Genomic DNA, 56,834 nt, shown 5'->3' with positions numbered 1-56,834 from the left:
AGCGGATCGCCTGGACCTCCGAGGGCGCCAAGGGCACCACCAAGGGCGTCGTGACCTTCCACGAGCTGGCGCCGAACCTGACCCGGGTGCTGCTGGTCATCGAGTACTACCCGAAGGGCCTCTTCGAGAAGACCGGCAACATCTGGCGCGCCCAGGGCCGCAGGGCCCGCCTCGACCTCAAGCACTTCCGCCGCTTCGTCACGATGCGCGGCGAGGCCACCGGCGCCTGGCGCGGCGAGATCCGCGACGGCGAGGTCGTCCGCGGACACGAGGAGGCCGTGGAGGCCGAGGGCGAGCGGGACTCCGCGCCGGCCGAGGACGAGCAGGAGGCGCCGGCCGAGCCCGAGGAGCCCGACGGCGACGAGGCCGAAGTCGAGGAGGACGAGGAGGACTTCGAGGGCGAGGAGCCGCCCGAGGAGGACGACGAGGAGACCTACGAGGACGAGCGCCGGTACGGGGACGAGGAACCGTACGAGGACGAGGAGCCGTACGAGAGCGAGGACGAAGGCGAGGGCGCGGGGAAGCGCACCCGCTCGCGGCGCACCGTGGAGAGCGCGCGATGACGGCTCTCCCCGAGCGCTACGCCTCGCAGGGCGGCGGCTCCAACCTCGCCGACATCCTCGAACGCGTCCTGGACAAGGGCGTCGTCATCGCCGGCGACATCCGCATCGACCTGCTCGACATCGAGCTGCTCACGATCAAGCTCCGGCTGATCGTGGCCTCGGTCGAGCGGGCCGAGGAGATGGGCATCGACTGGTGGCGCGACGACCCCTCGCTGTCCTCGCAGGCCCGCACCCGCGCGGTCGAGCGCGGCGACGGGCAGCCGGAGCTCGAACAGGGCCGGCTCCGCGAGGAGAACGACCGCCTCCGCGCCCGCATCGAGGAGCTGGAGAGCGCGGACACGGGCGCGGAAACGGACACGGCGGAGAACGGCACGGCCGACGGCGGCGGACGGCACGGCGCGCAGGACGGCGGACGACAGCGGGCCGCACAGCCCCGGAAGAGGACACAGGCCCGCAAGAAGACACAGCCCCGGAAGGAGCAGAGCGGTGACTGAGGAGCGGACCCCGCCCCTGCTGTACGTGTACGCGGTGCTGGACGAGGACGCGGCGGCCGCCGCCCACGCCACCGGTGTGCGGGGCGTGGGCGGCGGCCCCGTGGAGGTGCTGCGGCACGCCGGGCTGGCCGCGCTCGTCGGCCCCGTACCGCACACGGAGTTCGACGAGGAGCCGCTGCGGCGGAACCTGGAGGACCTGGACTGGCTGGAGCGCACCGCGCGCGCCCACCAGGGCGTGGTGGCGCGGGCCGCGCGCCGGGCCGACGTGCTGCCGCTGCGGATGACCACGGTCTGTCGCGGCGAGGCGGGAGTGCGGCGGCTGCTCGCCGAGGGGCGGGCCCGCTTCGCCGCGGCGCTGGAGGCGCTGTCGGGCCGCGTCGAATGGGGCGTGAAGGTCTTCGCCGCGACACCGGCCCCCGGCACGCCGCGCGCCGACTCGCCCCGTACGGGCGGCCGTTCGGCCCCGGCCGCCGGTGCGGGGCGCGCCTATCTGCGGCAGCGGAGCGGCGCACGCAGGGAGGCGGAGGCGCACGCGGCCCGAGCCGACGCGTGCGCACACGAGGTGCACGACGCGCTGGCGGCGCTCGCCGAACGCACCCGCCTCTACCGGCCGCAGCACCCGCAGCTCTCCGGCACGACGGCCGAGAACCTGCTGAACGCCGCCTATCTGGTGCCCGAGCGGCACTCCGAGGCGTTCGCCGAGCGGGTGGGCAAGCTGGCCGAGCGCGAGCCCGCGGTACGCATCGAGCTGACCGGCCCGTGGGCCCCCTACTCCTTCGCCGATGCCGTGGCCGACGCCGGCACGGAGGGCCGGGATGACGCGTCCGTACGAGGATGAGCCGTACGGCGGCGGGGGCGGGGACGGCCTCGTACCGGAGCACGCGCCGGACCACGTACCCGATCACCGACGGCCGCTCGCGCAGCGGCAGATCGCGCTGGTCGACCTGCTCGACAGGCTGCTGGCGGGCGGCGCCGTCGTCGCCGGCGACCTGACGCTGCGCATCGCCGACGTGGACCTGGTGCGCATCGACCTGCGCGCGCTGATCAGCTCGGTGAACGACCGGGTGCCCTCGCCCTTTCCGGACGCTCCCGTACCGCCCACCGCTCCCGCACCGGAGGAGCACGAGCCATGACCGAGAACGCGCACCGCTCCCCCCGCTCCCGCACCGTGGAGCTGGACCGGGACACCGTCGAGCACGACCTGATGCGCCTGGTGCTCACCGTCGTCGAGCTGCTGCGGCAGCTGATGGAGCGGCAGGCGCTGCGCCGCGTCGACCAGGGAGACCTGAGCGAGGACCAGGAGGAGCGGATCGGCCTGACCCTCATGCTGCTCGCCGAGCGCATGGACGAGCTGTGCGAGCGCTACGGAATCGACCCCTCGGAACTCAACCTGGATCTCGGGCCGCTCGGCCCATTGCTGCCGCGCGACTGAGGGCAGCATCATTGGGCGGTTGGTCCGCACGGCCCACGCACCTCCCGTACCGCAGCGCGGCGAAGGGGCACCGTATGGCGACGCACACCGCAGACGTGACCTCCCAGGGATACCCCGCGGGGCGTCCGCGGCAGCCAGGCCGGCTGGTCGTGGACTGGCTGACCACCACGGACCACAAGAAGATCGGGCACCTCTACCTGGTCACGGCGTTCGGCTTCTTCCTGGTGGGCGGCGTGATGGCGCTGCTGATGCGGGCCGAACTCGCGCGGCCCGGCATGCAGTTGATGACCAACCAGGAGTTCAACCAGGCGTTCACGCTGCACGGCACGATCATGCTGCTGCTGTTCGCCACCCCGATGTTCGCGGGCTTCGCCAACGAGATCATGCCGCTGCAGATCGGCTCGCCCGACGTGGCCTTCCCGCGGCTGAACATGCTCTCCTACTGGCTGTTCCTGTTCGGCGGCGTGATCGTGCTGGCCAGCCTGATGGTGCCGGGAGGGCCCGCGGCCTTCGGCTGGTTCGCCTACGCGCCGCTCAACTCGCTGACCCGCTCCCCCGGCGTCGGCGCGGACATGTGGATCATGGGCCTGGCGCTCTCCGGGTTCGGCACCATCCTGGGCTCGGTCAACTTCCTGACCACCATCATCGGGATGCGCGCGCCGGGGATGACGATGTTCCGGATGCCGGTGTTCACCTGGAACACCCTGTTCACCTCGATCCTGGTGCTGGTGGCCTTCCCCGTACTGGCGGCGGCGCTGCTGTGCCTGGAGGCGGACCGGCGGTTCGGGGCAGTGGTGTTCGAGGCGTCCAGCGGCGGATCGCTGCTGTGGCAGCACCTGTTCTGGTTCTTCGGGCATCCGGAGGTCTACATCATCGCGCTGCCGTTCTTCGGCATCATCACCGAGATCATCCCGGTCTTCTCCCGGAAGCCGATCTTCGGCTATGTGATGCTGATCGGCGCCACGATGGCCATCACCGGGCTGTCGCTGGTGGTGTGGGCGCACCACATGTTCACCACGGGCGGGGTGCTGCTGCCGTTCTTCTCCTTCATGTCGTTCCTGATCGCGGTGCCGACGGGTGTGAAGTTCTTCAACTGGATCGGCACCATGTGGCGCGGCTCGCTCTCCTTCGAGACGCCGATGCTGTGGGCCATCGGCTTCCTCGTGAGCTTCCTGTTCGGCGGCCTGACCGGCGTGATCCTCGCCTCCCCGCCGCTGGACTTCCACGTGTCCGACACCTACTTCGTGGTGGCGCACTTCCACTACGTGGTGTTCGGCACGGTGGTGTTCGCGATGTTCGCCGGCTTCTACTTCTGGTGGCCGAAGTTCACCGGCAAGATGCTGGACGAGCGGCTCGGGAAGATCCACTTCTGGGCCCTCTTCGTGGGATTCCACCTGACCTTCCTGGTCCAGCACTGGCTGGGCGTCGAGGGCATGCCCCGGCGGTACGCGGACTACCTGGCCGCCGACGGCTTCACCGCGCTCAACACGCTGTCCTCGATCGGCGCCTTCCTGCTGGGCCTGTCCACGCTGCCGTTCCTCTACAACGTCTGGAAGACCGCCAAGTACGGGAAGCGGGTGGAGACCGAGGACCCCTGGGGCTTCGGCCGCTCGCTGGAGTGGGCCACCTCGTGCCCGCCGCCGCGGCACAACTTCGTGACCCTGCCGCGCATCCGCTCCGAGTCCCCGGCCTTCGACCTGCACCACCCCGAAGTGGTGGCGTACGAGGCCCAGTACGAGGCGAGCCTGCGGCGCGAGGGCGCCCGGGAGGCCCCGCCGGCCCCGGAAGCGGCCGGTCCTGACACGACGGAGGGCCCGGACTGAGCCGGGCCCTCCTCCAAGCTCCGGGCCGGGGGCGCCTCCTGACCGCAGGCGGCGCCCCCGGCCGCCGTCTCACCAGCGGTACCAGCGCGCCCTGCCGCCTCCGGCGGCCGTGCCGCGCGCCAGGAAGCCGACCAGCCAGATCACCAGGACGGCGAGGGCGATCCACCACAGCGCCTTCAGCGCGAAGCCCGCGCCGAACAGGATCAGTGCCAGCAGCAGTACCAGCAGAATGGGAACCATCGCTCAGAACACCTCCAGCCCACCGGGTAGCCAGGAGGCGGCGGTTCACACCGTTCCTGCGGCTCCCTCTGCCACCCGCAGCGCCAGGTCGTTGTCCGCCGTGTAACAGGGCTGCACGGTCAACGCATCGGCACCGTCGCCCACTCGGCCCGGCGCGTAGACGTAGGTGTGCTCCTTGTCGGCCACGTCGTCGAGTATCCGCGCGATGCGCACCGGCTGCGCCTCCTCGGTGCCGCCGTCCCCGTCGCCGCCGGTCGCGAGCAGCAGCCGCCAGGGCAGCGCCGCGTGCCCCGCCAGGTCCGCGTACCGCAGCCGAACGGTGAACGCGGCGCCCTCCGCCCCCGATTCGTCCTCCACCCGGCTCACCGGCACGGTCACCCGCGCGGGCTCGCGCGCCCCGGCCGGATCGCGGAGCTGGGCCACCAGGGCCGCCTCGGCGCCGAGCTCGGCCCCGTACAGCCGGCCCTCCAGCACGAAACCGTCCTCGTCGGCGTGGAGTTCGCCGGCCTCCGCGTGCGGCCAGCGCAGCCAGGCGCGCACCGTGAGGTGCCCGTCGACGGCCGCGTACGGTATCCGCACACCCAGCCAGGTGCGCCCGTGCCGCGGGGTGCGTCCGGTCAGCGAGCGCAGGTCGTGCGCGCCGTGCCGCATCCGCTGCGGGCCCTCGTCGCCCGCCGCGCCGTCCAGGCAGCCGCCCTCCAGATAGGCGTCCCAGCGGCCCTCGGGCAGCGACATCGTGCTGGGCAGCGCGGCGCGCAGCGGTCCGCCGGGCGCGACGGGGGTGAGCGGCAGGCGTACCGTTCCGTCGCCGTTGTCCAGCGGGTCCGTGCCGCGCCGCACGAGCAGGACGGCGGCGTTCTCCAGCGCGCGGGCGCGCACGGCGGGCGGAATCTCGTGCGCGGGCTCCGGCAGCCGTACGTCGAAGGTCAGCCCGCCCGCGCCGTCGGCCGTGCAGTCGGCGACGGGCAACTGGGCGGTGTCCTGGGCAGGTTGCGGCGGCAGGCCCCTGCCGTGCCGCAGGGCGCCGCGGTGCGGCACGGTCTCCGCCGGCGTCGGCGGAGTGCTCTCGGTGGTGGCCCGGGTGGTCATGCTCGAGCTCCAAGGGGCGCGGTGTGGCAGGTGCCGGACATCTGCTGCCCGGCGGGGTCGGCACCGTCGGCGAACGCGCTGCCCGGCGGTGCCTCGTGGTGCGCGCCGTGCGGCTCCGGGCCGCGGCGCGCCCCCTCCTGGTACACGGTGTGCGGTGCTCCGGCGTGCCACGGGCGCTGGGCGTGCGCTCGCGCGGTGGCGCCGGCCGTCCGGTATGTGCCTCCGATCGGGTGTCCATCGCTGTTCAGAAAAGAAATATGCATTTCACCCGTGTCCAACGGTACTTCGCGGCCAGCCCTCTCTGTCCGCCTGCCACCCTGTTGGACCAGGTCGTCCCGTTAAAGGTTGGGGACTATCACCACCTTGTTCCCGAAGTGTTGGGACATCGTGAGGCGGATCGGGGAACTCCGCGGCCCGGCCGTCCGTTCACAGACCCCGCTCAGGGCCGGTAGCCGAGCTGCGGGACGGTGAAGCAGGTGCGGGTCATCTCGCCCTGGGTGACCCATCCCCGCCCGTCACGCCAGCGCGCCACGGACAGGCAGGTACGGCGTTCGCGCGGCGGCTCCCTGTGCCGCTCGTAGGACACGGGCAGGAGCAGCCCGTGCGCGGTGTAGGGCTTCCTGCGCTCCACATAGCGCTCCACACATGCGCGCGTCAACTCCCGGCACGCATATGCCGCATCGCGCAGCCAGCGCGCCGCCGCCCAGCCCTCCAGCTGCCACTGGGACAGCCGCTCGCCGTGCGCGCCCGTCCTGTGCTGCCGCGCCATCTCGCGGCGGAACTCGCGCACGGCAGGGTGCCCGGTGTCCTGGTAGTTGCGGCTGCTGCCGGTGGCCCAGAGCGCGTTGCGGCAGCGCGGTGCGCGCTTGTAGTCGCCGGGGACGGCCGCGTTCCAGTTCTGCACGTTGGTCACCTTCGCGGTGGGCCGCACCCCGGCCGCGTCCATGGCCTCGCAGAGCTGCGCGTTGCCGTGCGTGTCCAGCGCGTCGAAGACCAGATCGGCGCGGCGCTCGCGCATCCGGGCCGCCAGCGCGGCGAAGTCCGGCAGCGCGAAGTCGGCGGTCAGCGGGATGACCTTGTACCCCTCGGCGCGCAGTCCGCGGGTCACCAGTCTGGCGTAGGAGGCGGAGGCCGCCTGGTTGTACGCGACGACTGCTGCGGTGCGCGCGCCGTGCTCGCGCTTGAAGTACCGGTAGACCTCCGTCCCGCCGTACAGCTTCCCGTCCCATCCCGGCCTGCCGTCGCGCGGCGCCCAGCTCCCGTAGATGCCGTACAGGTGCGGGTAGGTGTCGTACGCCGCGCCGATGGGCTGGCCCCCGATGTCCGGGACCCCGGCGGCGGACACCCGCGGGGCGCCCGCGTAGTCCAGGCTCGCGCCCGCGACGAGCGCGAACACCTTGTCGCGCTCCACCAGCCGCTGCACACACGTGTTGCTGCCCACGCCGCTGCCGCCGTCGTCGCAGGTGAGGACCCGCACCGGACGGCCGCGCAGGCCGCCTTGGCGGTTCAGCATCGTGAAGTACGCCTGCGCGCCGTCCCGCGGCCCGGTGAAGGCGTCCCCGCCGACGGGGCTGGTCGCGCTGGTGATGATGCCGACCTTCAAGGGCTCGGCCGCCGGGCCGCTCTGCCCTCGCCTGTCCTCGAACTCCCGCTCCGGGACCCGGCTTCCGCACGCCGCGAGCGCGAGCAGCAGCGCGGCCAGCAGGCAGCCGAGCACCCTGCGGGGCACTAACACCCGGGCGCCTTGGGCACATTGGTGCCGCTCATCCGCACCAGCGCGCAGAGCGACTTGACCGACACCTTCCACACGCCGCCCTGTTCGACGGAGGTGCCCTTGGCGCCGGGCAGCGCGGTGGCGCCCTTGAGGGTCAGCGCGTAGTCCACGTCGGCGTCCTCGGCCGAGGTGAAGGAGACGTGCTGCACCTTCGCGCGCACCTGGCGCCCGCGCTGGTCGCCGTTGAACGCCTCCAGGAGGAGCTTGAGCTGCTCCCCGTTCTCCAGCACCTTCGCCTTCTCGTCGTTGGAGACATCCGGATCGAAGAACCGCTGCCAGTTCCTGCGCACCTCCGCCTCGGCCGCCTTCGGGTCGGCCGGCTCGCCGGCCGGCGGCGAAGCGGTCCGCGTCGGCCGCGGCGTCTCCTGCTCGGTCCGCGTGGGCTGCGGCGCCTTCTCCCGGTCCTCGCCCGGATCGCCGCACCCGGCGACCGGCACCAGCAGCGCGGCGGCCACCAGCAGGGACCAGCCCCCTCGGCCCATATGCCCCACCCCTTCTGCTATCGGCCTTGTCACGGCATAGTGCCCCTCAACGCGTGCCGTGCACAGGCACCGGGGAGCCACGGGGCGACGCGGGGGGTCACGGGGATGAGGACCTGGCTTGCGGGGTGGGCCGCGCTCACGGCGGGCGCGCTGCTGTGCGCGGTCGGCTGGTACGGGGTCTCGGGCGAGCGCTTCGCCGAGCGCCAGATCCCCTACCTCGCGTCCTGCACCGTTCCCGGGGCCGCGCTGCTGGTGGCCGGCGCACTGCTGCTGACGGCACCGGGCCCGGGGCGCGAGGCGCGGGAGCTGCACGGGTTGTGGGCAGGGCGATTACGCGGAGGGGCCGACGGTTCAACGGACGGCCGCAGCACCCCCATCGACGTACGCCCCACCCTCCCCTCCTCCGAGGACCCGCCGCTCTCCGTACCCGGCGGGCGGCTCGCGCACCGCCCCGACTGCCCCCTGCTGGACGGCAAGGAGACGGAACCCGCCGCGAGCGCCGCCGAACCCTGTCCGGTGTGCGAACCGGGCGGCGCCCCGACGGCCGGCGGCTGAGCCGTGCTCGCCTACGAACTCACCCTCGCCGGGCTCGCCATCGGCGGCGCGGCGGCCCTCACCGGCATCGGCCTGATCGTCACCTACCGCGCCACCGGGGTGCTCAACCTGGCGCACGGCGCCCTGGCCATGATCTGCGCGTACATGCTGCGGCAGCTCACCGTGGAATGGCACTGGCCCCTGCCGCTCGCCGCCCTCTGCACCCTGCTGCTGTTCGCCCCGGCGCTCGGACTCGCCCTGTACTACGCGGTGTTCAGGCACCTCACCGGCGTGCACGCCCTGGTCGCCACGGTCGGCGTGTTCGTCCTGCTCACCGGCGTCGCCACCCTGGTGTGGGGCACCGGCGCGCGGGCCGACGCGCCGCGGCTGCTGCCCGGCGGGCCGTGGATACAGCTCGGCACGGTCCTCGCGCTGGCGGCCGCCGTGGCAGCCGTCACCCGCTGGACGCGCTTCGGCCGGGAGCTGCGCGCGGTGGTCGACGACCGCACGCTCGCCGGGCTCTCCGGCATCCGCGCCGAGCGGGTGGCCGCGGCAGGATGGGCCTTCGGCGCCTGCACGGCCGGGCTCAGCGGCGTCCTGCTGGCCCCGCGGCTCCGCCTCGACCCGTACGGGCTTCCCCTGCTGGTCATGGAGGTGATGGCGGTCGCCGTCGCGGCCCGGCTGCGCAGCGTTCCGGTCGCGGTCGGCGCGGCCCTGCTCATCGGGGTCGCGCAGAGCCACCTCACCCGGGTACAGCCGGACCTGAGCGCCAACCTCTTCGCGCTCGCGCTGCTGGCGGCCGCGCTGGTCTTCCCCTCGACGGCCGGACTGCCGCCCTCCGTTCGCGCCGCGCCGCGCGGCCGCTCGCCCGTGCCGCTGATCGCCGCGGTGCTCTTCCTGCTCCCGCTGGGCCTCGCGGGCAGCGACCTGCACACCGCGGTGCAGGTGCCCGCGCTCGCGGTGATCCTGCTGTCCCTGGTGGTGCTCTCGGGCCAGATCTCGCTGGGCCAGGCCGCGTACGCGGGGCTCGGCGCACTCGGCACGGCCCTGCTCTCCGCGCACATGCCGGGGCTCGTCGCGCTCGGGCTCAGCGCCCTGCTGGCGGCGCCGCTCGGCCTGTTGACGGGCTGGCGCCGCCAGGGCCTGGCGCTCGCCCTCACCACCCTGGCCATCTCGCTCGCGGTCAGCCGCTTCGTACTGGAGCGCCCGTGGGACGTGCTGCCCGACAGACCCGCCGGGTTCGCGCAGGACCGCGCCTACTACGCGCTGGAACTCGTCCTGCTGGCGCTGGCCGCCGGCGCCGTCGCGGCGCTGCGCCGCGGCCGCTCGGGCCGCGCGCTGAAGGCCGTGCGCGACGACGAACGGGCCGCTGCCGCCGCCGGAGTGGCCGTCCCCACGGTCAAGCTGGCGGCCTTCGTGACCGGCGCCGCGCTGGCCGCGCTGGGCGGCGGCATGCTGACGATGGGGGTACGGGCCTTCGACCCCGGCGCCTTCGACCCGGTGCGCGGACTCCTGTGGTTCGCGGCCCTGTTCGTGCTCGGCTCGGACACGGTGACCGGCGCGCTGGCCGCCGCGGCCCTGGTGGTCGGGCTCGACGCGGGCCCGCGCGCGGGCTGGTCGGCGGCGGTGATCGGCCTCCTGGCCCTGGCGGCGGGACGGCTCCCCCCGCTGGACGACCTGATCCGCGCGCCCCTCACCCGCGCTTCCCTCGTACGCACTCCCCTCGTACGCCGCGACGGCACGGCACCCCGGCGGTACGCGACACCGGCCACAGCGCGCTCAACCCGTCCCCCTCCAAAGGCTCGGGCCCCGCAGCACGGCACGCTCAGGGCGAGCGGCCTCACCGCCGCCTACGACGGCCACACCGTGTTCAGCGGCATCGACCTGACCGTCCCCCACGGCGCCGTCACCGCCCTCACGGGGCCCAACGGCAGCGGCAAGAGCACCCTGTTCCACTGCCTGGCCGGCACCCTCGCCCCCCGCTCGGGCCGCGTACTGCTCGGTGGGCGCGACATCACCCGGCTCGCCCCGCACACCCGCACCCGCCTCGGGGTCGCGCGCACCTTCCAGCAGCTCGCCGTGTTCCCCTCGCTGACCGTGGCGGAGAACGTCGTGCTCGGCGCCGAACAGGGCGCGAGGGGCCGCGGCTCCCCCATACGGAAGGAAACCGGCCACATCCCACCCGCCGCACACAGCGCCCTGCGCCTCCTGGCCATCGACCACCTCGCCGGCACCCTCGCGCACGGGCTGCCGACCGCCGCGCTGCGCCGGGTCGAGATCGCGCGCGCCCTCGCCACGCGCCCGCACACCCTCCTGCTGGACGAGCCCACGGCGGGCCTCGATCCGGCGGAGAGCGCCGAACTGGCGCGGGTGCTGCGGGCCCTGGCGGCCGACGGCATGGCGATCCTGCTGATCGAGCACGACCCCGCGCTGGTCGAGGAACTGGCGGACGCCGTGCACACACTGAGCCCGCCGCAGCGCCCGGAGCCCGCGCGATGACCGTCGAACTCGCCCTGTGCGGGGCCCGGGTGCGCTACGGCCCGCTGGAGGCCCTGCACGGCGCCGGTCTCCTGGTGCCCGCGGAACGCGTCACCGCACTCCTCGGCGAGAACGGCTCGGGCCGCACCACCGTGCTGCGCGCCCTCGCGGGAACGGTGCGGCTCTCCTCCGGCAGGGTCCTGTGGCGCGGCGCCGACGTCACCCGCCTGCCGGCCCCCGCACGCGCCCGTCGAGGGCTGGCGTACGTGCCGGACCGGGGCAGCGTGTTCGGCACCCTCACCGTCGGGGAGCAGCTCCGCCTCGTACACCGCGGGCCCCTCCCCGGCCTGCCGTTCCCGGAGCTGGCGGCGCTGCTGCCGCGTACGGCCGCCACCCTCTCCGGCGGCGAGCAGCGCATGCTGGCCCTCACCCGGGCCCTGCTCTCGCCCGCCACGGTGCTGCTGCTGGACGAGCCCACCCAGGGCATGTCCCCCGCCACGGCGGCCCGCGCCTGCGCGCTGCTGGCCGAGGCGGCGCGCGGGGGCCGCACGGTGCTGCTCGCCGAGCAGCGGCTGACTCCGGAGCTCGCCGAGGCCGTCACCCTCGTGCACCGACTCCGGCGCGGCACGGTCGCGTTCAGCGGCGAGCCGGCCGAGCGCGGCGCGCCCCGCTGAGCTCGGGGGTCCCGCGCGCGCCGAGTCCCCGCACACGCGCGGGCCCCGCCCGGCCTGTGGGCCGGACGGGGCTCGGTGCGCGGGTCGCCCTGCGGGTCACAGGTTCAGCTGCTGGCCCGGCAGGATGAGGTCCGGATTGCCGCCGATGACGGCGCGGTTGGCCGCGAAGACGGCGCTCACGCTGGTGCCGTGCGCCGCGGCGATGGAGCCCAGCGTGTCTCCGCTGCGCACCGTGTAGTCACCGCGGCTCTGCCCGCGGTCGGCCCGTGTGAAGGTACGGGGCTCCACCGGCTGCTGTGCGGGCTGCGCGGGTTGTGCCCGCTGCGTCCGCTGTACGGGCTTGTGCACGTGCCGCTGCGCGGGTGCCTGCGGCGCGGCAGCGGGGGCCGAACCACTCGCGCCCGCCTTCGCCGAGCACGTGGGCCAGGCGCCCCAGCCCTGCGCGCGCTGCACCTTGCCCGCGATCTCGATCTGCTGCGACTTGCTGGCGCCCGCCGCTGTCGGCGCGTACGCACCACCGCCGTACGCACGCCAGGTGCTGGCGGAGAACTGCAGTCCGCCGTGGTAGCCGTTGCCGGTGTTGGTGCTCCAGTTCCCACCGCTCTCGCACTGCGCGATGCGGTCCCACACCCCGTCGTTCGGCGCCGCCTGGGCCGCGGGGGCGGTGGCGGCGAGGAGCGCGAGCGGCGCGGCGATTCCGGCGCCTGCGAGCGCTGCCGTGACACGACGTATGGACAAAGGAATCCCTCTCCACGAACCCGGAAGTCCCTTACGGCGGGCCCTGGTTCGGCCCGCCTGCTCCCCCGTAGCGGGTGAGCGCCGGCATCGGACGCCGGCGTTCCGTTCCCCGCTCCTCCGGGTGGTGCTCCTTGCACCGCCGCGGAATGTATGGACCCTCTCGCCCCGCTATCAACCGGAACACCGTCGTTCCTGGCCAGTTGCCGGTTACCCGGCTTAACGACGATTTTCGGTCACCCACTAACACGGGTGATATCGCTATATCTCACCCCACTTCCGTACCGATCTGTGACTCAGGTCACGGGGCCAACTTCCATGCCCTGCGCACGGTTTCACGAAGCGTCACGAATTTCGGCGCGGAGTTCACCCTGTGCGGTCGAGCCCGTGATTCCCGGAGCCCTCCCGCGTGACCGCTGCCACAGATCGCCCGTTGTCCCTACGGACAAGACCCGAAAGCCAGGAGCCCCCGTGTCCCCCATGCTCGATGTCAGCGACGACGTACGTGCCGAGATCGGCGACGAAGAAGCCGACCGGCTGCTCGCCGGAGAGAACGCCCCCGGCAGCTACGACTGCACCTCGTGCCGCACCCAGGGCGACACAGGGCAGCAGCAGACCAGCACCGTGCTCTTCGTCGGCGAAGAGACGGCGGTGCTCGCCTTCGCCCACGCCACCTGCATCCCCTCGCAGGTCGTGACGGTCTCCGAGGAGCAACTCCAGGGCGCAGTGCGGTACATCACCGGAAACGAGTCGGCCGAGGGCGGCGCCGCCGCGCCGCAGCAGCAGGCGCCGGCGGGCGCCGCCGGCGCCGACGAGGGACCGCAGCCCGCGCCCCGCCAGGCGGTGCTCGGCATCACCTGCGGCCAGGTGCTGATCGACGACGCGCTGCACGCCGCGCTGGTCGTCGAGCCCACCGGCGCGATCGTCCGCCCCGGCTCCGACGGGCCCGGCGACGACTTCCTCCCGCTCCTCATCGAGCAGGGCTTCATGCCGGTCACCGACACCGGCAAGGTGCCCGGGATGCTGCCGGGCTGGTCGGTGCTGCTGGCCACCGGGCGGCTGCACGCGATCCTCCAGCCGCCGACCGAGGGCAGCACCCAGCCGGTCGCCTGGTGGCAGGCGCACCAGCCGCTCCCGGTCACCGACGAGTGGCGCACCACGGCGAACAAGAACAGCACCGTCCTCGTCTACGCCGCCCCCGCCGGCTCCATCGGCAAGCAGCCCCGCGAGGACCTGCTGCGCGAGGCGCTGGACGGCGCGGCCGAGCGCGGCGTGCTGGTCGCCGCCGCCATGCCGCTCGCGGGCACCTGAGCCCCCGCGGGGCGCCCCCGGGACTCCCCGGATGGCGCCCCGCGCACACCTGCGATCAGGTCATTCGCCGCCCGGCCCCGCACCCGCCGGGCGGCGGGATCGTTGTCAGGATTGTGCAACCCTACGAACCTCCCCACGCTCACAACCCGTTCCTCAACCACGGCAGGATGCCCGGCGACTCCGGCACCCCGATCTACGACTCGCTGTACGCGGAGTACCGACGGCTCTTCCGCGCACTGCCCGGGGACCGCAGCGGGGAGGAGGAGCTGAGGTTCGAGGGGTTCGGCACGGTGCACGGCACGGGGATCGGCCAGTGGGACGGCAACGCGCACTGGTCGCACAGCGCCTGGCAGCCCCCCGAGCAGCGCCGCCCCGCCGCACTGCCGGCGGCCCGGCCCCCGGGCCAGCGCGACGGACATTCGTACGGATACTAAAAAGGCGCCCGGCTCACCGGGCGCCTTCTCAGTTCTTCTCTCTCACTTCTTCTTCCCGCGCTTCTCCCGCACCCGCACGCTCATGCTGCGAATCAGCGGGGGACGACCCCCGCACCCCCAGCCGGGCGCGGGGCGCGGTCTCACTTCTTCTTGCCGCGCTTCTCCCGCACCCGCACGCTCATGTGGATCGGGGTGCCCTCGAAGCCGAACTCCTCGCGCAGGCGCCGCTCCACGAAGCGGCGGTAGCCCGCCTCCAGGAAGCCGGAGGCGAAGAGCACGAACCGCGGCGGCCGGGTCCCCGCCTGGGTGCCGAAGAGGATGCGGGGCTGCTTGCCGCCGCGCACGGGGTGCGGGTGGGAGGCCACCAGCTCGCCGAGGAACGAGTTCAGACGGCCCGTCGGCACCCGGGTCTCCCAGCCCGCGAGGGCCGTCTCGATCGCGGGGACCAGCTTCTCCATGTGCCGTCCCGTACGCGCCGAGATGTTGACCCGCGGGGCCCACCGCACCTGCACGAGGTCGCGCTCGATCTCCCGCTCCAGGTAGTAGCGGCGCTCCTCGTCCATCGTGTCCCACTTGTTGTAGGCGAGGACCAGCGCGCGGCCCGCCTCCACGGCGGTGGTGATGATGCGCAGGTCCTGCACGCTGATCGACTCGCTCACGTCGATCAGGACGACGGCGACCTCGGCCTTCTCCAGCGCGGCCGCCGTACGCAGCGAGGCGTAGTAGTCGGCGCCCTCCTGGAGGTGCACGCGCTTGCGGATGCCCGCGGTGTCCACGAACTTCCAGGTCTTGCCGCCGAGTTCGACCAGCTCGTCGACCGGGTCGCGGGTGGTGCCCGCGGTGTCGTCGACGACGACGCGGTCCTCCTTGGCGAGCTTGTTCAGCAGCGAGGACTTGCCGACGTTCGGGCGCCCGACGAGGGCCACCCGGCGCGGGCCGCCCAGCACGGTGCCGAAGGTCTGCTCCGGCGCCTCGGGCAGCACCTCCAGGACGGCGTCGAGCATGTCGCCGGTGCCGCGGCCGTGCAGCGCGGAGACCGGGTAGGGCTCGCCGAGGCCCAGCGACCACAGGTACGCGGCCTCGGCCTCGGCCGAGGGGCCGTCCACCTTGTTGGCGCACAGCACGACCGGCTTGCCCGCCCGGCGCAGCATCTTGACCACGGCCTCGTCGGAGTCCGTCGCGCCGACCATCGCGTCCACCACGAAGACCACGGCGTCGGCCGCCTCCACCGCGTACTCGGCCTGCGCGGCGACGGCCGCGTCCATGCCGAGCACGTCGATCTCCCAGCCGCCGGTGTCGACGATCTTGAAGCGGCGCCCGGCCCACTCGGCCTCGTAGGTGACCCGGTCGCGGGTGACGCCCGGGCGGTCCTCGACGACCGCCTCGCGGCGCCGGATGATGCGGTTCACCAGGGTGGACTTGCCGACGTTGGGGCGGCCCACGACCGCGAGCACCGGCAGCGGGCCGTGCCCGGCGTCGCCGAGCGCGCCCTCCACCTCGTCCGGGTCGAAGCCCTCCTCCGCGGCGAGCTCCATGAACTCCGCGTACTCGGCGTCGCCGAGCTCGCCGTGCTCGTGCCCGTCGTCGCCGGAGTGTGTCTGGTCGTTCACTGGGTTCTCCTCGCGGAGACGTAGCGTCCCCGTCGCTGTCGTTCAGGTGGTCCGCCGCCGTACGGAGTGCCCGTGGGCCTCTCTCCGTACGGCCGCTGCTTCAAGTCTGCGGTGTCGAGTCTCCGGACTCAGCCCGGAGCGTCCTCGCGCCCGGTGAGGCGCCGCGCGTCGGCCAGGTGCCCGGCCAGCCGCTTCTGGATGCGCACCGTGGCCTCGTCCAGCGCCGACCTCGTACGCCGCCCCGAGCCGTCGCCGGCCTCGAAGGGGTCGCCGAAGACCAGGTCCACGCGGCCGCGCAGCGGCGGCACGCCCGGCACCAGGCGGCTCCTGCGGTCGTTGCTGCCGAGCACCGCGACGGGCACCACGGGGGCGCCCGAGCGGACGGCGAAGTACGCGAGCCCCGAACGCAGCGAGGCGAAGTCGCCCTCGCCCCGGGTGCCTTCGGGGAAGATGCCGAGCACGCCGCCGTTCCGGAGCACGCCCAGCGCGTCGGTCACGGCCTGCCTGTCGGTGCTCTCCCGGTCGACCTTCACCTGGCCGATGCCCTGCAGGAAGGGGTCGAGCGGCCCGACGAAGGCCTCCTTCTTGATGAGGAAGTGCACGGGCCGCGGCGCGGTGCCCATGAGCATGGGGCCGTCCACGGCGTGCGAGTGGTTCACCGCGAGGATCACGGGCCCCGAGGAGGGCATCCGCCAGTCCCCCAGCACCCGCGGCCTCCACAGGCCCTGCATCAGGCCGATGCCGATGCGGCGCCCCACGGCGGCGCCCCGCGCGCTGGGCAGGGAGCCATCGCCGGTCACTCCGCCGCCACCTGCCCGGCCTCCTGCGGCTCTCCGGCCTTCTCCGCGCGGGCCTTCTCCACGAGGGTGACCACGCACTCGATGACCTGCTCCAGGGTCAGCTCGGTGGTGTCCACCTCGGTCGCGTCCCCGGCCTGCTTGAGCGGCGAGGTCTTGCGGCTGGAGTCGGCCTTGTCGCGCTGCTCCAGTGCGGCGCGGGTGGCGGCCATGTCGGTGGCCTCCTTGCCCTTGAGCTCGCCGGAGCGGCGGGCCGCGCGGGCCTCGGGGGAGGCGGTGAGGAAGATCTTGAGGTCGGCGTCGGGCAGCACGGTGGTGCCGATGTCCCGGCCCTCGACGACGATGCCCTGCGGCGCCTCGGCGGCGATGCTCCGCTGGAGCTCGGTGATCCGGCTGCGCACCTCGGGCACCGCGCTCACGGCGCTCACCGCGGAGGTGACCTCCTGGGTACGGATCGGGCCCGAGGCGTCCTGGCCGTCGGCGGAGATGGCCGGGGCCTCGGGGTCGGTGCCGGAGACGATGGTGGGCTTGCCCGCAGCGGCGGCGACCGCGTCCGCGTCGTTCACGTCCACGCCGTTGCTCAGCATCCACCAGGTGATCGCGCGGTACTGCGCGCCGGTGTCCAGGTAGCTGAGCCCCAGCTTGGCCGCGACCGCCTTGGAGGTGCTGGACTTGCCCGTGCCGGAGGGGCCGTCGATGGCGACAATCACTGCTGACACGGTGTGGTGACCTTTCTCGAATCACGGGCGGTGCTGCGCGGCGCTGGGCGGTGGGCGAAAAACGCCTCGCACAAGGCTACCGGCTGCCGGGACCGTATCCCGACGGGCTTCGCACGGACCAACCGCGCCCGCCCGGCCCACACGGCACGGCCCCGCGGGGCGGCCCTCGCGGCACGGCCCCGCGGCTCACTCCTGCCGCATCGTCCAGCCCCGCTCCCGCAGAGCGCTCTTGAGCACCTGCACGGCGGACTGCTCGACCATGAGCTGCACGTGGCCCGCCTGCTGCCCCGTCGCGTGCTCGATGCGCACGTCCTCGATGTTCACCCCGGCCGCGCCCGCGTCCGCGAAGATCCGGGCCAGCTCGCCGGGGCGGTCGCCGATCAGCACAGCGACGGTGGCGTACGCGGCCGGCGCCTGGCCGTGCTTGCCCGGCACCCTGGCCCGCCCGGCGTTGCCGCGGCGCAGCACCCGCCCGATGCCGCCCGCGCCGTCGCTCTTCTTCTCCTCGTCCGAGGACTCCAGCGCGCGCAGCGCCCGTACGGTCTCATCCAGATCCCCCGCGACGCCGTCCAGGATGTCGGCGACGGGCCCCGGGTTGGCGGAGAGGATCTCCACCCACATCGCCGGGTCGGAGGCCGCGATCCTGGTCACATCGCGGATGCCCTGGCCGCACAGCCGTACCGAGGTCTCGTCGGCGCCCTCAAGCCGCGCGGCCACCAGGCTGGAGACGAGCTGCGGTGTGTGCGAGACCAGCGCGACGGCCCTGTCGTGGGCGTCCGCGTCCATGATCACCGGCACGGCGCGGCAGAGCGCGATGAGCTCCAGCGCCAGGTTGAGCACCTCGGTGTCGGTCTCGGGCGTCGGGGTCAGCACCCAGGGGCGGCCCTCGAAGAGGTCGGCGGTCGCGGCGAGCGGCCCGTTCTGCTCCCGCCCCGACATGGGGTGGGTGCCCAGGTAGCCGCTGAGGTCGCCGCCCAGCTCCGCCAGCTCGCGGCGCGGGCCGCCCTTGACGCTGCCCACGTCGATGCAGCCGCGGGCCAGCCCCTGGCGGCGCACCAGGTCGACGGTCTCCGCGATGTGCGCCGGGGGCACCGCCACCACGGCCAGGTCGACGGTGTCCTCGGGCTCCTCCTGGGTTCCCGCGCCGAGCGAGGCCGCGGTGCGGGCGCGCTCCGTGTCGTGGTCGCGGAGGTGCACCCGCACGCCGCGCCCGGTGAGCGCGAGGGCGGCCGAGGTGCCGATGAGTCCGGTGCCGATGACGAGCGCGGTACGCATGCCGGTCGATGTCCTTAGCTGGGCGATGGCGGGGCGGGCCCTGAGGGGCGCGCCTCAAGGGGCTTCCGGGGCTTCCCTTCCGGGGTTTCCCTGGCGGGTTTCCCGTACGGGGCTTCCCCTACTGAGCTTCCCCTACTGGGCGATGTCCTTGCGGAGCGTGGCCGCTTCCCCCAGATACACGTGGCTGATGTCGGACTTGGGCAGCTCCGACTCGACGTGCGCGAGGATGCGGACGACCCGGGGCATGGCGCCCTGGATGTCCAGCTCCTGCGCGCAGATCAGCGGGACGTCCACGATGCCCAGCTTGCGCGCCGCCGCCGCGGGGAAGTCGCTGTGCAGATCCGGAGTGGCCGTGAACCACACGCTGATCAGGTCGTCGGAGGTGAGCGCGTTGCGCTCCAGCACCGCCGTCATCAGCTCGGCGACCCGTTCGTCCATGTGCCCGGCGTCGTCGCGCTCCAACTGCACGGCTCCGCGTACCGCTCGTACCGCCACGTGCCCGTTCCTCCGTTCCGTCCGCGTACCTGACCAGCGTAGATCCGCGCGGCCCCGGGCGTGCGGGCGGCCCGGCAGGTGAGACGGGCCGGTCAGGCGGTACGGCGGGGGCGCCGCGACGCGGTGAGCCCGGGCGACAGCGCACGCCGGGAGGCAGTACACAAGATGCATGATCTTCCACGTGGTGCCGCTGGACGACTGGCTGAAGGCTCCCGACCGGCCGTTCGCGCCGCGCTCGCTGTCCGACGACGGCTTCGTGCGCTGCTCCGTCGACGAGGCGGGCGCGCTCGCCGCGGCGGACGCGCAGCACCGGGACACGGTCGGCCCCGTGATGGCCCTGATGATCAACGAGCGGAAGCTGGACGCGCCGGTGCGCTGGGACCCCGACCCGCGCATCCACGGGCGCGTGAACCGCACGGCCGTGGTCGGCATGCTGGAGATCCAGCGCGACGAGGAGGGCCACGCGGTGTCCACGGCGGTGTGGTCGTGAGCGGCGGCGGGCACGGCGGGGACATAGCGCGCCCCGGCGCGGACGGCACCGGCCCCACCGCCGGACACCGGCTGGTGGAGCGGCACACCGTCTACTCCTGCGTCATGGGCTCGCGCGCCTTCGGCCTGGCGACCGGGGACAGCGACACCGACAGGCGCGGGGTGTACGCCGCGCCGGCCCCGCTCTTCTGGCGCTTCGAGAAGCCGCCGACGCATGTGGAGGGACCGCGCGAGGAGCAGTTCTCCTGGGAGCTGGAGCACTTCTGCGCCCTCGGGCTCGCGTCGAACCCGAACATCCTGGAGGTCCTGCACTCGCCGCTGGTCGAGCACGCGGACGCGACGGGGCGGGAACTCCTCGCGCTGCGCGGCGCGTTCCTCTCCCGCCAGGTGCGCCGCACCTTCACCGGCTATGCGGAGAGCCAGCACAGGAAGCTGAAGGCCGATCTGCGGCAGCGCGGCGAGCCGCGCTGGAAGCACGTACAGCACCTGCTGCGGCTCCTGATGAGCTGCCGCGACCTGCTGCGCACCGGCGAACTCGTGCTGGACGTCGGCCCCGCGCGCGAACGCCTGCTGGCCGTGCGCCGCGGCGAGCTCCCCTGGCCGGCGTGCGAGGCGTGGCTGCGCACCCTGCACGAGGAGGCGGAGGCGGCGTACGCGACGAGCCCCCTCCCCCACGAGCCGGACCGCGCCCGGGTCGAGGACTTCCTCGTACGGACCCGGCACGCCTCCGTGCCGGCACGGCCCGACTAGCCGAGGACGCCCTCGCTCCGCACCCGTACCAGCAGGTCGTGCAGCTCCTCGTGGCCGCCGCCCTGCTCCGGGAGCGAGGTGGTCAGCCGGGCCTCCTCCAACACCGCGCGGAGCGCGGCCACTTCGGCGCGCGCGGTCTCCCCGTCGACGAGCCCGGCGGCGGCGCCGTGCTCGGCCTCCGCCTTCGCCGCGATCAGCTCCGGGAGCCGCGCGGGCGCCTCGGGCACCGCCTCCGCCAGCGTCGGCAGGTGCGCGCACACCTCGCCGCCGCGCATCAGGTGGATCCCGGTGAGCAGCGCGCGGTAGGCGTACAGCAGCGGCTTGAGCTCCCCGCTGTTCTCGTGCAGCCGCCACTGCGTACCGGAGAAGCCCAGGTAGTGGTGCGCGTGGTGGCGGGTGAGGACGCCCGGCGCGAGCGCGGCGAGCTCGGCGTGCACGGGCGAGGAGTGCGCGACCAGCGGCGAGAGGAGCTGCTCCAGCACATAGCCGTTCCGCTTGAGCATCAGGCGTACGAACTTGCGCAGGTCGTGCGTGACGAGGTCCAGCTCCTCCCCGTTCCGCTCCCACATCCGCGTGCGGGTCTCCTCCGGCTCCCGCAGCCCCACCAGATCCGCGGTCGGCAGCAGGTGCGCGCCGCGCAGATCGACGTCGGAGTCCCGGGAGGGGAAGCCGTACAGATGCGCCCCCGAGACCGTCGCGAACACCAGCGGGTGCTCCCCCGGACCCTGGACCTCGTCCAGTACGCCGCCGAGCTCCGGCACTCCGGCGGCGGCCAATGTTCCGTTCATTCGGATTCCCCCACGGCTCGCCCCGCGTACCGGCGTGCGTACGCGGGGCGATGTTCTCTTCTGCGAGGCGGCCCTTACAGACCGACCTCGTCCATCAGCATGCCGACCTCGGTGTTGGTGAGGCGGCGCAGCCAGCCCGACTTCTGGTCGCCCAGCGCGATCGGGCCGAAGCGGGTGCGCACCAGGCGCTCCACCGGGAAGCCCGCCTCGGCGAGCATGCGGCGCACGATGTGCTTGCGGCCCTCGTGGAGGGAGACCTCGACCAGGTAGTTCTTGCCGGTGTTCTCCACCACGCGGAAGTGGTCGGCGCGCGCGTACCCGTCGTCCAGGCGGATGCCGTCCTTGAGGCGCTTGCCCAGATCGCGCGGCAACGGGCCCTGGATGGCGGCGAGATACGTCTTCTTCACGCCATACCGCGGGTGGGTGAGGCGGTTGGACAGCTCGCCGTGGTTGGTGAGCAGGATCAGGCCCTCGGTCTCGGTGTCGAGGCGGCCGACGTGGAAGAGCCGCGTCTCGCGGTTCTGCACGTAGTCGCCGAGGCACTGGCGGCCGTCCGGGTCCTCCATGGTCGCGACGACGCCCGCGGGCTTGTTGAGCGCGAAGAAGACGTGCGACTGCGAGGCGATGGTCAGGCCGTCGACCTTGATCTCGTCCTTGTCGGCGTCCACCCGGATGCCCTGCTCCAGGACGATCTCGCCGTTCACCTCGACCCTGGCCTGCTCGATCAGGTCCTCGCACGCGCGCCGGGAGCCCATGCCGGCGCGGGCCAGCACCTTCTGCAGCCGCTCGCCGTCCACCTCGCCGAAGGTCTTGGGCACCTGGAGCCGCGGCTTGTCGTGCCGCGCGCGGTTCCGCTCCTCGATCTTCGCCTCGTACTCGCGGGGGCGGGCCGGAGCGGTGGCCTTGCGGGTGCGGGCCTTGGGGGCGCCGCTGCCGGTGACGGTGGTGTACGGGTTGGCGCCCGACTTGCCGCCGCCCCGGGGACCGGTCTTGGGCCCGGACTTGGCGCCGGTCTTCGGTCCCGCCTTCGGATTCTGCTTGGCGGCCTTCTTCGCCGCCGGGGACTTGGGGCCCGGCTTCGCGCCGGGGGCGTTCTTCTTCGGGAGCTTCGATGAGGGGGACGAGGACGCCGCGCCCTTCCGCGCGCCCGGCTTGCCGCCGGGACCGCCCTGGCCGCCTCCCTGACCGCCGCCGCCCTGGCCGCCCTTGTCGTAGCGGCGCTCCTCGGGACGGGGGCGGCCCGCGCGCTGCTGCTTGTCGTCGCGCTTGTTGCCCGCGCCCCGGTTGTTGCGGTTGCCGCCCGCGTCGCGGTTGCCGCCGGTGTTCCTGCCGCTGCTTCGCATCAATGTTCCGTCGTCTGCGTCGTAAGAGTCTGGGTCGTCTGGCTCTGTGCCTGCTGGGCCTGTGCCTGCTGGGCTCCGCCGTCGTCGTCTGCGTCGGCGTCGAACGACGGCACACCCTCCTGGGAGTCACCCTCGACCGCGTCCGCCTCGGGGAGGAAGGGTGCGAGTTCGGGAAGCTCGTCCAGGCCGCGCAGGCCCATCCGCTCCAGAAAGTAATGCGTCGTCCCGTACAGGATCGCACCTGTCTCGGGTTCGCTGCCCGCCTCCTCCACCAGACCCCGCTGCAACAGGGTGCGCATCACACCGTCGCAGTTCACTCCGCGCACTCCCGAGACCCGCGAGCGGCTGACCGGCTGCCGGTACGCGACGACCGCGAGGGTCTCCAGCGCGGCCTGGGTCAGCCGGGCCTGCTGCCCGTCCAGCACGAAGCTCTCCACCGCGTCCGCGTACTCCGGCCTGGTGTAGAACCGCCAGCCGCCGGCCACCCTGCGCAGCTCGAAGCCGCGCCGCTGCCTGGCGTACTCGTCCGTGAGCTCGCGCAGCGCGTCGGACACCTCGCGGCGGCTGCGCTGGAGCACCCGCGCCAGGTGCTCCTCGGTCGCGGGCTCGTCCACGACCATGAGCACCGCCTCCAGCGCGGGCCGCAGCTCCAGCGCCGCGACGCCGTCGGCCCCGGCGGGGGGCTCCTGCTCCGGCGCGTGCTGCTGCGGTACGTCGTGGTGCGGTACGTCGTGTTCCGGTACGTCGTAGGCGCTGCTCATGTGGGGGCCTCCTGCTCCTCCCGGTCCTGCTGGTCCCCCTGGGGGCGGTCCTGCGCGGGCGGCTCCGGCGGGCGGTCGAACTCATCGGTCACCAGGGACTCCGCCGCCTCCTCTATGCCGCCGCTCCACCGCACCATGATGTCGGCCAGCGCCTCCTCCTGGTCGAGCGCGACGGCGCCCTCGCGGTACAGCTCCAGCAGCGCCAGGAACCTGGCCACCACCGTCAGGGTGTCCGGCGCGTCCTCGGTCAGCCGCCGGAAGCCGACGCTGCCCAGCTCCCGCAGCCGCGCCACCACGATCTCGGCCTGCTCCCGCACGCTGACCAGCGGCGCGTGGATGTGCTCCACGTACACCTGCGGCTTGGGCTTCGGCTGCATCGCCTTCACGGCGAGCTTCGCGAACCCCTCGGCGCCGATGCTGATGACGACCTCGGGCAGCAACTCGGCGTGGTGCGGCTCCAGTCCGACGGTACGGGGGTGCCTGCGCGCCTCCGACTCCATGCGCGCGGCGAAGATGTCGGCGATCTCCTTGTACGCGCGGTACTGGAGGAGCCGCGCGAACAGCAGGTCCCGCGCCTCCAGCAGCGCGAGGTCCGCCTCGTCCTCGATCTCCGCCGCGGGGAGCAGCCGCGCGGCCTTCAGGTCCAGCAGCGTGGACGCCACGACCAGGAACTCGGTCGTCTGGTCCAGGTCCCAGTCGGGCCCCATGCCGCGGATGTGCGCCATGAAGTCGTCGGTGACCCGGGACAACGCGACCTCGGTCACGTCCATCTTGTGCTTCGAGATCAGCTGCAGGAGCAGATCGAAGGGCCCCTCGAAGTTCTCCAGCCGCACGGTGAAGCGGCCGTCGTCCGACTCGGGGTCGGATTCGGGGTCGGCGCCGGGGTCGGATTCGGGGTCCGCTTGCCCCTCGGGCTCGGGGTCCAGCCCCGCTTGAGCTTCGGGCTCCGCTTGCGGCTCGGGCTCGGGCTCGGGCTCCGGCTGAACGTCCGGCTCCGGCTCGGGCTCCGCTGGAGCTTCGGGCTCTTGCGGCTCGGTCTCGGTTTCGGGCTCCGCCAGGACGTGGGACTCCGCCTGCGCCTCGGCCTCCCGCTCCTCCCCCTCGGGCACCCCCGGCCCGCGGCCCAGCGCGCGGCGGCCCGGGCGGCGGGGGCGTGGGGAGGGGGCGTCAGGCGGAGTGGGCATCGCAGGGAAGCGTACTGGGGTTCATGCGCCGGCCCCGAGACGTGACGCTCCGGGCCACGCGACGGGCGGCGCGGAATCCGCCGCTCAACGCCCCCGCAGCCGGCGTACGAGGATGCTCGCGTCGCCGCGGGACTCCAGGTCGGCGAGGACCACGGCGACCGCCTCGCGGACGATGCGCCCCCGGTCCACGGCCAGCCCGTGCTCGCCGCGCAGCACCAGCCGCGCGTGCTCCAGGTCCATCAGTTCCTCGGCGGACACATAGACCGTGATCTTCTCGTCGTGCCGCTCGCGCCCACTGGGCCTGCGCGGTGCGTTGCGCCCGCGCTTCGCGGAACCCGACGAGGCGGCCTGCCCCGCGGGAGCGGAGGCACCGGGAGCGCCCGAACCGCCCGCCGCCTGGCGGCCCTTGGACGGCTGCGTACGCCCGGCGGCGGCCACCGCCTTGCCCTTGCCGCCACCGCCCGTACCGCTGCCGCCGTTCTGCGAGGGAACCGAGGTGCGCCGCCGCGCCCGGTCCGCACCGTCCTCGGCGCGCGCGCCCGCGCGGCCGCCTCCGGCGCGCCGGCCAGCCGCCTCGGCGCCGGACTCCCGGCCGCTGTGCTCGCCGCTCCCCGCTTCCCCGTTGGGGGACGCGCCGTTCGGGGACGGCGCGGGCGTCGCGGGGTCGTCGCCCTCGCCGGCCGCCGCGTGCTCGGAGCCCTGCTCCCGCGTACCGGCGGAGGCGTCCTCGGCCTCCTCTCCTCCTGACGGGGAGGCGCCAGCCTGGCCCGCCGAGGGGTCGGCCGCCTGGCCGTTCTGCTGCGGGGCCGAGGGCTGGACCGCCGAGCCCCCTGTCGTACGGAAGAGTTCGTCGGCTGCCGGGAGACTCACTCGGCGTGGCACCGGGCGAGCACCTCCCTGGCGAGCTGGCGGTAGGCGGCGGCGCCGACGGAGTTCGAGGCGTACGTCGTGATCGGCTCACCGGCGACGGTGGTCTCCGGGAAGCGCACGGTGCGCCCGATCACCGTGTGGTAGACGTGATCGTCGAAGGCCTCCACCACGCGCGCCAGCACCTCGCGGCTGTGCACGGTGCGGGAGTCGTACATGGTGGCCAGGATCCCGTCGAGCTCCAGCTCCGGGTTGAGCCGCTCCTGCACCTTCTCGATCGTCTCGGTCAGCAGCGCCACACCGCGCAGCGCGAAGAACTCGCACTCCAGCGGGACGATGACCTTGTGCGCAGCGGTGAGCGCGTTGACCGTGAGCAGGCCCAGCGAAGGCTGGCAGTCGATGACGATGAAGTCGTAGTCGTTCATCAGCGGGCCGAGCGCGCGCTGCAGCGTGGACTCGCGCGCCACCTCGCTGACCAACTGCACCTCGGCGGCTGACAAATCGATATTGCTGGGGAGCAGGTCCATGCCCGCGACCGCCGTCTTCAGCAGCACCTCGTCGGGCGCGAGGCCGCGCTCCATGAGGAGGTTGTAGACGGTGAGGTCGAGCTCCATGGGGTTCACGCCGAGGCCGACCGAGAGCGCGCCCTGCGGGTCGAAGTCGACCAGCAGCACCCTGCGCCCGTACTCGGCCAGCGCGGCGCCCAGGTTGATGGCGGACGTGGTCTTGCCCACGCCGCCCTTCTGGTTGCACATCGCGATGATCTTCGCGGGGCCGTGTTCGTTCACAGGTCCAGGAATCGGGAAGTACGGAAGGGGCCGCCCCGTGGGTCCGATCCGCTCACGGCGCTGCCGTGCGGCATCGGGCGCGAGAGTGGCCGCGTACTCGGGGTCCGGCTCGTACTCCGCGTCGGGGTCGTAGAAGTGACCCTCGGGCAGCTCGGCGCCGTAGGCCGCGGTCTGTCCCGCGTAGGGGTCACTGTAGTCGGCGACGGGCTCGGCGGACCGGCCGCCGGAGTCGCCGGCCATGGCGTTCACTTGGTGGCCGTCCATGCTCTGGTGGGCTGTCGCATTCGGTGTCGGGTGCTGATGGCTCGCAAAGGTGTGGACCGCGACGGAGCCGACATCCGCGGCTCCCGAGGGCCCCTGGCCCTGCTCAGGAGCTCCTGGCCGACCACCTCCGGGAGAAAATGTCGACTCATTCACAAGTCGTCCTACCTCCTTGGTGACCAGGAAACTTCTAAACAAGGTCAGCGTGGCACCTTGCCGACGGTTGGCGACTCTATGGCGTGTCGGGCGTCCGCAGCAACACAATCCGCCGGAGACGGCACGATGTGTCGGCCGACGAACACCCCTGTGTCAAGAGGCAATAGGGGGCTTTACCCGTACCGCGCCGGAGGGCAAAACGGTAGCGAAGTGACGTACTGGGCGCCCTGCGCCGGGAGTTGGGCGCGTACTCCCGGGTCGATATAGCGGCATCGTTACGTCACCGGCCGGACCTTGCGGTCAAGGTCCGGCCGGTGACGTGATGTTGGCGACGTTGACGCGCCGCGTTGACTTGTCGTTCCGGAGACCCGCCCCGGATCGGCGTCGGATCAGCCGAGCAGCGAGGCCAGTTCGACGTGCTGGAGGCCGTGCGCCTCGGCGACCGGGCCGTAAACGACCTCGCCGTCATGGGTGTTGAGGCCCTTGGCGAGCGCGGCGTCCCGGCGCAGCGCCTCCTGCCAGCCGCGGTTCGCCAGCTCCACGATGTAGGGCAGCGTGGCGTTGGTCAGCGCGTGCGTGGAGGTGTTCGGGACCGCGCCGGGCATGTTCGCGACGCAGTAGAAGACCGAGTCGTGGACCTTGAAGGTCGGCTCGGCGTGCGTGGTGGGGCGCGAGTCCTCGAAGCAGCCGCCCTGGTCGATCGCGATGTCGACAAGGACACTTCCCGGCTTCATGCGCGAGACCAGGTCGTTGGTGACGAGCTTCGGGGCCTTGGCGCCCGGGATCAGCACCGCGCCGATCACGAGGTCGGCCTCCAGCACCGCGCGCTCCAGCTCGTACGCGTTGGAGGTCACCGTGCGCACCTTGGTGCCGAAGATCTTGTCGGCCTCGCGGAGCTTGTTGATGTCCTTGTCCAGCAGCGTGACGTGGAAGCCGAGGCCGATGGCGATCTGGGTGGCGTTCCATCCGGAGACGCCGCCGCCGATGACGACCGCGCGGCCCGCGTGCACGCCGGGGACGCCGCCGGGCAGCACGCCGCGGCCGCCCGCCGAGGCCATCAGGTGGTACGCGCCGACCTGCGGGGCGATGCGGCCCGCGACCTCGGACATCGGGGCGAGCAGCGGGAGCTGGCGGCCGGCCGTCTCCACGGTCTCGTACGCGATGGCGGTGGTGCCGGACTCCAGCAGGGCGTCCGTGCACTCCTTGGAGGCGGCGAGGTGCAGGTAGGTGAAGAGGGTCTGGTCCTTGCGGAGGCGGTGGTACTCCTCGGCGACCGGCTCCTTGACCTTGAGCAGCAGGTCGGCGGTGGCCCACACGTCGTCGGCGCTGCCGAGGATGGTGGCGCCCGCCTCGGTGTACTCGCCGTCCGGGATGGAGGAGCCCTCTCCGGCGCCCTTCTCCACGTAGACCTGGTGGCCGTTGCGCACCAGCTCGTGCACGCCGGCCGGGGTGATGGCCACGCGGAACTCGTTGTTCTTGACCTCGCGGGGGATGCCGACCTTCACGTCGATCACGGTCCTTGACTCAGGGGTACTCGATGGCTGCGGAAGCCGCCGTACGCGGGGGGAACGCGGCAACGGCGGTCCTCGGCCCACAGCGGGCGGGATGCCGGGAAGCTCCCGGTGCACAGGCATATTGAGGGCATGCCGGGTGCGGCCGGTTGAACCACGGCCCAGCCAGTTTAATGAAGGATCCCGAGCTGTCCAGCCTTGTAAAGGGTCAATCTTTCTCGGATCCACTATGGATTTCGTAGGTTCCCTTGGCCTTGCGGTCGTAGGAGGGTTCCGCTTCGGCGCCCTCGCCGGGCGGACGTCCCCGCTCACCGGCGGGCCCCTCGTCGAGCAGCACGCCGGCCGCCGCACGGTGCGAGTGCCCCTCGGCGCTCTCCCCCACGCGGTCGCAGGCGTCCGCCAGCCGCACCAGCAGCGCGGCCTCCAGCCTGGTGTCGCCCGCGCGCTGCGCGGCGGCCAGCGCCTGGCGGCAGGTGCGCAGCGATTCGTGCGGCCGGCCCGCGTACTCCTGGACCCTGGCGACCTCGCTCAGGGCGCGCGCGTGCCCCTGCGGATTCCGCAGCCTGCGGTGCGCGGCGGCCGCCGCCTTCCACTCGCGCAGCGCCTCGCCGAACCGGCCCGCGTACGTGTGCACCGCGCCGAGCCTGCCGTGCAGCCGGGCCGCCGCCTCCCGCTCGCGGTGCGCGAGGCGCAGGGTGAGCGCCCTGCCGTACCAGTCGGCCGCGCGCGCCCAGTCGGACAGCTCCGCGTAGGTACCGCCGATGGATTCCAAGGCGCGGCCGGTCGCCGGACCGTCCCTGCCGTCGGCGCGGGAGGCGTCCAGGGCGGCGCGGTAGCGGGTCAGCGCCTGCTCCAGGCGGCCCGAACCGGCGTCCAGGTCGCCGAGGTTGAGCAGCGCGGCCGCTCCCTCGCGGGGCAGGCCGACGCGCTCGGCCACGTCCAGCACCAGCTCGTGCAGCCGGTACAGCTCGGGGGCCGACTCCTGGGGGCTGCGGTGCGCGTCGAAGGCGCGGGCCAGCGCCGAGATCAGCCGCCTGGCCAGGGTGTCGAGCTGCCCGTCGACCTCGCCGACGGCGAGCCGCGCGCAGGCCAGCAGCGCGGGGCGGCGGGCCTCCAGCCAGCCGCGGGCCGCCGCGGCGTCGGTGAAGCGCAGCGCGCGCGGCATGCCCTCCAGGCGCTTGCGGGCCGGGGAGCCGTGCGGCTCGGTGACCGCGCGGCACGCCTGGAGCTGGCGCACCGTGCGCTCCAGCATCCGCGCGCGGGCGAGCAGCACCTCGCCGGGCTTCTCGCGCTGCTCCAGCCGCTCGCGGAGCAACGGGTCGAGGCAGCGCGGCAGTTCGTACTGCTCGGGCCCCGTGGTGCGCTGCAGCAGGCCGAGGCCCACGAAGTCCTCCAGGGTGCTGCGGGCCGCGGCGACCGAGCAGCCCGCGAGGGCCGAGGAGGTGTGCGGGTCGACGGCGCCGACCGGCGCGAGCGTGAGCAGCCGCAGCATCCGCGCGGCGGCGGGCGCGAGCGAGTCGTGCACCAGCCGGAAGACGCGGCGCAGCGGGTCGGGTTCGTCCGGCGCCGCGAGCTGCTTGGCGGCGTCGGCGACCGAGAGCTTGGGGCGCGCGGCGAGCCAGCCGCCCGCCATGGCCAGCGCGGCGGGCAGGTCGCCGCAGACCTCGGCGAGCGCCTCGGCGCTGCGCGGGTCGACGGTGGCGCGCGGCGCCTTCCCGGCCCGGCTGCCCAGCAGTTGCACGGCGGCCGCGCGGTCGAGTCCGCCGATGGCGCAGGGCCGTACGTCGTTGGCGCCGGTCAGCGGCCCTTCGCCGACGGCCACCACGAGGCAGTCGCGGCTGTCGGGGAGCAGGTCGAGGAGCTGTTCGGCGCGGGCGATGTCGTCGAGGAGCAGCAGCACCTTGCGCGCGCCCAGCGCGCCCCGCACCGTCTCCAGGAGCTCGTCCTCGTCGGCTCCGGCCGGCGCGGGCTCGGCGCCCAGCGAGGCGAGCAGATCGCGCGCGGTGCGCTCCACGGGAACGGGTGCGCCGCCGGGGTCGGTCAGCCGCACCCTGAGCACTCCGCCGGGATAGTCGTCCGCGTGCCGCCGCACGAACTCCTCGGCCAGCGCGGTGCGTCCGGAGCCCGGGCGTCCGGCGATGAGCAGCACCCTGCTGTGCGGTGAGGGGCGTCCGGAGAGTGTGCCGAGCCCGGCCCTGCCGATCTCGGCGTGCAGCTCCCGGAGTTCGCGATCACGTCCCACGAAGCCGCCGGGGGGTGCTTCCTGCGCCGCCGCGGGACCCGGCCCCGCCGGCCGCGCCGCCTGATCCGTCACGGGCCACGCTCCCGTCCACTGCGCCTGCGCAAACGCTGTCGAGACTAGTTCACCTCGCGCACGCACCCGGTGGACCCGCGCCCCGGAACCGGCCCGAAAATCACCACATCGGCCGCACGCACTGCTCCGTACGGAGTCCTGCGGGAGCCGCGTCCGGCGTCCTGCGGGAGCCGGCGGCCGGTGCCCCGCAGGAGCCACACGGAAGGGGCCACGCCGCGCCTCCGCGGCATGGCCCCTTCCGCCACACGGCCCGTGCCCGTGACCCGCTCAGCCCTCGAAGGGACGCGCGGGCCACGGCGCGTCGGCGGGGCGCAGCGCGTCCACGCCGTCGCCCTGCAGCACGGCGGACAGCGCGAGCGCGCCCACCGCGAGGCAGTTGTTGTGCAGCTCACCGGCCAGCACGCCGCGTACGAGGTCGGGCAGCGGGACACGGGCGTGCTCCATGTCCGCCTCCTCCTCGGAGACCTCGAAGCGCTCGCCCTCGGCCTCCGACAGATCCCGCGCGAGGAAGATCCGTACGGCCTCGTCGCAGCCGCCCGGCGTGGGGTAGAGGTCCACCAGCACGCGCCAGTCCTCGGCCTTGACGTGCGCCTCCTCGTACAGCTCGCGCTCGGCGGCGTGCAGCGGGTTCTCCCCGGGGACGTCGAGCAGTCCCGCGGGGATCTCCCACAGCTTCTCGCGCACCGGGTGCCGGTACTGGCTGAGCACCAGCACACGGCCCTCGGTGTCCAGCGCGAGGACCGCGACGGAACCGGGGTGCACCTGGTAGTCGCGGCGGGCCACCGTGCCGTCGGGCATCACGACGTCGTCCGTGCGCATCGCCGTCTTGGCGCCCTGGAACGGGAGCGAGGTCGCGGTGACCTTCCACTCCTGCGGGACGTCGGTGATGTGCGCCGTGCGCCGGTCGTCCCGACCGTGCTGGTCCTGCTGGTCGTGCTGGCTCATAGGGTGCGTTCAGCCCTCTCCGTCGGCCGCCTTCTCCTCGGCCCCATTGTCCTGCTGGGCCTGGCCGTCCCGCTCGGCCCGGCCCGCCTGCGGGCCGGTCTTGCGCTCGACGGCGGCCTTGACCAGGCCGGCGAAGAGCGGGTGCGGGCGGGTCGGGCGGGACTTGAGCTCCGGGTGCGCCTGGGTGGCGACCAGGTAGGGGTGCACCTCGCGCGGGTACTCCACGAACTCGACCAGCTTGTTGTCCGGGGAGGTGCCGGAGAAGACCAGTCCGGCCTTCTTCTCCAGCTCGCCGCGGTAGGAGTTGTTGACCTCGTACCGGTGGCGGTGGCGCTCCTCGACGTAGGGCTCGTTGTCGTAGACCTCGCGGACGATGGAGCCCTCGGCGAGCTTGGCCGGGTACAGACCCAGGCGCATGGTGCCGCCCATGTCGCCCTCGCCGGCGACGATGTCGAGCTGCTCCTCCATGGTGGAGATCACCGGGTGGCCGGTGGCCTGGTCGAACTCGGTGGAGTTGGCGTCCTGGATGCCCAGCAGATTGCGCGCGGCCTCGACCACGATGCACTGCAGGCCCAAGCACAGGCCGAGCAGCGGCACGCCGTTCTCCCGCGCGTAGGTGATCGCGCCGAGCTTGCCGTCCACGCCGCGCTCGCCGAAGCCGCCCGGGATGCAGACCGCGTCGCAGTCGCCGAGCTGCCGCTTGGCGCCCTCGGGCGTGCGGCAGTCGTCCGAGGTGACCCACTTGATGTGGACCTTGGCGTTGTTGGCGAAGCCGCCCGCGCGCAGGGCCTCGGTCACCGAGAGGTACGCGTCGGGCAGGTCGATGTACTTGCCGACCAGCGCGACCTTCACCTCGTGGTCCGGCTGGTGCACCCGGCGCAGCAGGTCGTCCCACTGCTTCCAGTCCACGTCGCGGAAGGGCAGGTCCAGGCGGCGCACGACGTACGCGTCCAGGCCCTCGGAGTGCACGACCTTCGGGATGTCGTAGATGGAGGGCGCGTCCTTGCAGGCCACGACCGCGTTGTCGTCCACGTCGCACATCAGCGAGATCTTCCGCTTGATGTCCAGCGGGACCTCGCGGTCGGCGCGCAGCACGATGGCGTCCGGCTGGATGCCGATGTTGCGCAGCGCGGCCACCGAGTGCTGGGTGGGCTTGGTCTTCAGCTCGCCGGAGGGGCCGATGTACGGGAGCAGCGAGACGTGCACGAAGAAGACGTTGTCCCGGCCGACCTCGTGCCGCACCTGGCGGACGGCCTCCAGGAAGGGCAGCGACTCGATGTCGCCGACCGTGCCGCCGACCTCGGTGATGACGACGTCCACGTCATCGCTGGCCAGGCGCCGGATGCGGTGCTTGATCTCGTTGGTGATGTGCGGGATGACCTGGACGGTGTCGCCCAGGTACTCGCCGCGCCGCTCCTTGGCGATCACCGAGGAGTAGACCTGGCCCGTGGTCACGTTCGCCGAGGCGTCGAGGTTGACGTCGAGGAAGCGCTCGTAGTGCCCGATGTCCAGGTCGGTCTCGGCGCCGTCGTCGGTGACGAACACCTCGCCGTGCTGGAAGGGGTTCATCGTGCCCGGGTCGACGTTCAGATAGGGGTCGAGCTTCTGCATGGTGACCCGCAGGCCCCGGGCCTTGAGAAGTGCCCCCAGGCTGGAGGCGGTGAGCCCCTTCCCGAGAGAGGAGGCGACACCCCCAGTGACGAAGAGGTGCTTGGTCGTCATGGTTTTGGGCGGCATGGCCAAGAGGGGGCTCCCGTGGTCGCGTGGTGGGGTGCGCACCGGCACACCTGTCATCAGCGTCGAAGGTGATGTGGAGTGCGGTCGTCGCTGCGGTCGGGGGGCCGTCGCCTCGATTTCCCGAGTACGTGTGCCCACCGGTCCACGGGCCACCAGGGTATCAGCGACCTCGGCCGTTCGGGCCGCGCGGCCTGCCCGATATGACCGGCACCACGCCGGATGACGGGCGCGCGGGCCGCGCGCCGGGGGCACCCGGACCACAACTCCCGTCCGGCGCGGGCCTGTCGGCTCGCCGAACGGACTCCCGCAAAGGTGGTGGTGGGTCCTACGGTGACGGTGTGGCCCCGACAACTCCGCTGCGCCTCCACAAGCTCACCCCATCGGCGCAGTCCGGCTGTCGCGACCACGGGGCGTGTTTGATCACGCCGTCGTATCCTGCTCGGACCCTTTTCAGGGCAGGACTGAATTCCGCAGGTCATAGCGCACGTCCCGCGGGGCGTAGCCGTAGTTCGACTGGAGATGCACGTGGCTGGGCGCATCGAGGATTACGCACTCATCGGGGACATGCAGACCGCAGCCCTCATCAGCCGGGACGGTTCGGCGGACTGGTTGTGCCTGCCCCGCTTCGACTCCCATGCGGTGTTCGCCGGGCTGCTCGGCACGGAGGAACACGGCTTCTGGAGGCTGGGGCCCGCGCACGCCACCGGGGGCGAGCCGCCGCCGGCCGACCGCCGCAGGTACCGCGGGGACTCCCTGGTCCTCGAATCGGAGTGGGACACCCCGCGCGGCACCGTCCGGGTCATCGACTTCATGCCGCCGCGCGAGGACCACGCGCCGCAGCTCGTGCGGATCGTGGAGGGCGTCTCGGGGCGCGTTCCCATCCGCTCCTCGCTGCGGATGCGCTTCTCGTACGGCTGGGTGGTGCCCTGGGTGCACAAGGAGGACGGGCGTACGGCGGCCGTCGCCGGGCCCGACTCGGTGTGGCTGGACACCGAGGCCCCCACCTACGGCAAGGACCTGACCACCTACTCCGACTTCACGGTGGGGCCCGGCGACCGCGTCGCGCTGACCATCAGCTGGCAGGCCTCGCACAAGGACCCGCCGCCGCTGCCCGACCCGGAGGCGTCGCTGACCGCGACGGAGAGCTTCTGGCGCGAGTGGGTGGAGCACTGCACGTACCACGGCCCGTATCGGGAGGCCGTGGTCCGTTCCCTCATCACGCTGAAGGCGCTGACGTACGCGCCGACCGGCGGGATCGTGGCGGCGCCCACCACCTCGCTCCCCGAGGACATCGGCGGCGTGCGGAACTGGGACTACCGCTTCACCTGGCTCAGGGACGCCGCGATCACCCTGTCCTCGCTGCTGCGCACCGGCTACCACGAGGAGGCCAGGGCCTGGCGCGAGTGGCTGCTGCGTGCCGTCGCGGGCGATCCGGAGAACCTCCAGATCATGTACGGCATCGCCGGTGAACGGGAGCTGAGCGAGGCCGAGTTGAGCTGGCTCCCCGGGTACGAGGGCTCGACGCCCGTACGCATCGGGAACGGCGCGGCAGGGCAGCTCCAGCTCGACGTGTACGGGGAGGTCACCGAGGCCCTGCACCTCGCGCACATGACGGGGCTCGCGCGGAACGACTACGCGCAGCTCCTCCAGCTCAAGCTCATCGACTACCTGGAGCAGCACTGGGACGAGCCGGACGAGGGCATCTGGGAGGTGCGGGGGCCGCGGCGGCACTTCGTGCACTCCAAGGTGATGGCCTGGGTCGCGGTGGACCGCACGGTGAAGCTCATCGAGACCGGCGAGGTGGACGGACCGCTGGAGCGCTGGCAGGAGCTGCGCGACACGATCCACCGCGAGGTGTGCGAGAAGGGGTACGACAAGGAGCGGAACACCTTCACGCAGTCGTACGGCTCGAAGGAGCTGGACGCCTCGCTGCTGCTGATCCCGCAGATGGGCTTCCTGCCGCCGGACGACAAGCGCGTGATCGGCACCGTGGAGGCCATCCAGCGCGAACTGTCCACCGAGGACGGCTTCGTGATGCGCTATCCGACCTCCTCCGAGGAGGGCGCCGGGGTGGACGGCCTGGAGGGCGAGGAGGGCGCGTTCCTGGCGTGCTCGTTCTGGCTGGCCGACGACCTGGCGATGATCGGGCGCGTGGAGGAGGCGCGGAAGCTGTTCGAGAAGCTCCTGTCGCTCCGCAACGACCTCGGCCTGCTCGCCGAGGAGTGGGACCCCGTCGACCAGCGCCAGGTGGGCAACTTCCCCCAGGCGTTCAGCCACGTGCCGCTGATCGACACGGCGCTGCGGCTGACGGCTTCGGGGGCGTACGGGGGTTGAGCGGCTGAGCCTGCCGCGGGGCGGCAGCGCGGCGCCCCCGGCGCGGGGGTCTCAGCGCTGCGGCCGCGCTCTCGGTGGCCCGCGGTGTCACTCCGTCAGTTCGTCGTAGACGCTCAGGACCTGGGTCAGGGTGTCGTCCTCTGTGGGCCACTGTCCCGTGCGGGCCCTGCCAGCACGGGACAGCGTCTCGCGGCGCGAGGGGTCGGCGAGGAGTGAGCCGACCGCGGTGGAGAGGGCGTCGGGGTCGGCGTGCGGGATGAGTTCCGCGGCGCCGCCGACCAGTTCGGGTGTGCCGCCCACGGCGGTGGCGACCAGGGGGATGCCGCGGTGCAGCGCCTCCTGGGCGAAGAGCGAGCGGCTCTCCCAGGCGGACGAGAGCAGCGCGACGTCGGCGCCGGCGAGCAGGTCGAAGGCGTCGTCGCGGCGGCCCAGCAGCCGCGCGGGCAGCGCCTCCTCGTCGATGCGCCGCTGGAGCGCGGCGCGCTCGCCGCCCTCCCCCGCGATGGCCAGCAGCGGCGGCGGGTCCATGGCGCGCCAGCCGCGCGCGGCGGTGAGGGCTGCTCCGTACGCGTGGTGCGCGTCCAGGCGGCCGACGGAGAACACCAACGGGCGGTCCACCGCGCCCACTTCGGCGCGGGCCTTGTGCCGCAGCCGCTCCGCGCGCTCCTCGTCCCGCTCGGCCCCCGGCCGCTCCCCCGCGGCGCGCGCCGTGGCCACCGGGGACAGCCGCGCGTCCCTGGCACCGCGCGTGCGCGCCCGCTCCACGAGGTCGGCCGTGGCACCCAGGAGTACGTCGCAGGAGCGGGCGACGCGGCGTTCCAGCAGCGCGCCCAGGCGCTCGCGCACCCCGCCGCCGCGGGCCGTGCCGCGGCCGTGCCAGGTGACGACCAGCGGGACGCGGCGGCGCCTGCCACCCAGGGCGAGCCCGGCGAGCAGTCCGGCCCGCAGCCCGTGCGCGTGCACCAGGTCGGCGTCGGCGCAGGCGCGGCGCAGCGCGGCGACCGCCTCCGGCTCGGTACGCGCGGGAGCGGAAGCGAATCCGGCGCCGTCCGCGGCGAACCCCGCGCGCTGCTCCGGATCGAGCGGCCCGCACACGGTGACCCGCAGCCCGCGCGCCACCAACCCGGCCGACAGCGACCGCACATGGGCGACCGTGCTCGCGCTCGGGGTGTCCGTACCGGCGATGACCTGCACGGCGTGCGGCAGCGCGCGGCCGACGGACGGCGGAGGCGACGGCGACGGTGTCGGGCGGCGGCTCACTGCTGGTCGAACTCCTGGCGGGACGGGCGGCGGGCAGGCGCGGCGCGGGCGGTGCCCATGGGGCGGATGGTACGGGCCGTGCCAGTGCGGCCCCGCAGGCCCGGTGGCCCGGCGGAGTGCGGCGGCACGTGCACGGGCCAGCATGACAGCCGCCGCGGGGCACGCCCGTACGGCACGTCCCCGGAACGGCGCTGTATCACGGCGCGCGGTCCACCCGTATCACTCACCCGGGGGACAACGACGAACTGCCGCCTGGGGCACGCCCGTACGGAATCCGAGGCGTACGGAGCCGTCGCGGAAGAAACCACGGCGCGCGCACCCGTCCGCGCTGTGCCGCTCAGGACGCCGCGCGGGCCGCCTCCAGCAGTTCCTCGGCGTGGGCACGCGCGAGGCTGGAGTCCTCCTGGCCCGCGAGCATCCGGGAGAGCTCGCGCACCCGGTCCTCGCCCTCCATGGCCTGCACGCCGCTGCGCGTGACCGAGCCCTCGTGGGTCTTCTCGACCACCAGGTGCCGGTCGGCGAACGCGGCCACCTGCGGCAGGTGCGTGACGACCACGACCTGCGCCGACCTGGCGAGGCGCGCCAGCCGCCTGCCGACCTCGACCGCCGCCTTGCCGCCGACGCCCGCGTCGACCTCGTCGAAGAGGTACGTCGGCACCGGGTCGGCGCCCGCGAACACCACCTCCACGGCGAGCATCACGCGGGACAGCTCACCGCCCGAGGCGCCCTTGGCGATGGGGCGGGGCTGGGCGCCAGGGTGCGGGGCGAGCAGCAGCTCGACCTCGTCGGTGCCGTACGGGCCGTACGCCAGGGTGCGGCCGCCCACCTCGACGCCGTCACCGTCGGCCGCCTCGGTGTGCTTGAGCTCGAAGGAGACCCGCGCGTGCGGCATCGCCAGCTCGGCCAGCTCCTCGGTCACGGCGTCGGCGAACCGCTTCGCCGCGTCCTCCCGCGCCTGGGTCAACTGCCCGGCCAGGGTGCCGAGTTCGGCGCGCAGCTCGTCGCGCTCGGCCGTCAGCTCGCCGATCCGCTCGTCGTCGCCGTCCAGCTCCAGGAGCCGGGCCGCACCGCGTTCGGCCCAGGTCAGGACGGCAGCGGCGCCGTCCTGCGCGGCCTCGCCCTCGCCGGCTTCGTCGGCCCCGTACTTGCGGATGAGCTGGCTCAGGGTCGCGCGGCGCTCCTCCACCGCGGCGAGGCGCAGCGGGTCGGCGTCCAGGTTGTCCGCATAACCGGCGAGTTCGCCCGCCACGTCGGAGAGCAGGATGGACACCTCGCCGAGCCGGTCGGCCAGTCCGGCGAGCTGCGGGTCGTGCTGCCGCACCGCCTCCAGCGCCCGGTGCGCGCCGCCGACCAGGGTGGAGGCGTCCACGCCCTCGGGGTCGGCGGGGTCTCCGGCCAGGGCGCCGTGCGCGGCGCTGGCGGCGGAGGCCAGGGCCTCGGCGTGGCCCAGCTTCTCGGCCTCGGCGGCGAGTTCGGCGTCCTCGCCCGCCTGGGGCTCGGCCGCGGCGATCTCCTCCAGGCCGAAGCGGAGCATGTCCGCCTCCTGCGCGCGCTCCCTCGCCCGGGTGGTGATCTCCTCCAGCTCGCGGGCGACGGCGCGCAGCCGCTGATAGGCGGTGGTGTACGCGGCGAGCGGCGCGGACACGGCCTCGCCCGCGTACCGGTCGAGCGCCTGGCGCTGGCGCGCGGGCCGCAACAGGCCCTGCTGGTCGGTCTGTCCGTGCACCGCGACCAGCTCGTCGCTGAGCTCGGAGAGCAGGCCGACGGGGGCGGAGCGCCCGCCCACATGGGCGCGGGAGCGGCCCTCGGCCGAGACGGTGCGGCTGAGCAGCAGGGCGTCCTCGTCGAGTTCGGCGCCGGCCTCGACGGCGCGCAGCGCGGCGGGCGAGTCGGGCGGGAGCACCACCCGGCCCTCGACGACCGCCGCCTTCGCGCCGACCCGTACCAGCGCGGCGTCGGCCCGGCCGCCGAGCAGCAGGCCGAGGCTGGTGACGACCATGGTCTTGCCGGCGCCGGTCTCGCCGGTCACCGCGGTGAAGCCGGGGGACAGCTCGACGACGGCGTCATCGATCACGCCCAGGGCTCTGATCCGCATCTCCTCCAACACGGGTACGACCATACGAGGTGCGGAGGGTGTGTCCCCACCCCTGGTCCCGGTGAGCGCGGGATCGCGGCAGCGCACGGAGCCCCGCGCGGTGCCGCGGGGAACCGGGGTGACGCCGGGGACAGGACCGCGTGACGCCGGGGACGCGGTCCTGGACGCGGGGAGCCGCACCGCGCGCGGCGGCCCGGCGCGCGCCCGCCTCTGCACCGGATCGGCACAGCACCGGCACATCGGCGGGACGCGACGGGCGCGAACCGGCACGGGATTCGCGCACCGTGTTCGATGCCGGAGGAGTCGGAGACGCCGGATGAGGGGTCCGTCGTACGGGGAAGGGCTCAGCTCTCGGGGGCGCCGCGCCAGCCCGCCACCGGGAGCGCGAACTTGGCGACCAGCCGGTCCGTGAACGACGCGTGGTGCAGCCGCGCCAGCCGCACCGGCACCGCGCCGCGCCGCACCTCGACCCGTGCGCCCGCCGGGAGTTCGGCGCTGCGCCGCCCGTCGCACCAGATGATCCCGTTCGGGGTCTCCTGCTGGACCTCCACGGCGAGCACCGAGTCGGGCGCCGTCAGCAGCGGCTTGGCGAACAGCGCGTGCGCGCTGATCGGCACCATCAGCAGGGCCTCCACCTCGGGCCACACCACGGGTCCCCCGGCGGAGAACGCGTACGCCGTCGAGCCGGTCGGGGTCGCGCACACCACGCCGTCGCAGCCAAAGCGGGAGACGGGACGCCCGTCGACCTCGGTGACGACCTCCAGCATCCGCTCGCGGGACGCCTTCTCCACGGACGCCTCGTTCATGGCCCAGCCGCGGTGCACCACGTGGCCGTCGTTGCGCACCAGGACGTCGAGGGTCATCCGCTCCTCGACCTCGTAGTCCTGGGTGACGACGCGGTCCACGACCTTGTCCAGGTCGTCGCGCTCGGCCTCGGCGAGGAAGCCGATGCGGCCGAGGTTCACGCCCAGCATCGGCACACCGGAGGCGCGCGCGAACTCGGCGCCGCGCAGCAGCGTCCCGTCGCCGCCGAGCACCACCAGCAGCTCGCAGCCCTCGGCCGCGTCGGGGGTGGCGGCGACGGTGCGCACGCTGTCGGGGAGCGGGAGGTCCACGGCCTCCTCGTCCAGCACGCGCACGCCGATGCCGCAGCGCAGCAGGCCCTGCACGACGAGTTCGGCGCTGCGTACGGCGGCGCGGCGGCCGGTGTGCGCGAGCAGGAAGACGGTGCGGTCGCCCGGCTCACGGTTGCCTGTGGTGGTCACTTGGGGCCCTCCGCCACTGCTCGCTCGACATCCGCCGGGTCGAGGTCGGGCGCCCCGGCGCGCAGCCACAGAAAGTACTCGACATTGCCCGAGGGTCCCGGCAGCGGGCTCGCGGTCACGCCGAGCGCGCCGAGCCCCAGGCCCCTGCCCTGCTCGGCGACCGCGCGCACCGCCTCGGCGCGAAGCTGCGCGCTGCGCACCACGCCGCCGCTGCCGAGCCGCTCCTTGCCCACCTCGAACTGCGGCTTCACCATCAGTACGAGGTCGGCCCCGGGCGCCGCGCAGCGGACCAGCGCGGGGAGCACCAGGCCGAGCGGGATGAAGGAGAGGTCGCCGACGACGAGGTCGACGGGGTCGCCGATGTCCTCCAGGGCCAGCTCGCGTACGTTCGTACGGTCCTTGACGGTGACCCGGTCGTCGCTCTGCAGCGACCAGGCGAGCTGCCCGTAGCCGACGTCGACGGCGACGACGTGGCCCGCGCCCGCGCGCAGCAGTACGTCGGTGAAGCCGCCGGTCGAGGCGCCCGCGTCGAGCGCGCGGCGGCCCTCCACGGCGAGGCCGAGCGGCGCGAACGCCTCCAGCGCTCCGGCGAGTTTGTGTCCGCCGCGCGAGACGTAGTCGGGGTCGTCGCTGTCCTCGCGTACGACGAGCGCTGCGCTGGTCTCCACCTGCGTGGCGGACTTGGTGGCGGGGTTGCCGCCGACCGTCACCCGCCCTGCGGCGATGAGCTGTCCGGCGTGCTCGCGGGAGCGGGCCAGCTTACGGCGCACCAGCTCGGCGTCGAGTCGGCGTCGTGCCACGGTTCTTCAACTCCGGGGGGATGGACGGTCCAGGCCGGCCAGCGATTCGCGCAGGCCGCGGTGAACATCTTCGTACACCTCGAGGTGGCCCGGCACAGCGAGGTGGTCGACGTCCCGCAACCGCCGCAGCACGGCGTCCACGTCCCCGTGCCCGGTGTCCTGCACCCCGACCCCGAGCGGCCGCGGCCCGCCCGCGTCCTCCGGCTCCCCCTGGGCCTCCCCGTCGACGGCCTCGACGCCCTCGGCGGACTCGTCCGCGTCCGGCGGCAGCTCCTCACTCATGCGTGAAACGCTACCGCGCCACGACGGAACACCACGCGCTCCGCTGCGGCGGCACGAAGGCTGCGCTCCGCTGCGGCGGCGCAGAAATGTACTCCGCCGCAGCGGAAGGCGACCACGGACCAGGTGGCCGGCGGTCGTCAGCGGGCGGCAGCTACCCGCGGGACGACGAGAGGCGTCTCCGACTCCGGGTCCGGGATCACGCGGCAGGGCAGGCCGAAGACCTCCTCCACGAGCTCGGCGGTCACCACCTCGCCCGGCGCTCCCTCGGCGATCACCGCGCCGTCCCGCATCGCGATGAGGTGGGTCGCGTACCGCGCCGCCTGGTTCAGGTCGTGCAGCACCGCGACCAGCGTGCGCCCCTGCTCCCTGTGCAGCCGCGCGCACAGGTCGAGGACCTCCATCTGGTGCGCGATGTCGAGGTACGTGGTCGGCTCGTCCAACAGCAGCAGCGGGGTCTGCTGCGCGAGCGCCATCGCGATCCACACCCGCTGCCGCTGGCCCCCGGAGAGCTCGTCCACGAAGCGGTCGCCCAGCGCCTCGATGCCGGTGGCCTCCATCGACTCCCGTACGATTCGCTCGTCCTCCTCGGACCACTGCCGCAGCAGGCCCTGGTGCGGGTAGCGGCCGCGCGCCACCAGGTCGGCGACCGTGATCCCGTCGGGCGCGACCGAGGACTGCGGGAGCAGCCCCAGGGTGCGGGCCAGCTTCTTCGCGGGCAGGCCGCCGATGTCGGCGCCGTCCAGCAGCACCGAGCCCTTCTTGGGCTTGAGCATCCGCGAAAGGGCCCGCAGCAGCGTGGACTTGCCGCACGCGTTCGGCCCGACGACCACCGTGAAGGAGTTGTCGGGAACGGCGACGTCCAGCCCCTCGGAGATGGTCCGCTGGTCGTACGCGAGGGTCAGCCCCTCGCCGGTCAGCCGGGCCCCCGCGGCCTCTTCCCGCATGTTCCGCTCCGTCGTCGAATCGGTCGCTGCCGTAGTCGTACTCGCGCTCGTGCTCGTAGTCGCGCTCGTGCTCGTCGAGGTGCTCATATCCGTCCCGCCCTGCGCTCGGTGGCCAGCAGCCACACCAGATAACCGCCGCCCAGCACGCCGGTGATGACGCCCACGGGCAGCTCGTGCCCGCCGAACAGCCGCTGCCCCGCGAGGTCGGCCGCGACCAGCAGCGCCGAGCCCATGCACATCGAGCTCAGCAGATTGGGGCCTGGCGCCCTGGTCAGCCGCCTGGCGAGCTGCGGCGCGGTGAGCGCCACGAAGGCCACGGGGCCCGCGGCCGCCGCGGCGAGCGAGACCAGCAGCACCGCGGAGGCGAGCAGCGTGACCCGCACCCGCTCGACCCGTACGCCCAGCGCGTACGCGGCGTCGTCCCCCATCTCCATCATCCGCAGCCCCCGCGCGCAGCCCAGCAGCACGACGGGGACCAGCACCGCCATCACGGCGAGCAGCGGGACCGCGTTGCTCCAGCTCCGCCCGTTGAGGCTGCCGGTCATCCACAGCACGGCCTCGGAGGCCTCGGTGAGCTGGGCGCGGGTGAGCAGATAGCCGTTCACGCCGGTGAGGATCGCGGCCATGCCGATGCCGACGAGTACGAGGCGGTAGCCGTGCACCCCCTGGCGCCAGGCCAGCCCGTACACCAGCAGCCCGGTCACGATGCCGCCGATCACCGCGCCCCCGGCGAGCGCGGTCGCGCCGCCGCCCGCGACGGTCAGCCCGACCAGCGCGCCCGTGGTGGCGCCGTTGGTGAAGCCCAGCACGTCGGGGCTGCCGAGCGGGTTGCGCACGACGGCCTGGAAGATCGCGCCGCCGAGCGCGAGGGCCGCGCCGACCAGCAGCGCGGTCACCACCCTGGGCAGCCGCAGCTCGTTGATCACGGTCAGGTCGTACGGGTTGCCCTGACCCGTCAGGGTGCGCACGACGTCGCCGGGCGACATCGGGTACTCGCCGCTGCCGATCGCGTACACCCCGGCGACCAGGGCGACCAGGAGGCAGGCAGCGCCCGCGGCCACCGCGCGCGGGCGGAAGGCCACCGAGAGTCCTCCGGCGGCTCGGGTACGTATGACACTCACGCCTTGGCCACCCTCCGACGGCGCACGAAGTACAGGAAGAACGGGCCGCCCAGCACCGCCGTGACGATGCCGACCTGGAGCTCCGAGGGCCGCCCGAGCACCCGCCCGAGCACGTCGGCGCCGAGCATCAGCGACGGCGCGAGCACCGCGCAGTACGGCAGCATCCACCGCATGTCGGGCCCGGTCAGCGAGCGCACCATGTGCGGCACCATCAGCCCCACGAACACGATCGGGCCGCAGGCCGCGGTGGCCGCGCCGCACAGCAGGGTGACGGCGGCGATGGAAGCGGCCCTGGTCAGCGCGGGGCGCGAGCCCAGGGCCCGGGCCGCGTCGTCGCCGAGCGCCAGCGCGTTCAGTGGCCGGGCGAGCGCGAAGGCCACCAGCAGCCCAGCGGCGACGAAGGGGAGCGCCTTCCACACGGTGTCGAGCTGCGCGCGTGCCAGCGAGCCGACCGTCCAGAACCGCATCTTGTCCAGCGACGCCGTGTCCATGAGCTGCACGGCGTTGACGTACGAGGTGAGCGCCGCGTTCAGCGCCGTGCCGGCGAGGGCGAGCCGCACCGGGGTCGCGGAGCGGCCGCCGCCCACCGCGTACACCAGCACGGAGACGACGGCGGCGCCGACGAAGGCGAAGGCGATGTAGCCGTTGTAACTGGCCACACCGAAGAAGGAGATGGCGGTGACGACGGCGGCAGCGGCGCCCGCGTTGATCCCCAGCAGCCCGGGGTCGGCGAGCGGATTGCGGGTCAGCGCCTGCATCACGCCGCCGGCGAGGCCGAGCGCCACTCCGGCCAGCAGCCCGAGCAGGGTGCGCGGCATGCGCATGTCGTGCACGACGGTGTAGGCGGAGGAACCGCTGTCCACGAGGCCCTGCCAGGCCTCGGCGAAGGTGAGCTGGCGGGCGCCGACGGCGAGGCTCAGGACGCAGACGAGCAGCAGGAGGGCCAGCGCGGCGAGCAGCCCGGCGGCGCGCAGCGCGTAGCGGCCGCGCCCGGCGCCCGCGCCCGGAGGCCCGTCGGAGGAGGAAGCACGCTCCTGCCGCTCGGCCGCCGAACCCCCTTCTGCCTGTGGGGACTTGATGAGAGTCACGTACCGGCTCCGATGGGGGCCGGGGGAACGGAATGCCCCGGCCACTGGACAACAACGACTTTGGTTAGGTTAACCTAACCGGGAATTCGGCCCCAGGGCCGCCCCCGAATCACCCGTGAGAAAAGGCTGAGTCATGCCCAACTCGTCTGCCTCTGCGCAGTTCTCCCGTCTTTCCCGCCGCGGCGTGCTCGCCGCGGGCGGCGTCGTCGGCGTCGGCGCACTGCTCTCCGCCTGCGGCGCCGGCGGTTCCGGCGGTTCCGGCGCGGGTGCGCAGTCGGGCGGCGCCTGGTCGTTCACGGACGACCGGAAGAAGAAGGTCAGCCTGGACTCGGAGCCGAAGCGGATCGTGGCGTACGTCGGCGCCGCGGCCGCCCTGTACGACTTCGGCGTCGACAAGCAGATCGTGGGCGTCTTCGGCCCCACCAAGAAGAAGAACGGCAGGCCCGACGTGCTCGCCGGCGACCTCCCCGTGGACCGGCTGGAGATCATCGGCAACGCCTACGGCGAGTTCGACGTCGAGAAGTACGCCAAGACCCGCCCCCAGCTCCTCATCACGAACATGTACCAGCCGAACGTGCTCTGGTACGTGCCAGAGGAGAGCAAGTCCAAGATCCTCAAGTTCGCCCCCTCGCTGGCGCTGACCACGGCGAAGGTCTCCATGCTGGAGCCGATCAAGCGCTTCGAGAAGCTGGCCGGGGCGCTCGGCGCCGACGTGAAGGCCAAGAAGGCCGCGGACGCCAAGAAGCGCTTCGAGGAGGCGTCGGAGCGGCTGCGCAAGGCCGCCAAGTCCAGCGGCGGCGTGAAGGTCATGGCCGCCTCCGGGTACCCGGACCTCCTCTACGTGTCCGACCCCGACATGAACGCCGACCTCCGCTACTACAAGGAGCTGGGCGTGGAGTTCGTGAAGCCGAAGAAGGTCAGCAAGCAGGGCTTCTTCGAGGAGCTGAGCTGGGAGAACGCCGACAAGTACAAGGCCGACATCCTCTTCATGGACAACAGGACGCAGGCGCTCCAGCCGTCCGCGCTCAAGTCCAAGCCGGCCTGGAGCAGGCTGCCCGCCGTGAAGGCGGGCCAGATCGCCGAGTGGAACCCCGAGCCGCGCTTCTCCTACGCGGGCGCGGCCCCCCTCCTCGAAGACCTGGCCAAGGCCATCGAGGACGCCAAGAAGGTCGGCTGATCCCGACGAGCTGAATCCGGGGCCCTGCGGCCCGACCACCGCAGGGCCCGCCGCCGCACGGCGCACGCAGGACCCCACGGCACGAAGAACCGGGAGGACCCCCATGAGCACCGCAGCACCCGAAGCACCGGCCCCCGCCGTCCCGTTCGAGTTCTTCGACCTGCATGTCGTGCGCACCCGGAAACTCGGCCGGAGCCTGGTGCGGGTCACGCTCGGCGGGGAACGGCTGTGGCGCTTCCACTCCGGCGGCCGCGACCAGCGCTTCAAGCTGTTCCTGCCGCACCCGGGCCAGGACGCTCCTGTGGTGCCCACCGAGGCGGGCAACGACTGGTTCCCGCAGTGGCGCGCGATGGACCCGTCGGTACGCGGCATCATGCGCTCCTACACGGCGCGTGAGCAGCGCCGCGTGCCCCACGAGGAGCTGGACGTGGACTTCGTGCTGCACGGCGCCGGCCCGTCCGGCATGCCCGAGGGCCCGGCCTCGCGCTGGGCGGCCACCGCACGCCCCGGCGACCGGGTCACCCTCCTCGGCCCGGTCGTCGAGGACAACGGCGGCGTCGACTTCCGCCCGCCCGAGGGCACCGACTGGGTGCTGCTCAGCGGCGACGAGACGGCGCTGCCCGCGATCGCCGGCATCCTCGGCTCGCTGCCGCCCGCGACCCGGGTCAAGGTGTGGCTGGAGGTCCCGCACGCCGAGGACCTGCAGGACCTGCCGACCCTCGCGGACGCCGACATCACCTGGCTGGTCCGCGAGAACTTCACCCGGCACCGCACGGACGCCGTCCTGGACTCGGTGCGCGCCGCCGCACTGCCGGGCGGCACCCCGTACGCCTGGATCGCGGGCGAGGCGGGCACCGTGAAGGCGCTCCGCCGCCACCTGGTGCGAGAGCGCGGGTTCGACCGCCGCGCGGTGAAGTTCACCGGCTACTGGCGCCTCGGCGCGACCGAGGAGCAGCTGGTCGAGGAGGCCGTCTCCGCCGCCTCCTGAGAGCCTGCCCCCAGACCAGGCCCCCGCCCCGTCCCGTCCGTCTCTTCCGCGCGGGGCGGGGGTCTGTTTTTCCGGCGCCTGTACGGGGGTTCCGGCCGAGCCCGCGAAGGTACGGGGACGCCGGCCGGCCCCTCAGAGCCCGAGCTGCTCCAGCGCCTTGCCCGCCTCCAGCTCGCACGCACCGTCGCCGCCCCGCGTCCAGGCCGCCGCGCACAGCGCCCGCAGGCCGTCCAACGGCTCGCCGTCACCGGCCAGTTCGAGGGCGCCTTCGCCCGCGTACGCCGTCCAGCCGCCGCACGCGAAGCCCTCCGCGCTCTCCTCGACCTCCGGCTGGTGCTCCAGCAGATCCCGCAGGTCACGGCCCACATACGTCGGCCGGTGCCGCGGCCCGGCGGCCAGCAGTTGCGCCGCGTCCGTCACGCCGGTCAGCACCAGCAGCGAGTCGACGCCCCCGGCCCACGCGCCCTCGATATCGGTGTCCAATCGGTCGCCGACCACGAGCGGCCGCTCGGCGCCCGTGCGCAGCACCGACTCGCGGTGCATCGGCGGCAGCGGCTTCCCCGCGACCTGCGGCTCCGGCGCGTCCCGCATCCACCGCGTGGCGATCCGCACCACCTCGACGGCGGCGCCGTTGCCCGGCGCGATGCCGCGCCCGCTCGGGATGGTCAGGTCCGCGTTGGAGGCGAACCACGGCACACCGCGCTGCACCGCCAGCGCCGCCTCGGCCAGCCGCCCCCAGGGCAGCTCGGGCCCGCCGTAGCCCTGCACCACGGCCGCCGGGTCCTCGTCGGCCGACTCCACGACGGTCAGCCCGCGTTCGCGCAGCGCGACCCGCAGCCCCTCGCCGCCGACCCACAGCACCCGCGCGCCGTCCGGCACCTGCTCGGCGATCAGCCGCGCCACCGCCTGCGCCGAGGTGATCACGTCCGAGGGCTCGGCCGGCACGCCCAGCTCGGTCAGATGCTCCGCGACGGTGCCGGGGGTGCGCGCCGCGTTGTTGGTGACGTACGCCAGCCGCATGCCGCCCTCCCGCGCGCGCTCCAGCGACTCCACGGCGTGCGGCACCGCGTCGCCGCCCGCGTACACGACCCCGTCCAGGTCCAGCAGCGCCGTGTCGTAGGCCGAGCCCAGCGCACCCGCGCATCCGTCCGTACGCGTACGCCGTCCTGCGGCATCCGCACCGCTCCCGCCGCCCGACGGGTCCGCCGCGCCCTGCTGCCCCTGCTGCATCTCTCTCGCTCTCCTCACCTGCGCCTGAACCCCACGCCCCCTCCCCCGATCATCCCGCACCCGGCCGCGCGGAGCGGCGCCGGTCCGCCCGGCGCCGGGCCCTCCGCCCCCGTACACCCGCGGTCCACCGCCCGTACCCCTCGCCGACCGCCCATCGGCGCTCCCGCGTCGCATCCCCGCGCCCCCTGTGCCCCGTTCACGGCGTATGGGCCGTCCCGCATAGCATTTGGGGATGACCGCCGACGGCCTCCGACTCTCCCCCTTCCGCGGGCTGCGTTACGCCCCCGAGCGGGTCAGCGGCCTGGCCGCGGTGACCTCCCCGCCGTACGACGTGGTGGTGAGACCCGATGGGCTGCACCACCTGGAGACCGCCGACCCGTACAACATCGTCCGGCTGATCCTCCCGCAGGCCCAGGACCCCGGCACCCGGCACCGGCAGGCGGCCGAGACCCTGCGCCGCTGGCGCGCCGACGGCGTCCTGGCGACCGACCCGCGCCCGGCGCTGTACGTGTACGAGCAGCGCCGCGGCGACGTGCTGCAACGCGGACTCATCGGCGCTCTGCGGCTCTCGCCCCCGGAGGAGGGCGTGGTGCTGCCGCACGAGGAGGTGATACCGGAGGTCGTGGCCGACCGTGCCGCGCTGATGCGCGCGGTGGCCGCCCAACCCGAGCCGCTGCTGCTCTCCTACCGCGGCAGCGGCTCGGCCACCGGTGCTTCGGGCGTCATCGAACGCGCGGCGCGCGCCGAACCCCTCCTGGACACCACCACCGAGGACGGCTTCGCGCACCGGCTGTGGGCGGTGACGGACCCCGCCGAACTCGCCGCGGCCGACGAGGACTTGGCCCGCCGGCGCGCGCTGATCGCCGACGGGCACCACCGCTGGGCGACCTATCTGCGGCTGAGCGCCGAGCGCAACGGGCACTCCGGCGAGCCCCCGGCAGGGCACAACGGCTTCCCCTCCCCCGCGGGCCCCGCCGGCGCGCACACCGGCGAGGAGGGCTCGGGCGACCCCTGGGACTACGGCCTCGTGCTGCTCGTGGACACCGCCAGGTATCCCCTCCAGGTGCACGCCATCCACCGGGTGCTCCCCCGCGTACCGGTGAAGCAGGCGCTCAACGCGATCGAGGAACAGGGCGCGTTCCGCACCCGCACCCTGCGGGCTCCGCTGGGCGAGGCGCTGGGCGCCCTGGAGCGCAGCCCCGGCAACGCGTTCCTGCTCACCGAGGGCGACGGCACCTTCCATCTGCTCGACCGTCCCTCACCGCGGCTGCTGGAGAGCGCCGTGGACCCCGCGCGCCCCGCGGCCTGGCGCCGGCTGGACGCCACGGTGCTGCACGCGGCGCTGCTGGACGCGGTGCTGGGCGTTCCCGACCGGCCCTCGGACATCGGCTACATCCACGACACCGGCGCCGCGGTCGAGCAGGCCGCGCAGCACGGGGGCACCGCGGTGCTGATGCGCGCGGTGCGCGAGGAGACGGTGCGGGAGCTCGCGGAGCGCGGCATCACCATGCCCCGCAAGTCCACCTCCTTCGGACCGAAGCCGGCAACGGGTCTTGTGCTGCGCACACTTGAGGACTGAGCAGGCTTGAGGACTGAGCAGGACCGGTAGCCGGTCTCCCTCCGCGTCTCTCCCCCTGAGGGGCATGCGGCGAAGGCACCCCCTTCTCCGCATGCCCCTTCTTTATGCAGGGCACCCTTACCCGGGGCCGCCCGCAGCGCGCCCCAAAGGGCTTCAACTCCCCCACCAAACACGGACATCTCCCCCGATTCCGGAGCGACATCCGCCTCGTACCCCCCTCCCGGCTCCTCCCTCACTCGGGTTAGGTTAGGGTAGCCTTACCTCACCGCGTAGACCGCGCGGCGAGCCCGATGTCCGCGTCAGGGAGGACTCATGAGCAGCAGGTCTCACCTGCTCAACGACAGGACGGCGGAGCGCTACCGGCGCTCCGTCAGCGAAGGCGTCGGACGAGTGGCGGACAAACTCGCCCGCACCGAGCGGCCGTTCACCGGAGCCACCCCGGAGGGCCTGGCCCCCGCGATCTCCGCGATCGACCTGGAGCAGCCGCTGGAGGACCCCGGCGCCGCGCTCGACGAGCTCGAGGACGTCTACCTGCGCGACGCCGTCTACTTCCACCACCCGCGCTACCTCGCGCACCTCAACTGCCCGGTGGTGATACCCGCGGTGCTCGGCGAGGCGGTGCTCTCCGCCGTCAACTCCTCGCTGGACACCTGGGACCAGAGCGCGGGCGGCACGCTCATCGAGCGGCGCCTCATCCAGTGGACGGCCGCCAGGATCGGCCTGGGCACCGCGGCGGACGGCATCTTCACCAGCGGCGGCAGCCAGTCCAACCTCCAGGCGATGATGCTCGCCCGCGACGAGGCCTGCCGCCTGGTGCGCAAGAACTCCGAGCACGCGCCGACCCGCGCGCAGATCCTGCCGCAGCTCCGCATCCTCACCTCCGAGTGCAGCCACTTCAGCATCGAGAAGTCCGCCACCCTGCTGGGCCTCGGCGCCGAGGCGGTCATCTCCGTACCCTGCGACGACAAGCGCCGGATGCGTACGGACGCGCTGGAGGCCGAGCTGGAGCGCTGCGAGAGCGAGGGCCTCACCGTGATGGCCGTCGTCGCCACGGCGGGCACCACCGACTTCGGCAGCATCGACCCGCTGCCCGAGATCGCCAGGATCTGCGAGCGCGCCGGCACCTGGATGCACGTGGACGCGGCGTACGGCTGCGGCCTCCTGGTCTCCCGCCGCCACCACATGCTGGCCGGCATCGAGCGCGCCGACTCGGTGACCGTGGACTACCACAAGTCCTTCTTCCAGCCGGTCAGTTCCAGCGCGGTCCTGGTGCGCGACGCCGGCACGCTGCGGCACGTCACGTACCACGCGGACTACCTCAACCCGGCCCGCATGGCCGAGCAGCGGATACCCAACCAGGTCGACAAGTCCATCCAGACCACCCGCCGCTTCGACGCGCTGAAGCTCTGGATGACCCTGCGCGTGATGGGCGCCGACGGCGTCGGCGAGCTCTTCGACGAGGTCGTGGACCGCGCGGCCGACGCCTGGAAACTGCTGGACGAGGACCCGCGCTTCGAGGTCGTCACCGAACCCCAGCTCAGCACCCTGGTCTTCCGCTATCTGCCGCCCTCGGCCGCCACCGAGCCCGAGCTCACCGACAAGGTCAACCTGCACGCCCGCGAGGCACTCTTCGCCTCCGGCGACGCGATCGTGGCCGGCACCAAGGTGGACGGGCGGCACTACCTCAAGTTCACGCTGCTCAACCCGGAGACCACGCTCGAGGACATCGCCACCGTGCTCGACCTGATCGCCGAGCACGCGGGCCGCCGCCTGTCCGAACTCCAGGCCGAGCAGGCCGGGGAGGACGGCGCGCACGCCGGCAGCGAGCTCAGCGACTCCCGCGCGGGCTGAGCCGGCGAAAGCCGCCACCCGAGCGCCGCCACTTGCGCGCCGCCGCTCAGGCGCAGCCACTCCCCGCGGGCCGAGGCACACCCCCCGCACCCCCACATCCCAGACCTCACCGGAGATCCGGAGACTCACGTGACCACCGCTCACGACGCCGCACAGGACGCCTCCAAAGTCCACGACTTCATAGCCATCGGGCTCGGTCCCTTCAACCTGGGCCTCGCCTGTCTGACCGACCCGGTCGACGGGCTCGACGGCCTCTTCCTGGACGACCGCCCGGGCTTCGACTGGCACCCCGGCATGATGCTGGAGGACAGCACCCTCCAGACCCCGTTCATGTCCGACCTGGTCACCCTCGCCGACCCCACCTCCCCGTACTCCTTCCTCAACTACCTGAAGGACCAGGGCAGGCTGTACTCCTTCTACATCCGCGAGAGCTTCTATCCGCTCCGCGCCGAGTACAACGACTACTGCCAGTGGGCGGCGAACAGGCTCTCCACTCTCCGCTTCCAGCACCGCGTCACCTCCGTCGAGTACGACGAGAGCGAGCAGGTCTACGTCGTACGGGCCGACGACACCGGCGCCGGCGAGCAGCGCGTCTACCGCGCCGCCAAGCTGGTCCTGGGCACCGGCACCCCGCCCTACCTCCCCGACTCCTGCCGCGACCTGGGCGGCGACCTGATCCACAACTCCCGCTACCTGGAGAGCAAGTCCACCCTCCAGGAGAAGGACTCGATCACCATCGTGGGCAGCGGCCAGAGCGCCGCGGAGATCTACTACGACCTGCTCCAGGAGATCGACACCCACGGCTACCAGCTCAACTGGGTCACCCGCTCCCCGCGCTTCTTCCCGCTGGAGTACACCAAGCTGACCCTGGAGATGACCTCGCCGGAGTACGTGGACTACTTCCACTCCCTCCCCCCGTCGACCCGCGACCAGCTCAACGCCTCGCAGAAGAATCTCTACAAGGGCATCAACACCGAGCTGATCGACGGCATCTTCGACCTGCTCTACCAGAAGAACCTGCACTACTCGCGGCGCGGAGACGGCCCCGTGCCCACCACGCTCCTCACCAACACCGCGCTCACCGGCGCCTCGTACGACGAGGACAGCGCGCGCTACACCCTGGAGCTGCGCCAGGAGGAGCAGAAGCGGGACCACAGCCTCGGCACCCAGGGCCTGGTCCTGGCCACCGGCTACAAGTACGAGACCCCCGCGTTCCTCGCCCCGGTCGCCGACCGCATCGAGCGCGACGAGCAGGGCCGCTTCGCCGTCGGGCGCAACTACAGCATCGACGTGACCGGCCGCGACATCTTCGTGCAGAACGCCGAGCTGCACACGCACGGCTTCGTCACCCCCGACCTGGGCATGGCCGCGTACCGCAACTCCTGCCTCATCCGCGAGCTGCTCGGCCGCGAGTACTACACGATCGAGAAGTCCATCGCCTTCCAGAACTTCGCCGCCCCGGGCTCGGAGGTGTCCCCCGCATGACCCGCCCCACCGACACGGTCTTCTCCCGCACCGACGAACTCCTCGGCGAGTTCGCCCTGCGCCCCGTCGCGCCGATCGCCGACGCGCCGATGCTGCACGAGTGGGTCACCCACGAGAAGTCCGCCTTCTACCTGCTCCAGGACGCCAAACTCGCCGACGTCGAGCGCGAGTTCATGGGCATCGCCGCGTCCGAGCACCACGACGCGTTCATCGGCCTGCACAACGGCGAGCCCGCCTTCCTCGTCGAGCGCTACGACCCCGCGCACGTCGAACTCAAGGGCCTGTACGAGGCCAAGCCCGGCGACATCGGCATGCACTTCCTCTGTGCGCCCACCGACACCCCCGTGCACGGCTTCACCCTCGCGGTGATCACCACCGTCATGGAGTTCCTCTTCGACGACCCCGCCAACGAGCGCGCCGTCGTCGAGCCGGACGTCCGCAACACCGGCGTCCACGCCCTCAACAAAGCCGTCGGCTTCCAGATCGAGCGCACCCTCGCCAAGCCCGAGAAGGACGCCTACCTCAGCTTCTGCACCCGCGAACAGTTCCACCAGTCCAGCGCGCACCAGCAGTCCCGCGCGTCCCGAGGAGGGGCGACCGCATGACCACCCCCCGTACCCCAGCAGCCCCCGGCCCGGCGGACGCCGTCGCCCACCTCACCCCCGAGCGCTGGGCCCAGGCCGGCCGCCGGCTCATACGCAAAGCCCTCGCCGAGCTCACCCATGAGCGGGTCCTGACCCCCGAGCAGCTCCCCAAGGAGGACAACCGGTACGTCGTACGCTCCGACGACGGCGCCACCGAGTACCGCTTCACCGCCACCGTCCTCACCCTGGACCACTGGCAGGTCGAGGCGGACAGCATCACCCGCCTCCGCGACGGCCGCGAACTCCCGCTGGACGCCCTGGACTTCTTCACCGAGCTGAAGGACACCGTCGGCCTCAGCGAGGACGTCCTCCCCGTCTACCTGGAGGAGATCAGCTCCACCCTCGCCTCCACCGCGTTCAAACTGGCGGGCCAGCAGCCCAGCGCCGACACGCTGGCACGCTCCGGCTTCCAGGAGATCGAGGCCGGGATGACCGAGGGCCACCCCTGCTTCGTCGCCAACAACGGGCGGCTCGGCTTCGACATCGCCGAGTACCGGCAGTACGCGCCCGAGGCCGGCGCCCCCGTGCGGCTGCTGTGGATCGCCGCGCACCGCAGCCGCGCCACCTTCACCGCCTGCTCCGACTTCGGCTACGACAAGCTGCTGCTGTCCGAGCTGTCCGGCTCCACCCTGCGCCGCTTCTCCGCCTCCCTGGCCGAGCTCGGCCTGGAGCTGGACGACTACTACCTGGTGCCCGTGCACCCCTGGCAGTGGTGGAACCGGCTGACCACGACCTTCGCCGCCGAGGTCGCCGAGCGCTACCTCGTCTGCCTCGGCCACGGCGACGACGACCACCTCGCCCAGCAGTCCATCCGGACGTTCTACAACGCCTCCAACCCGTCGAAGCACTACGTCAAAACGGCACTCTCGGTCCTCAACATGGGCTTCGTACGCGGCCTCTCCGCCGAGTACATGAAGGCCACCCCCGCCATCAACGACTGGCTGGCCGAGCTCATCGAGGGCGACGACGTGCTGCGCGGCACCGGCCTCACGATCCTGCGCGAGCGCGCCGCGGTCGGCTACCACCCGCGCCAGTTCGAGGCGGCCACCACCAAGGGCTCCCCGTACCGCAAGATGCTCGCCGCCCTGTGGCGCGAGAGCCCCGTGCCGCGGCTCGCCGAGGGAGAGCGCCTGGCCACCATGGCCTCGCTGCTCCACGTCGACCAGGAGGGCGGCTCCTTCGCCGCTGCCCTCATCCGCCGCTCCCGGCTCACCCCGCAGGAGTGGATGCGCCGCTACCTCGGCACCTACCTGACCCCGCTGCTGCACGCCTTCTACGCGTACGACCTGGTGTTCATGCCGCACGGCGAGAACGTCATCCTGGTCCTCGACGAGAACGGCGCCCCGGTCCGCTCGGTGTTCAAGGACATCGCCGAGGAGATCGCGGTCATGAACGACACCCTCGAACTCCCCGAGGAGGTCGAGCGGATCCGCGCCGAGGTCCCCGAGGACATGAAGATCCTCTCGATCTTCACCGACGTCTTCGACTGCTTCCTGCGCTTCCTGAACGGCATCCTCGCCACCGATCCCACGATCGACCTCACCGAGGACGCCTTCTGGGCCACCGTCGCCGAGTGCGTCACGGACTACCAGAAGGCACACCCGGACCTGGCGGAGCGCTTCGAGCGGTACGACATGTTCGCCGACACCTTCGCCCTGTCCTGCCTCAACAGGCTCCAGCTGCGCAACAACAAGCAGATGGTCGACCTCGAGGACCCGGCCGGCGCACTCCAGCTCACCGGCGATCTCCAGAACCCGATCGCCCGCTTCAAGCCGTAACGGCGGCGGGCCGACCGGCCCCGATACACGTGTGGGCGGGACCCCTCGGGGTTCCCGCCCACACTCATGTCTGCGTCAGCTCAGCTCGCGCGGCCCTCGCCGCCGTCCTGCGCCTCGCCCTCTTCGCCCTCGTCCTCTTCATCGGGGTCGAGCGCGTCGACGAACTCCACACCGTCCAGCTCGGCCAGCCGGTCGGAGGCATCCGTGGTCCCGCCCTGATCGGCGTCCAGCGCCTTGGCGAACCACTCGCGCGCCTCCTCCTCGCGCCCGACCTCCAACAGCGCGTCCGCGTACGCGTACCGGAGCCGCGCGCTCCACGGCTGCACCGAACCCGACGCCAGCTCCGGGCTCTGCAGCGTCACCACGGCGGCCTCGGCCTGGCCCATGTCACGCCGCGCACCGGCCGCCACCAGCCGCATCTCGACCTGCCCTGCCTTGTCGAGCTGCTTCACCTCGGGCTCACCGGCCATCGCCAGCGCCTTCTCGGGACGGCCCAGACCGCGCTCGCAGTCCGCCATCACCGGCCACAGGTGCTGCAGCCCGGTCATCCGCCGCGCCGCCCGGAACTCCGCCAGCGCCTCCGCGTACTTCTCCGACGCGTACGCCGCGAAGCCCATCGCCTCGCGCACGGAGGGCACCCGGGACGCCAGCCGGTGCGCGATCTTCGCGTACCCGTACGCCTTCTGCGGATCCTCATCCAGCAGCCGCGCGACCATCACGAGGTTCTTCGACACGTCCTCGGCAAGCGTCTTCGGCAGGCTCATGAGCTCCTGCTTCACGGCCTTGTCGATCTCCTCGCCGGTGATGTCCTCATCCACCGGCAGCCGCTTGATCGGCGGCTGCTGACGCCGGTCGTCCCGACGGTCATCCCGCCGGTCGTCCCGCCGCCCACCACGCGCGTCCTCACGCCGCGGCCCACGCGGCCGGTCATCACGCCGGTCATCGCGCCGCTGGTCACGGCCACGACCACCGCCGCCACCCTGCCCGTACGGCCGCCGACCCCCGCGGTCGTCATCACGCCTGGGGCCACGAGGCCGGTCATCGCGACGGTCGTCGCGGCGGTCATCGCGACGGTCGTCCCGCCGGTCGTCCCGCCTGTCATCGCGCCGGCCACGATCACGGTCGTCCCGACGGTCGTCGCGCCGGTCACGGTCCCGATCCCGGTCGCGGTCGCGGTCCCGCCCGTACGAGGGCCGGTCATCGCTCTTCCTGTACGGGGGCCGACCACCACGGTCGTTGCTCTTCCCGTACGGAGGCCGCCCGCCCCGCTCGTCATCACGACGCGGGCCACGCGGCCGGTCGTCCCGCCGATCATCGCGACGGTTGTCCCGGCGGTCGTCGCGCCTGTCATCACGCCGGTCGCGGTCGTCCCGCCGGAAGTCCCTGCGGTCGCCGCCCCGCTCGGCGCCACCACGGTCGTTGGACCGGCCAGGACCGGAGCCGCGGCCCCTGTCGCCCCGGTCGCGATCCCTGTCGCGGTCACGGTCACGGTCGTCGCGTCGGAATCCACCCCGGTTACGGTTCCGGTCATCACCCCGAGGGCCCCCGCGCGGACGGTCGTCCCGGCGCCCCTCGAACTGGCGCGGCCTGCGCTCGGGCCTCTCGGACCTGTCGCGGTCGCGACCGCGGTCGTCGGATGAGTTGGCGGACATTGACGTGACTCCTGTCTGCGGGGTTACCGCAATCATTCTCGCGCAGCCGCACAAACGGCGCGCTCGCACCGCAGTGCACACATAAAAAAACCCTGGGCCCAGCGCGTGCACGCTGGGCCCAGGGCCAAAGATTGTTCGGCGGCGTCCTACTCTCCCACACGCTCCCGCATGCAGTACCATCGGCGCTGAAAGGCTTAGCTTCCGGGTTCGGAATGTAACCGGGCGTTTCCCTTTCGCCATGGCCACCGAAACTCTCATCAAGAATGCCTCGCCACGTAGGGGGCAATTCCAGAGTCAAGCGAACAAGCACACTCTTCATTTAGAAGACGGTTGTTGTCTCAGACACTACACAGTGGACGCAAGCAACTATGGACAAGCCCTCGGCCTATTAGTACCGGTCAACTCCAG

At 73.0% G+C, this 56,834-nt stretch carries 52 protein-coding genes and 1 rRNA gene (1 of these 53 running past the window's edge); 21 read left to right on the top strand and 32 right to left on the bottom strand.

Annotation, left to right across the window (positions count from 1 at the left end; all coding sequences use genetic code 11):
• The 6 genes from ABEE00_RS31670 to ctaD all read left to right on the top strand — a co-directional run.
• A protein-coding gene (locus tag ABEE00_RS31670) for an SRPBCC family protein (protein WP_345749203.1) crosses the window boundary here: on the top strand, positions 1-563 show its 3' portion. Its footprint begins 571 nt before the window's first position; only the last 563 of its 1,134 coding nucleotides appear in the window; its start codon lies beyond the left edge, outside the window; the stop codon is at positions 561-563.
• A complete protein-coding gene (locus ABEE00_RS31665; protein ID WP_345749202.1) occupies positions 560-1,057 on the top strand; it encodes a gas vesicle protein in 498 nt (165 codons plus the stop codon). The genes ABEE00_RS31670 and ABEE00_RS31665 overlap by 4 nt, the downstream gene beginning before the upstream one ends.
• The gene (locus ABEE00_RS31660; RefSeq protein WP_345749201.1) at positions 1,050-1,895 is read left to right on the top strand and encodes a GvpL/GvpF family gas vesicle protein; all 846 of its coding nucleotides are present in this window, start codon (positions 1,050-1,052) and stop codon (positions 1,893-1,895) included. Before ABEE00_RS31665 ends, ABEE00_RS31660 begins: the two co-directional genes overlap by 8 nt.
• Before the next feature lie 91 nt (positions 1,896-1,986).
• Positions 1,987-2,190, top strand: coding sequence for a gas vesicle protein (locus ABEE00_RS31655; RefSeq protein ID WP_345749252.1), 204 nt, complete (start codon positions 1,987-1,989; stop codon positions 2,188-2,190).
• Positions 2,187-2,489, top strand: a complete 303-nt coding sequence (locus ABEE00_RS31650; protein ID WP_345749200.1) for a gas vesicle protein K — start codon at positions 2,187-2,189, stop codon at positions 2,487-2,489. The genes ABEE00_RS31655 and ABEE00_RS31650 overlap by 4 nt, the downstream gene beginning before the upstream one ends.
• 74 nt (positions 2,490-2,563) lie before the next feature.
• Positions 2,564-4,312 carry an aa3-type cytochrome oxidase subunit I gene (gene ctaD, locus ABEE00_RS31645; RefSeq protein WP_345749199.1) on the top strand — a complete coding sequence of 583 codons (1,749 nt, stop codon included), beginning with the start codon at positions 2,564-2,566 and terminating at the stop codon, positions 4,310-4,312.
• Between the two features lie 69 nt (positions 4,313-4,381).
• Here the strand turns inward: ctaD and ABEE00_RS31640 are convergent, their stop codons facing one another.
• The 4 genes from ABEE00_RS31640 to ABEE00_RS31625 form a co-directional block, all read right to left on the bottom strand.
• Entirely contained in the window at positions 4,382-4,552 is a 171-nt protein-coding gene (locus tag ABEE00_RS31640; RefSeq protein WP_345749198.1) for a hydrophobic protein, read from the bottom strand.
• A gap of 45 nt (positions 4,553-4,597) precedes the next feature.
• Positions 4,598-5,641 (bottom strand): hypothetical protein, encoded by a 1,044-nt coding sequence (locus ABEE00_RS31635; RefSeq protein ID WP_345749197.1) that lies wholly within the window; start codon positions 5,639-5,641, stop codon positions 4,598-4,600.
• Positions 5,642-6,080: 439 nt separating this feature from the next.
• Positions 6,081-7,376 (bottom strand): ABC transporter substrate-binding protein, encoded by a 1,296-nt coding sequence (locus ABEE00_RS31630; RefSeq protein WP_345749196.1) that lies wholly within the window; start codon positions 7,374-7,376, stop codon positions 6,081-6,083.
• Complete coding sequence (locus ABEE00_RS31625) at positions 7,370-7,897, bottom strand: MTB12 C-terminal domain-containing protein (RefSeq protein ID WP_345749195.1); 528 nt, start codon at positions 7,895-7,897, stop codon at positions 7,370-7,372. The genes ABEE00_RS31630 and ABEE00_RS31625 overlap by 7 nt, the downstream gene beginning before the upstream one ends.
• Before the next feature lie 105 nt (positions 7,898-8,002).
• Between ABEE00_RS31625 and ABEE00_RS31620 the strand changes: the two genes are divergently transcribed.
• The 3 genes from ABEE00_RS31620 to ABEE00_RS31610 are packed head-to-tail and all read left to right on the top strand — an operon-like array spanning position 8,003 to position 11,583.
• Positions 8,003-8,452 (top strand): hypothetical protein, encoded by a 450-nt coding sequence (locus ABEE00_RS31620; protein ID WP_345749194.1) that lies wholly within the window; start codon positions 8,003-8,005, stop codon positions 8,450-8,452.
• 3 nt (positions 8,453-8,455) lie between these two features.
• Positions 8,456-10,930, top strand: a complete 2,475-nt coding sequence (locus ABEE00_RS31615; protein ID WP_345749193.1) for an ABC transporter permease subunit — start codon at positions 8,456-8,458, stop codon at positions 10,928-10,930.
• The gene (locus tag ABEE00_RS31610; protein WP_345749192.1) at positions 10,927-11,583 is read left to right on the top strand and encodes an ATP-binding cassette domain-containing protein; all 657 of its coding nucleotides are present in this window, start codon (positions 10,927-10,929) and stop codon (positions 11,581-11,583) included. The genes ABEE00_RS31615 and ABEE00_RS31610 overlap by 4 nt, the downstream gene beginning before the upstream one ends.
• A gap of 96 nt (positions 11,584-11,679) precedes the next feature.
• On the opposite strand, the gene ABEE00_RS31605 is transcribed toward ABEE00_RS31610, so the two are convergent.
• Positions 11,680-12,327 carry a LysM peptidoglycan-binding domain-containing protein gene (locus tag ABEE00_RS31605; protein ID WP_451918711.1) on the bottom strand — a complete coding sequence of 216 codons (648 nt, stop codon included), beginning with the start codon at positions 12,325-12,327 and terminating at the stop codon, positions 11,680-11,682.
• Between the two features lie 471 nt (positions 12,328-12,798).
• On the opposite strand from ABEE00_RS31605, the gene ABEE00_RS31600 reads away from it, so the two are divergent.
• Positions 12,799-13,629 carry a hypothetical protein gene (locus tag ABEE00_RS31600; RefSeq protein ID WP_345749251.1) on the top strand — a complete coding sequence of 277 codons (831 nt, stop codon included), beginning with the start codon at positions 12,799-12,801 and terminating at the stop codon, positions 13,627-13,629.
• Positions 13,630-13,796: 167 nt separating this feature from the next.
• On the top strand, positions 13,797-14,063 hold the full coding sequence (locus ABEE00_RS31595) for a hypothetical protein (protein WP_345749190.1): 267 nt from the start codon (positions 13,797-13,799) through the stop codon (positions 14,061-14,063).
• A 140-nt stretch (positions 14,064-14,203) separates the two neighbouring features.
• Here the strand turns inward: ABEE00_RS31595 and der are convergent, their stop codons facing one another.
• From der to aroH, 5 genes are all read right to left on the bottom strand, one after another.
• Positions 14,204-15,673 (bottom strand): ribosome biogenesis GTPase Der, encoded by a 1,470-nt coding sequence (der, locus tag ABEE00_RS31590; protein ID WP_345749189.1) that lies wholly within the window; start codon positions 15,671-15,673, stop codon positions 14,204-14,206.
• A 128-nt stretch (positions 15,674-15,801) separates the two neighbouring features.
• Positions 15,802-16,473: a lysophospholipid acyltransferase family protein gene (locus ABEE00_RS31585; RefSeq protein ID WP_345749188.1), complete on the bottom strand. Its 672-nt coding sequence runs from the start codon at positions 16,471-16,473 to the stop codon at positions 15,802-15,804.
• Positions 16,470-17,180 (bottom strand): (d)CMP kinase, encoded by a 711-nt coding sequence (gene cmk, locus ABEE00_RS31580; RefSeq protein WP_345749250.1) that lies wholly within the window; start codon positions 17,178-17,180, stop codon positions 16,470-16,472. The genes ABEE00_RS31585 and cmk overlap by 4 nt, the downstream gene beginning before the upstream one ends.
• A 195-nt stretch (positions 17,181-17,375) precedes the next feature.
• Positions 17,376-18,464, bottom strand: coding sequence for a prephenate dehydrogenase (locus ABEE00_RS31575; protein WP_345749187.1), 1,089 nt, complete (start codon positions 18,462-18,464; stop codon positions 17,376-17,378).
• 132 nt (positions 18,465-18,596) lie between these two features.
• Positions 18,597-18,959, bottom strand: coding sequence for a chorismate mutase (gene aroH / locus ABEE00_RS31570; protein WP_345749186.1), 363 nt, complete (start codon positions 18,957-18,959; stop codon positions 18,597-18,599).
• Positions 18,960-19,128: 169 nt separating this feature from the next.
• On the opposite strand from aroH, the gene ABEE00_RS31565 reads away from it, so the two are divergent.
• Both ABEE00_RS31565 and ABEE00_RS31560 read left to right on the top strand, forming a co-directional pair.
• The gene (locus tag ABEE00_RS31565; protein ID WP_345749185.1) at positions 19,129-19,449 is read left to right on the top strand and encodes a DUF952 domain-containing protein; all 321 of its coding nucleotides are present in this window, start codon (positions 19,129-19,131) and stop codon (positions 19,447-19,449) included.
• 104 nt (positions 19,450-19,553) lie between these two features.
• Positions 19,554-20,198, top strand: coding sequence for a nucleotidyltransferase domain-containing protein (locus ABEE00_RS31560; RefSeq protein WP_345749249.1), 645 nt, complete (start codon positions 19,554-19,556; stop codon positions 20,196-20,198).
• Here the strand turns inward: ABEE00_RS31560 and ABEE00_RS31555 are convergent.
• From ABEE00_RS31555 to ABEE00_RS31510, 10 genes are all read right to left on the bottom strand, one after another.
• Positions 20,195-20,986 carry a nucleotidyltransferase domain-containing protein gene (locus ABEE00_RS31555; RefSeq protein ID WP_345749184.1) on the bottom strand — a complete coding sequence of 264 codons (792 nt, stop codon included), beginning with the start codon at positions 20,984-20,986 and terminating at the stop codon, positions 20,195-20,197. The genes ABEE00_RS31560 and ABEE00_RS31555 overlap by 4 nt on opposite strands.
• A 74-nt stretch (positions 20,987-21,060) precedes the next feature.
• Complete coding sequence (locus ABEE00_RS31550; protein ID WP_345749183.1) at positions 21,061-22,329, bottom strand: pseudouridine synthase; 1,269 nt, start codon at positions 22,327-22,329, stop codon at positions 21,061-21,063.
• Positions 22,329-23,090, bottom strand: coding sequence for an SMC-Scp complex subunit ScpB (scpB, locus tag ABEE00_RS31545; protein ID WP_345749182.1), 762 nt, complete (start codon positions 23,088-23,090; stop codon positions 22,329-22,331). Before scpB ends, ABEE00_RS31550 begins: the two co-directional genes overlap by 1 nt.
• Positions 23,087-24,274, bottom strand: a complete 1,188-nt coding sequence (locus ABEE00_RS31540) for a segregation and condensation protein A (protein ID WP_345749181.1) — start codon at positions 24,272-24,274, stop codon at positions 23,087-23,089. Before ABEE00_RS31540 ends, scpB begins: the two co-directional genes overlap by 4 nt.
• A gap of 84 nt (positions 24,275-24,358) precedes the next feature.
• Positions 24,359-25,144 carry a hypothetical protein gene (locus tag ABEE00_RS31535; RefSeq protein WP_345749180.1) on the bottom strand — a complete coding sequence of 262 codons (786 nt, stop codon included), beginning with the start codon at positions 25,142-25,144 and terminating at the stop codon, positions 24,359-24,361.
• Entirely contained in the window at positions 25,141-26,193 is a 1,053-nt protein-coding gene (locus ABEE00_RS31530; RefSeq protein ID WP_451918707.1) for a ParA family protein, read from the bottom strand. Before ABEE00_RS31530 ends, ABEE00_RS31535 begins: the two co-directional genes overlap by 4 nt.
• Before the next feature lie 542 nt (positions 26,194-26,735).
• A complete protein-coding gene (gene ald, locus ABEE00_RS31525) occupies positions 26,736-27,860 on the bottom strand; it encodes an alanine dehydrogenase (RefSeq protein WP_345749178.1) in 1,125 nt (374 codons plus the stop codon).
• A 205-nt stretch (positions 27,861-28,065) separates the two neighbouring features.
• The gene (locus tag ABEE00_RS31520; protein WP_345749177.1) at positions 28,066-30,171 is read right to left on the bottom strand and encodes a tetratricopeptide repeat protein; all 2,106 of its coding nucleotides are present in this window, start codon (positions 30,169-30,171) and stop codon (positions 28,066-28,068) included.
• Between the two features lie 267 nt (positions 30,172-30,438).
• Complete coding sequence (locus ABEE00_RS31515) at positions 30,439-31,116, bottom strand: NUDIX hydrolase (protein WP_345749176.1); 678 nt, start codon at positions 31,114-31,116, stop codon at positions 30,439-30,441.
• 9 nt (positions 31,117-31,125) lie between these two features.
• Complete coding sequence (locus ABEE00_RS31510; RefSeq protein WP_345749175.1) at positions 31,126-32,853, bottom strand: CTP synthase; 1,728 nt, start codon at positions 32,851-32,853, stop codon at positions 31,126-31,128.
• Positions 32,854-33,372: 519 nt separating this feature from the next.
• Between ABEE00_RS31510 and ABEE00_RS31505 the strand changes: the two genes are divergently transcribed.
• Positions 33,373-35,187: a glycoside hydrolase family 15 protein gene (locus ABEE00_RS31505; protein ID WP_345749174.1), complete on the top strand. Its 1,815-nt coding sequence runs from the start codon at positions 33,373-33,375 to the stop codon at positions 35,185-35,187.
• A gap of 87 nt (positions 35,188-35,274) precedes the next feature.
• Here the strand turns inward: ABEE00_RS31505 and ABEE00_RS31500 are convergent, their stop codons facing one another.
• The 8 genes from ABEE00_RS31500 to ABEE00_RS31465 form a co-directional block, all read right to left on the bottom strand.
• Positions 35,275-36,447 (bottom strand): glycosyltransferase family 4 protein, encoded by a 1,173-nt coding sequence (locus ABEE00_RS31500; RefSeq protein ID WP_345749173.1) that lies wholly within the window; start codon positions 36,445-36,447, stop codon positions 35,275-35,277.
• Between the two features lie 337 nt (positions 36,448-36,784).
• Complete coding sequence (gene recN / locus ABEE00_RS31495) at positions 36,785-38,566, bottom strand: DNA repair protein RecN (protein ID WP_345749172.1); 1,782 nt, start codon at positions 38,564-38,566, stop codon at positions 36,785-36,787.
• Between the two features lie 320 nt (positions 38,567-38,886).
• Entirely contained in the window at positions 38,887-39,807 is a 921-nt protein-coding gene (locus ABEE00_RS31490; protein WP_345749171.1) for an NAD kinase, read from the bottom strand.
• Complete coding sequence (locus ABEE00_RS31485) at positions 39,804-40,607, bottom strand: TlyA family RNA methyltransferase (protein ID WP_345749170.1); 804 nt, start codon at positions 40,605-40,607, stop codon at positions 39,804-39,806. The genes ABEE00_RS31490 and ABEE00_RS31485 overlap by 4 nt, the downstream gene beginning before the upstream one ends.
• A 6-nt stretch (positions 40,608-40,613) precedes the next feature.
• The gene (locus ABEE00_RS31480) at positions 40,614-40,889 is read right to left on the bottom strand and encodes a hypothetical protein (protein WP_345749169.1); all 276 of its coding nucleotides are present in this window, start codon (positions 40,887-40,889) and stop codon (positions 40,614-40,616) included.
• A 137-nt stretch (positions 40,890-41,026) separates the two neighbouring features.
• The gene (locus ABEE00_RS31475) at positions 41,027-41,833 is read right to left on the bottom strand and encodes an ABC transporter ATP-binding protein (RefSeq protein ID WP_345749168.1); all 807 of its coding nucleotides are present in this window, start codon (positions 41,831-41,833) and stop codon (positions 41,027-41,029) included.
• 83 nt (positions 41,834-41,916) lie between these two features.
• Complete coding sequence (locus tag ABEE00_RS31470; RefSeq protein WP_451918706.1) at positions 41,917-42,954, bottom strand: FecCD family ABC transporter permease; 1,038 nt, start codon at positions 42,952-42,954, stop codon at positions 41,917-41,919.
• Positions 42,951-44,042 carry a FecCD family ABC transporter permease gene (locus ABEE00_RS31465; RefSeq protein ID WP_345749167.1) on the bottom strand — a complete coding sequence of 364 codons (1,092 nt, stop codon included), beginning with the start codon at positions 44,040-44,042 and terminating at the stop codon, positions 42,951-42,953. Before ABEE00_RS31465 ends, ABEE00_RS31470 begins: the two co-directional genes overlap by 4 nt.
• A gap of 133 nt (positions 44,043-44,175) precedes the next feature.
• Here ABEE00_RS31465 and ABEE00_RS31460 point away from each other — a divergent pair, with 133 nt between their 5' ends.
• Both ABEE00_RS31460 and ABEE00_RS31455 read left to right on the top strand, forming a co-directional pair.
• Entirely contained in the window at positions 44,176-45,219 is a 1,044-nt protein-coding gene (locus tag ABEE00_RS31460; RefSeq protein ID WP_345749166.1) for an ABC transporter substrate-binding protein, read from the top strand.
• 103 nt (positions 45,220-45,322) lie between these two features.
• Positions 45,323-46,207: a siderophore-interacting protein gene (locus ABEE00_RS31455; RefSeq protein ID WP_345749165.1), complete on the top strand. Its 885-nt coding sequence runs from the start codon at positions 45,323-45,325 to the stop codon at positions 46,205-46,207.
• Between the two features lie 132 nt (positions 46,208-46,339).
• Here the strand turns inward: ABEE00_RS31455 and ABEE00_RS31450 are convergent, their stop codons facing one another.
• Complete coding sequence (locus ABEE00_RS31450) at positions 46,340-47,437, bottom strand: HAD hydrolase-like protein (RefSeq protein ID WP_345749164.1); 1,098 nt, start codon at positions 47,435-47,437, stop codon at positions 46,340-46,342.
• Between the two features lie 232 nt (positions 47,438-47,669).
• Here ABEE00_RS31450 and ABEE00_RS31445 point away from each other — a divergent pair, with 232 nt between their 5' ends.
• The 5 genes from ABEE00_RS31445 to ABEE00_RS31425 all read left to right on the top strand — a co-directional run bounded on the left by ABEE00_RS31445 (position 47,670) and on the right by ABEE00_RS31425 (position 54,774).
• Positions 47,670-49,016: a DUF1015 domain-containing protein gene (locus tag ABEE00_RS31445; RefSeq protein WP_345749163.1), complete on the top strand. Its 1,347-nt coding sequence runs from the start codon at positions 47,670-47,672 to the stop codon at positions 49,014-49,016.
• 312 nt (positions 49,017-49,328) lie between these two features.
• Positions 49,329-50,867 (top strand): pyridoxal phosphate-dependent decarboxylase family protein, encoded by a 1,539-nt coding sequence (locus ABEE00_RS31440; RefSeq protein ID WP_345749162.1) that lies wholly within the window; start codon positions 49,329-49,331, stop codon positions 50,865-50,867.
• A gap of 129 nt (positions 50,868-50,996) precedes the next feature.
• The gene (locus tag ABEE00_RS31435; protein WP_345749161.1) at positions 50,997-52,352 is read left to right on the top strand and encodes a lysine N(6)-hydroxylase/L-ornithine N(5)-oxygenase family protein; all 1,356 of its coding nucleotides are present in this window, start codon (positions 50,997-50,999) and stop codon (positions 52,350-52,352) included.
• On the top strand, positions 52,349-52,957 hold the full coding sequence (locus tag ABEE00_RS31430; protein WP_345749160.1) for a GNAT family N-acetyltransferase: 609 nt from the start codon (positions 52,349-52,351) through the stop codon (positions 52,955-52,957). Before ABEE00_RS31435 ends, ABEE00_RS31430 begins: the two co-directional genes overlap by 4 nt.
• Positions 52,954-54,774, top strand: a complete 1,821-nt coding sequence (locus tag ABEE00_RS31425) for an IucA/IucC family protein (protein ID WP_345749159.1) — start codon at positions 52,954-52,956, stop codon at positions 54,772-54,774. Before ABEE00_RS31430 ends, ABEE00_RS31425 begins: the two co-directional genes overlap by 4 nt.
• Before the next feature lie 80 nt (positions 54,775-54,854).
• Here the strand turns inward: ABEE00_RS31425 and ABEE00_RS31420 are convergent, their stop codons facing one another.
• From ABEE00_RS31420 to rrf, 3 genes are all read right to left on the bottom strand, one after another.
• Positions 54,855-55,598 (bottom strand): hypothetical protein, encoded by a 744-nt coding sequence (locus ABEE00_RS31420; protein WP_345749247.1) that lies wholly within the window; start codon positions 55,596-55,598, stop codon positions 54,855-54,857.
• Positions 55,550-56,305 carry a hypothetical protein gene (locus ABEE00_RS31415; RefSeq protein WP_345749255.1) on the bottom strand — a complete coding sequence of 252 codons (756 nt, stop codon included), beginning with the start codon at positions 56,303-56,305 and terminating at the stop codon, positions 55,550-55,552. Before ABEE00_RS31415 ends, ABEE00_RS31420 begins: the two co-directional genes overlap by 49 nt.
• A 254-nt stretch (positions 56,306-56,559) precedes the next feature.
• Positions 56,560-56,676 (bottom strand): 5S ribosomal RNA (rrf, locus tag ABEE00_RS31410).
• Between the last annotated feature and the right edge of the window lie 158 nt (positions 56,677-56,834).

Source organism: Streptomyces odontomachicola, from assembly GCF_039605595.1.
Classification (GTDB): domain Bacteria; phylum Actinomycetota; class Actinomycetes; order Streptomycetales; family Streptomycetaceae; genus Streptomyces.
The sequence above is the reverse complement of the archived record's forward strand: the minus strand, read 5'-3'. Positions and strand labels throughout refer to the sequence as shown.

Coding starts and splice junctions, on each gene's coding strand:
- ABEE00_RS31665 (WP_345749202.1), top strand. CDS start 560: ATGACGGCTCTCCCCGAGCGCTACGCCTCGCAGGGCGGCGGCTCCAAC.
- ABEE00_RS31650 (WP_345749200.1), top strand. CDS start 2,187: ATGACCGAGAACGCGCACCGCTCCCCCCGCTCCCGCACCGTGGAGCTG.
- ctaD (WP_345749199.1), top strand. CDS start 2,564: ATGGCGACGCACACCGCAGACGTGACCTCCCAGGGATACCCCGCGGGG.
- ABEE00_RS31640 (WP_345749198.1), bottom strand. CDS start 4,552: ATGGTTCCCATTCTGCTGGTACTGCTGCTGGCACTGATCCTGTTCGGC.
- ABEE00_RS31635 (WP_345749197.1), bottom strand. CDS start 5,641: ATGACCACCCGGGCCACCACCGAGAGCACTCCGCCGACGCCGGCGGAG.
- ABEE00_RS31625 (WP_345749195.1), bottom strand. CDS start 7,897: ATGGGCCGAGGGGGCTGGTCCCTGCTGGTGGCCGCCGCGCTGCTGGTG.
- ABEE00_RS31620 (WP_345749194.1), top strand. CDS start 8,003: ATGAGGACCTGGCTTGCGGGGTGGGCCGCGCTCACGGCGGGCGCGCTG.
- ABEE00_RS31610 (WP_345749192.1), top strand. CDS start 10,927: ATGACCGTCGAACTCGCCCTGTGCGGGGCCCGGGTGCGCTACGGCCCG.
- ABEE00_RS31600 (WP_345749251.1), top strand. CDS start 12,799: ATGCTCGATGTCAGCGACGACGTACGTGCCGAGATCGGCGACGAAGAA.
- ABEE00_RS31595 (WP_345749190.1), top strand. CDS start 13,797: ATGCCCGGCGACTCCGGCACCCCGATCTACGACTCGCTGTACGCGGAG.
- ABEE00_RS31575 (WP_345749187.1), bottom strand. CDS start 18,464: ATGCGTACCGCGCTCGTCATCGGCACCGGACTCATCGGCACCTCGGCC.
- ABEE00_RS31565 (WP_345749185.1), top strand. CDS start 19,129: ATGATCTTCCACGTGGTGCCGCTGGACGACTGGCTGAAGGCTCCCGAC.
- ABEE00_RS31560 (WP_345749249.1), top strand. CDS start 19,554: ATGGGCTCGCGCGCCTTCGGCCTGGCGACCGGGGACAGCGACACCGAC.
- ABEE00_RS31555 (WP_345749184.1), bottom strand. CDS start 20,986: ATGAACGGAACATTGGCCGCCGCCGGAGTGCCGGAGCTCGGCGGCGTA.
- ABEE00_RS31550 (WP_345749183.1), bottom strand. CDS start 22,329: ATGCGAAGCAGCGGCAGGAACACCGGCGGCAACCGCGACGCGGGCGGC.
- scpB (WP_345749182.1), bottom strand. CDS start 23,090: ATGAGCAGCGCCTACGACGTACCGGAACACGACGTACCGCACCACGAC.
- ABEE00_RS31540 (WP_345749181.1), bottom strand. CDS start 24,274: ATGCCCACTCCGCCTGACGCCCCCTCCCCACGCCCCCGCCGCCCGGGC.
- ABEE00_RS31530 (WP_451918707.1), bottom strand. CDS start 26,193: ATGGACGGCCACCAAGTGAACGCCATGGCCGGCGACTCCGGCGGCCGG.
- ABEE00_RS31515 (WP_345749176.1), bottom strand. CDS start 31,116: ATGAGCCAGCACGACCAGCAGGACCAGCACGGTCGGGACGACCGGCGC.
- ABEE00_RS31510 (WP_345749175.1), bottom strand. CDS start 32,853: ATGCCGCCCAAAACCATGACGACCAAGCACCTCTTCGTCACTGGGGGT.
- ABEE00_RS31505 (WP_345749174.1), top strand. CDS start 33,373: ATGCACGTGGCTGGGCGCATCGAGGATTACGCACTCATCGGGGACATG.
- recN (WP_345749172.1), bottom strand. CDS start 38,566: ATGGTCGTACCCGTGTTGGAGGAGATGCGGATCAGAGCCCTGGGCGTG.
- ABEE00_RS31480 (WP_345749169.1), bottom strand. CDS start 40,889: ATGAGTGAGGAGCTGCCGCCGGACGCGGACGAGTCCGCCGAGGGCGTC.
- ABEE00_RS31475 (WP_345749168.1), bottom strand. CDS start 41,833: ATGCGGGAAGAGGCCGCGGGGGCCCGGCTGACCGGCGAGGGGCTGACC.
- ABEE00_RS31460 (WP_345749166.1), top strand. CDS start 44,176: ATGCCCAACTCGTCTGCCTCTGCGCAGTTCTCCCGTCTTTCCCGCCGC.
- ABEE00_RS31455 (WP_345749165.1), top strand. CDS start 45,323: ATGAGCACCGCAGCACCCGAAGCACCGGCCCCCGCCGTCCCGTTCGAG.
- ABEE00_RS31450 (WP_345749164.1), bottom strand. CDS start 47,437: ATGCAGCAGGGGCAGCAGGGCGCGGCGGACCCGTCGGGCGGCGGGAGC.
- ABEE00_RS31445 (WP_345749163.1), top strand. CDS start 47,670: ATGACCGCCGACGGCCTCCGACTCTCCCCCTTCCGCGGGCTGCGTTAC.
- ABEE00_RS31440 (WP_345749162.1), top strand. CDS start 49,329: ATGAGCAGCAGGTCTCACCTGCTCAACGACAGGACGGCGGAGCGCTAC.
- ABEE00_RS31430 (WP_345749160.1), top strand. CDS start 52,349: ATGACCCGCCCCACCGACACGGTCTTCTCCCGCACCGACGAACTCCTC.
- ABEE00_RS31425 (WP_345749159.1), top strand. CDS start 52,954: ATGACCACCCCCCGTACCCCAGCAGCCCCCGGCCCGGCGGACGCCGTC.
- ABEE00_RS31415 (WP_345749255.1), bottom strand. CDS start 56,305: ATGACCGGAACCGTAACCGGGGTGGATTCCGACGCGACGACCGTGACC.